The following is a 55,562-nucleotide window of genomic DNA, read 5'->3' as shown; positions in this document are numbered from 1 at the left end:
CGGGCTCTGCCGCTGCGGCGCTGACCGCAGGGCCTGACGCCGCCGCGGCGCAAGCCGCCAGCAAAGCCCCCCGATCCCCCCTTCCGGACCCGCCCCCCTCGTCGCCGCCCGCGACGGGCCCCTTTCTTGCCCCTCAGGAGATCCCCCGTGACCACGAATATCCACCCGAAACGCAAACTGCGCCTTGGCGCCTTCCTGCCCGGTGGCGGTCAGCACATCGCCGCCTGGCGCCAGCCCGACCAGCCCTCGGATGGCGCGACCAGTCTCGCCTTTCACATCCAGCTCGCCAAGGAGGCCGAACGCGGGCTGTTCGACGCCTATTTCCTCGCCGACGGCCTCTCGGTCAGCTTCGGCGGCGGCATCGAGGGCGGCAACGCCAAGGTCGCGGGCTTCGAGCCGGTGACGCTGTTCGCCGCGCTCTCGCAGCACACGAAACAGCTCGGCTTCATCGCCACCGCCTCGACCACCTACGAGGAACCCTATACGCTTGCCCGCAAATTCGCCTCGCTTGACCTGATCACCGCGGGCCGGACCGGCTGGAACGTCGTCACCACCACGGGCGACGCCACGGCGCAGAATTTCAACCGCGACACCCAGCTGCCCCATGCCGAGCGCTATGCCCGCGCGCATGAACATGTCGCGGTGGTGAAGGCGCTTTGGGACAGTTTCGAGGATGACGCCTTCGTGCGCGACAAGGCGACGGGGCAGTTCTTCGACGCGGACAAGCTGCACGCGGCCAATCACAAGGGCGCGCATTTTCAGGTCAAGGGGCCGCTCAACGTCTCGCGCAGCCCGCAGGGCCATCCGGTGATCGTGCAGGCGGGCCAGTCCGAGGACGGCCGCGGCTTTGCCGCCGCCCATGCCGAGGTGATTTTCACCGCGCATCAACACCTTGAAACGGCGCAGGAATTTTATCGCGACATCAAGGCGCGGGCGCGCGGGCTGGGGCGCAGCCCCGATCATCTGCTGATCATGCCCGGGGTCTCGCCCTTTGTCGGGCGCACGCTTGACGAAGCGCAGGAGAAATACGACCGGCTGACGGCGCTCATCCTGCCCGAAGATGGCGTCGCGCTTTTGAACGGGCTCACTGGCGGCACGCTCGATCTGCGCGGTTACGATCTGGACGGGCCGCTGCCGCCCGCGCCGCCGACCGAGGGGATGAAATCGCGCCAGGCCCTGATCCGCGCCATCGCCGATGAACATGGCTTCACGATCCGCCAGCTTTACCAATGGGTTGCCTCGGCGCGCGGGCATCTGACACTGGTCGGCACGGCCGAGACCATCGCCGACACGCTGCAGGACTGGCTGGAAAACGAAGGCGCCGACGGCTTCAACATCCTGCCGCCGTGGCTGCCGACGGGACTGACCGATTTCGTCGATCTGGTGATCCCCGAGCTGCAGCGCCGCGGCCTGTTCCGCACCGAATACGAGGGCCGCACCCTGCGCGAGAACCTTGGCCTGCCCTTCCCCGAAACCCGCTGGGCGCAGGCCCGGCGCAGCACACAGGCGGCGGAATAGATGGCATTTCAAGGGCTTGAAATCTCGGTTCCGCCGATCGAAACCCCGGAACGCCCGCTGCCCCCGCTCTCTGGCGCCAATCTGCGCCGGGGGCTTGAGGCCGCCGCGCGGGTCTTTACCCGCTACGGGCTGCTGGTGGGCTTTCTGGCGCTCTGGCAGATCGCATCCACCGCGGGATGGCTGAACCCCTCGGTCTTCCCGCCGCTCGACCGGATCGCGGCGACGCTGTGGCAGGGGATCGTGTCGGGGGCGCTGCTCGATGACATCGCGATCAGCCTGCAACGGGCGGGGATCGCCTTTGCCGCCTCGGTCGCGGTGGGGGTGCCGCTCGGCCTCGCGATGGGGCAGATGCCGGGGGTGGAGCGCGCGCTTGACCCGATCTTGCAACTCTTTCGCCAAACCTCGGCGCTGGCGCTTTATCCGGTCTTCATCCTGCTGCTGGGCTTGGGCGAGACCTCGAAGGTCTTCGTGATCTTCTGGGCAAGCCTCTTTCCGATCCTGCTCGCCACCATCGGCGGGGTGCAGCAGGTCGATGGCAAACTGCTTGAAATGGCACGCAGTTTCGGCGCCGGGCGGTTGACGCTTTTCGCCCGGGTGATCCTGCCCGCGGCGGTGCCCGCGATCTTTGTCGGGCTCAGGCTCTCGGGCACCACGGCGCTTTTGCTCTTGATCGCGGCCGAGATGATCGGCGCGAACAAGGGTCTCGGCTTTCAGGTGATGAACGCGCAGTTCAACTTCCGCACCGATCTGATGTTCGCCGCGATCTTTCTTCTCGCCTTCCTTGGCCTCGCGCTGAACGCCGCGCTTGTGGCCGCCCAGGCCCGGTTCTGCCGCTGGTCCGAGCCGCGCTGACCCTTCCCCCTTTGCAACCGAAAGACAGACAGATGACCCACCTTCGCTCTCTCGCCCTTGCCGCGCTGCTCTCCGGCACCGCGCTTTCCGCCGCCGCCGATCCGGTGACGCTGCGCTATCTGCCCAATCACGGCGGGCTGGCCGCCTTCGAGCTGGCCGCGGAACTGGGCTATTACGACGCCGCCGGGATCACGCTGGAAAACCTCGGCTATGCCACGGGCGGGCCGGAAACGCTGATCGCGCTGGCGGGCGGCAGCGCCGATATCGGCTCGGCCGCGACGCCCGCGGTGCTGAACGCGATCGCGGGCGGCAATGATTTCGTGGCGGTTTTCCCGACGAACGGCATCAACGACGCCTCGCAATCGATCTTTTACGTGCGCGACGACAGCCCGATCAGGACCATCGCCGATCTGCCCGGCCATACGATCGCGGTGAACACGCTCGGCGCGCATCTGGATTATGTCGTGCGCGAGGCTTTGCATCAAAAGGGCCTGCCCGAAGATGCCGCGAACCTGGTCGTCGTGCCCGGGCCGCAGCTGGAACAGGTGCTGCGCGCGGGTCAGGTCGATGTGTCGGCTTTCGGCTACTGGCAGACCACCTTCGAGGGCGCCGCGCGGCAAAAGGGCGGGCTGCGCGCGGTCTTTGACGATACCGACGTGCTGGGCGAGATCGCGGGCGGCTTTGCCGTGCTGCGCCGCGACTGGATCGACGCCCATCCGGCCGAGGCCCGCGCCTTTGTCGATGGCGCGACGAAGGCGCTGGATTACGCCCGCAGCCATCCCGAGGAGACGAAGGCGATCTTTGCCCGGGTGCTGCAGGAACGTGACGAAAATCCCGAGGTGGCGCAATACTTTGCGGGCTATGGCGTGCGCGAGGGCGGCCTTGCCACGACCCGCGATCTGCAATTCTGGATCGACATCCTGACGCGCGAGGGCAAGATCGCCCCGGGCAAGATCGCGGCGGCCGACATCCTTTACCAATCGGCCGAAGCCCCGGCCCCGGCCACGAACTGAGGCGATGATGGCCCCGAACGCTCCTGCCTCCCCGTCGGGGACCGTCCCGCCCCGGACCCTCGCCGCGACCCGCGGCGAGGTTTCGGTGCAGGATCTGCACAAATCCTTCACCCTCAACCGCGCGGCGCTGGCGGTGCTGCGCGGGCTGAACCTGACCGTGGCCGGCGGCGAAAGCCTTGCCATCGTCGGCCCCTCGGGCTGCGGCAAGACCACGCTTCTGCGGGTGCTGGCGGGGCTTGAAACCCCCGACCGCGGCCGCGTGCTGATCGACGGGCGCCCGGTCGCGGGCGTCGGGCGCGAGCGCGCGATCATCTATCAGGAACCGCGGCTGCTGCCCTGGGCAAGCGTGCTCGACAATGCGGCCTTCGGCCTCGAGGTCCGCGGCACGCCCCGCGCCGAGGCCCGCGCGAAGGCCCGGCATGCGCTGCGCCTTGTCGGGCTGGAGCGCTTCGAGACCGCGCTGCCGCGGCAGCTCTCGGGCGGCATGGCGCAGCGCGTGGGCATTGCCCGGGCGCTGACGGTGCAACCGGAAATCCTGCTTCTGGATGAACCGCTTGCGGCGCTGGATGCGATGACGAAACTGACCCTGCAGGAAGAGCTGGCGCGGATCTGGGCCGAGGAAAAGGTGACGATGATCCTGGTCACCCATGATCTGGAAGAGGCAATCTATCTGGCCGACCGGGTGCTGGTGCTGTCGCGCGAGACCGAAACGCCGCCGCGGCTGATCGCGGTGCCCCTGCCGCGGCCGCGCGATCGGGGCGCGCCGGATTTCGTCGCGCTGCGGCGCGATCTGATGCGCAGCTTCGGGCTGCAATGAGTCAGAAAAGCCCCCGCGGGCGAACCCTGCGGGGGCGAAGATCGGCGGCGAAGATCCGGGGGCGAAAATTCCGGGGTCAGATCGCGGCAAAGGACCGATGCCGCAGCCGCTGCGCGACCAGCGTGCGCCATTGCCATCCGGCGCGCAGCGGCGGCAGGCAATGGTCCGCCCAGCGGCTGTGACCCCAGCCGCCCTGCCCCGGATCGGGCAGGACCAGAACATTGCAGGCATGCGGCACCAGCCATTCCCGCGTCCAGACCAGATCCCATCGCGGCCCGGCAAAGCGGACGCGCCAGCCCTCGCGGGCCAGATCGGCGGCCAGACCGTCAAGACCGGTCTCGGCCAGTTCCCAATACCGTGGGCGGCGGGTTGTCAGATACAACAACACTTTGGCAATCATGGGCTCCCCCAGGATGATCAGGGTGATGTCGCACCCGGCATGCCGGGCCGAAACGGTCGCCCCTGCGACCGCTCAGCTTTGCCGGGTCAGCGGCTTCACCACGATCCGCCACAGCCGCGGATCGCGGTTTTGCAGGAAATGTCGGCGGGCTTCCTCGGGATCATGGGTGAACCGGGTCTGCACCCGGCCGCCGACGCGATGCGGCTGATCGGTGCGGGTGTCCACCATCGTCACCGCGTAAATCGGGGCGGCGGCGTTCATGCGACGGACCACAGCACAAGGCCGCCCCAGGCCAGGATCGCGCCCGCAACCGCCAGACCCCAGACGACCGGAGCGGCGAGGCCGGACACCCGGTCCGAGCGCGCGGCCCGGCCGATCGGACCGGCCTCTTCGAGGGGCTCGATCCCGTAGGATTCGGCGGTGCGCAGCGGCGCGGCGAACTGCATCGGCAGCAACCTGACCGGCCGCGGACCGGAGGGGATCGGCAGGGCATGTGTCATGACGGATCCTTTCTTGATCAGGCGTTGGAACATGGCCAATACTCTACCGGACAAGTCGTCTTTACAAGAAAATAATCTCGTCTAATTCTGTCGTTATTTAGCAGTTTGTTCCCCGGGACGGCCGGAACGCCTTGTTCGATCCGGCAAAGATCGTCCCGCAAACCTTTGTTTTATTTCTAATCTTTAAGAATTCCTCCCGCAGCGCCCCGGCCCGCGGCCGCGACCGGATCCGCGACCGCGGGCGCCAAGACGCGGGCAGCCCCGGCAGATCCGGCGGCAAGACGAACCTGCCGCGGCTCCCCGGTCCGCCACAAGCGGCACCGGCGCGGCCGGGAACAGCGTCCTGCCCGGGGAGCCCAAAAGGGCAGGATCTTCTCTTTCCGCGCCGGTCTTTGGAACCCGCAATCACGACATTCATGGTAGATATTCCGGAACGCAACCCGACCGCAGAGGTTCCCATGATCAAGACGCTGCTCGTTCCGGGCCTTGACGGCTCGCCCGCGCCGCACTGGCAGGACTGGTGGGCCGCCACCGATCCGACCGCGCTGATGGTCGATCTGCCCTGCCCCGACCGGCCGATGCCCGATCTGTGGGAGGCGGAACTGGCGGGGATGGTGCTGCAGCACCCCGGCGCCGTGCTGGTCGGCCACAGCCTTGGCGCGGTGCTGGTGGCGCGTCTTTTGGCGAAATGGCCGCAGATCGAGGTCCGGGCGGCGATGTTCGTCGCCCCCGCCGACACCCGCGGCGCGCGCCGGATCGGCCATTTCGGCACCCCCTCGCGCCGGGCGCTGCCGGTGCCAAGCCTGCTCGTCGCCTCGCGCAATGATCCCTGGATGAGCTTTGCCCGCGCCACCGACCTGGCCTCGGCCTGGGGCTCGGAGCTGATCGATCTGGGCGCGGCCGGTCACATCAACGTCGCCGCCGGTTTCGGCCCCTGGCCCGCGGGCAAGGCGCTGCGCGACCGGCTGCTGAGCCGCCTGCCCCAAGTCGTGGAGAAAAGCGCATGAGACAGCTGTTCTGGCGCCCGCCCACCCTGCGCGACCGGCTGCTGCTTGGCCTGCTTCTGGCAGGCTGGGCGGGGCTGATCGTCGCCATCTTCCTGCAGTGAGCCCCGAAGGAGACCGACATGCTCGATGGACGCCTCGACCCCGACCTGATCCGTCTTCTGGCGCCGCGCGCCGACGATCTGCGCCCGCTGCCGCGCTGGCTGGCCCGTCTGCTGAGCGGCCGGGGGCAGGGATGACCGCGCAGCCCCCCAGCCGTCGGCATGTGCTGGTGATCGGCGGCGGCGCCTCGGGCGTGCTGATGGCCTATCACCTGCTGCGCGCCGCCCCCGAAACCCGCGTCACCCTGATCGAGCGCAGCCCGCGCATCGGCCTTGGCCTCGCCTATGCGACCGACGACCCGGATCATCTGCTGAACACGCGGGTGATCAACATGAGCGCCCTGCCCGAGGATCCCGAGCATTTCCTGCGCTGGCTCTGGCAGGCGAACCGGACCGTCTCGGGCGCCTCTTTCGTGTCGCGGGCGACCTATGGGCGCTATCTGGAAAGCCTGCTGGCGCCCTGGGCGGCCGGGCCGCGGCTGCGGCTGGTGCAGGCCGAGGCGGTGCGGCTGACCGAGGCGCCGCCGGGCCGGGTGACGCTGACGCTGGACGACCGACAGACGCTGATCGCCGATCACGCGATCCTGGCCACGGGCCACCCGCAACCCAGGGCGGTGCGGGGGCTGCAGGCCGATGTGACGCAGCTGCGCCTTGATCCCGATGTTCCCGTGGCGATCCTCGGCACCGGGCTGAGCATGGTCGATCAGGTGACGACGCTGCTGAAATCCGGCCATCACGGCCCGATCATCGCGCTGTCGCGCCGGGGCTTGCTGCCGCGCGTGCATGCGCCGGGAACGCCGCTCGCCACCTCGCTGGGCGAGGTGCCGCTGGGCGCCCCCGCCTCGGTGCTGCTGCACTGGCTGCGCCGACAGGTGCGCCGCGCCGAGATCGCGGGGGGCAGCTGGCGCGATGCGATCGACGGGCTGCGGCCGCATGTGCAAGGGATCTGGACCGCCCTGCCCGGCCCCGAACGCGCCCGCGCCCTGCGCCACGCCGCCGCCTGGTGGGAAGTGCATCGCCACCGCATGCCGCCCGAAACCGCAAGCCGCATCGCCGAGGCACGGGCCAGCGGCCAGTTGCAGATCCTGCGCGGCGCCTTCGACAGGGTCACGCCGCACAAATGCGGCGTCTGGCTGCAATACCGCCCCTGTCGGCACACCGGCACCGCCGCGCTGAATGTCGCCGCGGTGATCGACTGCCGCGGCGTGCGGCGCGATCCGGAAATCGGCGCGGGCCCGCTGCTGCGGCACCTGCTGGACGACGGGCTGGCGCAGATCGACCCGCTCCGGCTCGGCCTTGTCACCGACCGCAGCGGCCGGCTGGTCACGCTTGCGGGCAAGACCAGCCAGGTGCTGCAGGCGATCGGCCCCGCCGCCCGCGCGGCGCTGTGGGAAATCACCGCCATCCCCGACATCCGCACCCAGACCGCCCGGATCGCCGCCGAACTGTCGCAGGTCCCCGCCCCAAGCTGAGACGGACGGGCCAGCACCACAGCGCCCCCGCGCCCGCCCGCCGTCCGGTTGCCGCCGCCCCGATCCCTCCGGGGCGGCGGTTTCCTTCCGGCGATTCGACGCGGGCGAAACGCGCTTCTCCTGCCTTGCCACAAAAGGGAATTTCCTGCCTGCCGATCGGGTTAAAAAACACGCTCGATTTTATCGTCTTTTACGCGACACTCTGCCACTCTGGGCCGACACAGTGCTTCGACATCCGAGGAAAGGCCCGCCATGTCCCGTCCGGAAATCCTGCCCCCCGAGCTGCATCTGCCCGATCTGCGCCTCGACGCGCCGCCCGCGCTGTCGAAACTGGAACGTCGCACGGTGCTGGCCTTCGTCGAGCGGCTGCTGACCGCCGAGGGCCAGCCCGCCCCCTTCTTCACCCTGCTGCGCCAGACCGATGCCGCGCTGGCGGCGCAGATCGGCGCCGAGGCGGCCTCGGCGGCGCGGCCCGGCCCCTACGGCCGGTTCCCGCCGGGCCCGCCGCGCGCCGAGGATCTCGATGGCCCGCCCTGGCGGATCCCGCCCGCGCTCTGCGCGCGGGTGGGCGAGCGGCTCTCGGTGGCGCTCGAATTCGCCTATCTGGTGGTGATGCATCCGGGCGATCTGCGCCGCGAGAGCCTGCTGGCGCTGACCACCGGCGGCTGGAGCCCCGAGGGGATCGGCGAACTGGCCGAGCAGATCGGCGCCGTCGCCAGCCAGACCCGGACCCTGGCGGACCTGCACACCGCCGCCAGATCCGTCAGCGCCCGCACGGCCCCGGGCCGGACCCGGCTGCATTGATCCGGCCGTCACCGGCGCCGGCGCTGGTTTCGCGCTCCGCGCCGGGCAACCTCTCCCCCTGATCATGGCCCCCCAAGACGGAGGTGCCGGAAAACGGGGCACGGCGCGCGCGGCGCGGTGGCCCCGCAACACCGAACCCCCCGTCCCGAAACCGGGCCGGGGGGTGCTTTTTCTTCAATCGGCGGCAAGGGCTTATTCCGCCACGCGCGCAAAAGGCGCCGACGGCACCGCGGCGGGGATCGGAAAGACGGATGCCGCCCGCGGCGCGGGCTCCAGCGCGGACAAAAGCGCCGCGAAGACCCGCTCCGCCCCGCCCCGTCCGCTCAGACCGCCGCCCAGACCCTCGAGCCCCGGGGCCGCGCCCAGATCGACAACGTCCAGCCCCCGCGCCGCCGCGACCGCCGCCGCGGATGCGCCCCCCAGCAGCAGATCGGCGCCGCTTTCGCTCAGCGCCCGCGCCAGATCGGCGCCGTCCCCGGCGCAGGCCACGCCGGTCCGGGCCAGGGGCGCGCGGAACGCCTCGGGCGGGCTGTCGGTCAGGATCACCCGCACCGGCCAGCCCAGCGTCTCGCCCAGGAACCGCGCCAGCGGCCCGGCGCGCAGGCTGCCATCGGCCACCACGACCCGGCGCGGCGCCAGCGCCGCCAGCCGCTCCAGCACCGCATCGAAACGCCAGCCCTGATGCGCCCGTTCGCGCGCCAGATAACCCTCTGCCGCGGCGTCAAGCGGATGGCCGAGACGGTCGGAGAGCCTCCGCACCAGAGCTTCCGCCGCCTCGGCCCCCACCGGCAACCCGTCCGCCACGAGCACCGGGATCCCATGCCGCGCCGCCAGCACCTCGGCGGGCGCCGCGCCCCAGGGCGACAGCACAAGGCTGAGCGCCGCCCCGGCCGAAGCGTCCAGCGACGCAAGCCCGCCCTCGGGGCCGAAGATCGGATTGGCCGCAAGGCCGACCCCCTCCAGCAGCCGCGACAGCGTCTCGATCTCGGCCAGCCAGCCCGGATCCAGCCCGGGGGCGATGCCGAAAAGGTTCACCAGCGGCCGGTCGGCGCGCGTCGGCACGGGCGCGACATGGGCCAGAAGACCGGCCAGCAGCCGGGCATGGCCGTCATGCGCGGGGCCGTGAAATCCGGCCGTCTGCACCGCCACCACCCGCTCGCCCTGTGCGGTCAGTTCCTTCACCATCGCGCCCACATCATCGCCGATCATCTCGGCCGGGCAGCCGGTCAGCACCGCCAGCATCCCGCCCTCGAGCACCGCAAGGGCGTTCTTCATCTCCTCGCGCAGCCGCGAGGTGCCGCCGAAAACCACATGCTTGTCGGCCATGTTGGTCGCGGCGATCCGCGGCAGCCCGGGCGGTGCCCCGTAGCGCCCGCCCCCGGCAAAAAGCCCCGCCCGCAGCGCGCAGCCGGGGGTGGAATGGACGACGGGCGTGACCCCCGGGATCGCCGCGGCCGCCTGAATTGCGCCGTGCAAGGCACAGCCACCAAAGGGAAAAAGCGTCGGGCGGCCCATCAGCGCACCTCCTGTTTGATATGCCAGTCGGGGCTGCGCTTCAGCCAGCCCGGCGTATAGCCCGGCCGCGCGCTTTGCGCCGCGGTGCGCGCCAGGGCCCGGCGGGCAAGGGCGGTCTCGACCGCCCCGGTCAAGGCCTCGGCCGCGCCCGCCCCGATCAGCCGCGCCGGATCAAGCACCGCGGCGGGCAGGCCCTGCCGCAACGCCACCGCCACCGCATCGCTGGCGCCCAGCAGCAGATCCGGCGCATTGCGGCGCAGCAGGCCCGCCAGTTCAAAGCCCTGCCCCTCGCCCACATGGATCTGCAGATCCGGCCAGCGCTCGGCCAGCGCGCCCAGCGCCGCGGCATGGCTGCGGTCCAGATGCGGCACCGAAAGCACCGTCACCGCGCCGCCCAGATCGCCGATCAGCTCTGCCGCGGCCAGCCCCCAGGCGGTGGGCAAGGCCAGCGCGAGGCGCCGCCCCGCAAGCGGCTGCGACAGGTTGCGCGGCGGGGCCGCCGGGGCCGCCGCGCCGCCCAGCGCCGCCACCCGGCGCAAGACCGCCACCGTCGCCTGCGCGCCCAAGGGCAGCGCGACATCCAGCCGGGTCACGCCGAACCGGGTTTCCAGCCCCTCGGCCAAGAGCCCGAGCAGATCCGGCGCCAGAACAAGGCTCGCCTCGGCCCGGCCCGCCCGGGCAATGTCGGCCACCCCGGCCCCCGCGGGCAGGATGTTGACCCGCCAGCCCAGCGCCTCGATCTGGCCCGCCAGCGCCGCAAGTTCGGGGCTGCGGGTGCTGGTGAGCAGGTTCAAAAGCCCCGGTTCGCGCTCGGTCTCCTCGGCATCGACCAGCTGCAACAGCGCCTCTGCCGCCGCATCGCCGCCGGTCGCGGGCACGGCCGAACGGACCCCCTCGGTGCGGACCCAGACCACCGGCTTGTCCAGCTCGAGGCCAAGCGCCGCGACGGTCGCCCGGATGTCATCGGAATTGATCGCGACGACCGGGCTGCCCAGAACCGCGATCGCCGCCAGAGGATGCGCGGCGTCCAGCGCCCGCACCGTCTCGGCCAGCACCTCGCCCGAGCCGAGCACGGTGTCGCGCTGATCAAGATCGGTCACGGCGAGCGGCGCGGCCCCGGGCGCGCGGACGGCACAGCCGCGCGGCCCATGCACGACAAGACCCAGATCGGGGATGTCCGACAGCAAAGCCAGCGCCGGGCGCAGATCATCGGGGGCGGCTTCGCTGAAGGTGCGGATCCGCCGCGGCGGCGTGCCCGCGGCGAATTCGGCGGCCAGATCGGCGGCACGGCCCAGCAAGGCCTGCGTCGCGTCAAGCCGCGTCTCGCGCGGCTCCAGTCTCGGGCGGCGGGCCATCTTACGCGCTCCGCACGGCGGCGGCGCGTTCGGCGCCAAAGATCCGGTCGCCCCAGTCCCGCGCCCAGTCCTTCAGATCCGGGCCGTTGAGCGGCTTCGGCAACCGCGTTTCCAGATCGCCCGTCACCCGGCGCGCCAGCTTGCGGTAGACCTCGGCCTGGTCGGAATAGGGCGCGGCCTCGATCACCGTTTGCCCATAAAGCTCGGCCTGCGCCACCTCGACCGAGCGCGGCACATAGCCCACCACCTCGGTGCCGGTGCGATGGGCGAAATCGTCGATCAGCCCGCGGGCATGGTCCAGCTGCAGGTTGTTGGCGATGATGCCGCCCAGCCGCGCGCCGCCCGAGGGCGCATATTTGTCGATCGCCTTGAACAGGTTGTTGGCGGCAAAGATCGCCATGAAATCGGAACTGGTGACGACGAAGGCGCGATCCGCGATGCCGTCGCGGATCGGCACGGCGAACCCGCCGCAGACGACATCGCCCAGGACGTCGTAAAGCACGTAATCGGGGGCGAAGGTCTCAAAAACGCGCAATTCCTCCAGCAGATCGACCGCGGCCGAGATGCCGCGCCCGGCGCAGCCCACGCCGGGCACCGGCCCGCCCGCCTCGATGCAGAGCACGCCGCCAAAGCCCACGGCCGAGATGTCTTCCAACTTCGGCTTGCGCGACCGGTCGCGCAGGCTGTCCAGCACGGTGGGCAGCTCCGCCCCGCCGCGCAGGATCGTGGTCGAGTCGGATTTCGGATCGCAGCCGACCTGAATGACGCGATGGCCCGCTTCGGCCAAAGCGGCCGCGATGTTCGAGGTGGTGGTGGATTTGCCGATGCCACCCTTGCCGTAAATGGCGATGTGGCGGGGATGATCAAGGCTCAAGGGGATGTCCTTTCAGGTGCGGAAAGGGGGGCGTTGCCGCCCCCGAGGTCATTCGGCGGCGACGGCGGTGCCGGTGAAGATCGGCAGCGTTTCCGCCTCGATCCGCCAGATGTCATGCTGCAGGCTCGTCACATCGGCGTTGCTGTCGTAAAGGTTCGCCCAGGTGAAGCCGGCCTTCTGCCAGATCGCCGCGATGCGGTGGCCAAGATCGAGATACCAGTCCGGTTCGGGGGCGCGGTGGCCTTCAAGATCCGAGCCCGGATTGGGGCACCAGATCGAGGCGGTGCCGACCGCGCCCTTGTCGGCAAGGTATTGAATCCCCGCCAAAAGGCTTTTCTTCGGCTCGATGCCGCCGACGAAATTCGAGCGCACGTTGCCATGCCCGAAGACGCCCACCGAATATTCGATCGCCTTCAGCCAGTGATCCCAGCCGCCCGAATCCCGCGCCTTGCCGGGGCAGATCGCGTTGTAGATGCCCTTGTCCCAGAATTCGAGGTTGAGGCCCACGGTGCGGTAGCCCGCCTCCTTGAAGCGGTCGAGATTGCGCAGATCGATCGGCGCTGCGACGACGGCGGTGCCGTTGAAATCCTCGACCCCCGCATATTTGCGCAGCGCATCGGCGACATCGAGGTAATATTCCAGCTCGCGCCGTTCCGGGATCACACCGCCGGTGATGTTGACGTGATCGACCAGCCCCGCCCGATGCGCCTCGGCATAGGTTTCACCGATCTGACGCGCGGTCTTCCAGAAGATCCCGGTCTTTTCGCCATAGGTGTCCTTGGTGAAATTGATGTTGCAAAACAGGCAGTCCTCGCCCTTCGCCTTGTAGGAACACTCGTTCGAATAGGCGACGAAGAACTGCCGTTCCGAGCCCAGCGTGGCGATGGTGGACATCGCCACCCCGTCCGAGGTCTGCTTGCCGTAAAACGCCGGACGGTCCGGGAAGAAGGCCTCGGCCAGCGCCTCGTCGCCGCGCACGACGATGGTGCGGTTGCCGTCGAGCACGATCCGGTCGCGCGCCTCGGGGTTCAGCCGGAACGGCACGACAAGGCCGTGATCCAGCCGGAAGTGGCTGGGTTGTTCGTCCTCATGCACGACGAAATCCATCTCGAAGAGCGTGTGGACCTGTTCTTGCGTCCTGATGCCCGGGGCGATGTGGGCCAGCGCCTCGGGGCTGATCGACACGCCATCGGTGTAAAGCCGCGCCTTCAGCGCGAGTTCGGCCCAGAGCCGGTCCTTGAGGCCGATCGGACGGGGAAGCACGGGAGCATTCATCGGGTCATCCTTGGGAAAGCATTGCAAAAGGGGGGCCAGCCACCGGCCGGCCGGCCTTGGGCGCGGTCGGAAGGGGCGGGATCGGGATCAACTGGTCTCGCGGGCAACGGCGGGGGCCGATACACGGCTAAATCCGTCGTTATTTTGATGCCACGGAACCCGGCCCGGTTCCATTCCAAGTTGCCGCGCCGCGGGGGAAGGATCGCCCTGCGCGAAACCGCTGTCGAAGCAAGGTTTTTCCGCCGCCCCGGAAACGGCGCCAGAGGCTTCGGCACGGCGGGAGAACGGATCTTGTCTTGTTGCGGCAAGAACAGCGGAATTCTTCCCGGCGACGCGCAGGCCACAGAGCGCCCGTTCCGCCCGGCCGAAGGGGCGCCCCTCAGGATCGCCTCGCAAAACAATGTTTTAAATGTCTTTTTTCAGATGAGCACAGCGGCGCGGTCGCGGCGCGGGGCACCCCTCCGCACCGGCGCCGGGAAATACTCGACACGTTGACTCGTGTATGAAACCTGCGAAGGTCCGCCCCAGAGCACCATCCGCAGACGGGCAAACGCCCCGGGAGACAGACAGATGACACGACTGACACGCCGCAGCTTCGGGCTTTCGGCCCTGGCGCTGGCCGCCCTTGCGGGGGCGCCGTTGCGGGCCGAGACGGTCTCGACCTTGAAGATCGGCTATCAGAAGACCAACCTGCCGGTGATCGCGCAGCGCCAGCGCAGCCTTGAAACCGCGCTCGCGCCGCTTGGCGTCACGGTGGACTGGGTGCAGTTCGCCGCCGGGCCGCCGCTGGTCGAGGCGCTGAACGTCGGCGCGATCCAGCTGGGCTGGACCGGCGACGCGCCGCCGATCTTCGGGCAATCCTCGGGGGCGGCGATTTCCTATGTCGCCGCCCTGCCCCCGAATGGCGCGGGCGAGGCGATCATCGCGCGGCCCGACAGCGGCATTGCGACGCTTGCCGATCTCAGGGGGCGCAAGGTCGCCGTGGGCAAGGGCACCAGCGCGCAGAACCTGCTGATCGCGGCGCTCGAGGCGCATGGCCTCGCCTTCCGCGATGTCGAGCCGGTCTTCCTGGGCCCCGCCGATGCCGCCGCCGCCTTCGGTTCGGGCGCGGTCGATGCCTGGTCGATCTGGGATCCGTTCCTCGCCATCGCCGAGGTGACGCACAAGCCCGTCGTGCTGATCCGCGCCCCCGAGGTGCTGAGGGTCAACACCTGGTTCCTCGCCAACCGCGACTTTGCCGCGGAGGCGACGAACACCCCGGTGATCGAGGCGGTGCTGGCGGCGCTGAAAGCGGCGGCAAGCTGGGCCGACAGCCACCGCGCCGAGGTGGCCCAGGCCCTGCACGAGGTCACCGGCGTGCCGATCGCGGCGCAGACACTGGCCGCCGACCGGGCGCAGTTCGGCATTTTCGAGATCACCCCCGAGATCCTTGCCGCGCAGCAGGACACCGCGGACCGGTTCTTCCGGCTCGGCCTGATCCCCACCGCGATCACCGTCTCCGACGCGCTCTGGACCCCGGCGAAGGGCTGAAGGACAAGACGATGACCGTGATGACCACCGAGCCGGACCGGCTGGCCCGCGCCCTGTCGCCGGCTCGGCTGCGGCGCCTGCGGCCGGCCGGGCGGGCGCTGGTCGGCTGGGCGCTGCCGGTGCTGGCGCTGGCGCTGTGGGAGGGGCTGGCGCGGGCGGGGGTGATCCGCGCCAATGTGCTGCCTGCGCCGTCCGCCGTGCTGGCGGCGGGCTGGGCGCTGACGCTCTCGGGCGATCTGGCCCGCAACATCGCCGTCAGCGCCGCCCGCGCGCTGACCGGCTTCCTGCTTGGCGGCGGCATCGGCTTCGCGCTGGGCCTTGCCAATGGTCTTTCGGCGCAAAGCCGGGCGCTCACAGACACCACGCTGCAGATGATCCGCAACATTCCGCATCTGGCGCTGATCCCGCTGGTCATCCTGTGGTTCGGCATCGGCGAGGAGGCGAAGATCTTCCTTGTCGCGCTGGGGGTGTTCTTTCCGATCTATGTCAACACGCTTCTGGGCATTCAAAGCACCGACCCGCAGCTGATCGAGATGGGGCGGATCTACGGCATGGGGCGCGCGCGGCTGTTTGCCCGCGTCATCCTGCCCGGGGCGCTGCCCGCGATCTTCACCGGGCTGCGTTACGGGCTGGGCATCATGTGGCTGACGCTGATCGTCGCCGAGACGATCTCGGCGCAGGCGGGGCTGGGCTACATGGCGATGCAGGCGCGGGAATTCCTGCAGATCGACGTCGTGGTGCTGTCGATCCTGATCTATGCGCTTTTGGGCAAGCTGGCCGACAGCCTTGCCCGCGCATTGGAACGGGCCTGCCTGCAATGGCACCCGGCCTTTTCGGGAAAGGGTTCGACATGACCTCTGCATCGCAATCTTCTGCCGCGGCTTTCAGCTTTCGCGCGGTCGAGCGGCGCTTTGGCGACAAGCGGGTGCTTTGCGGGCTCGATCTGAGCGTGCCGCGGGGGCAGTTTCTGGCGGTGATCGGCAAGTCCGGCTGCGGGAAATCGACCTTCCTGCGCCTGCTCACCGGGCTTGACCGCCCGGACGGCGGCACGATCCTGCGCGACGGGTCCGGGCGGGACGCGGCGGGCCCGCGGATCATGTTTCAGGAACCGCGGCTGCTGCCCTGGGCCCGGATCGGCGAGAATGTCGCGGTCGGTCTGACCGGGCTCGCCGAGGGGGCCGACGCCACGGCCCGCACCCGGGCGATCCTGGCCGAGGTCGGTCTGGGCGAGCGTGCGGGGGACTGGCCCGCGGCGCTTTCGGGCGGGCAGAAACAGCGGGTGGCGCTGGCCCGGGCGCTGGTCGGCGCGCCGCATGTGCTGGCGCTGGACGAGCCCCTGGGCGCGCTGGATGCGCTGACCCGGATCGAGATGCAGGGGCTTCTGGAACGGGTCTGGCGCGAAAAGCGCTTTACCGCGGTCCTTGTGACGCATGATGTCGCCGAGGCGGTGGTGCTGGCGGATCGGGTGATCGTGCTGGATGCGGGGCGGATCGCGCTGGATCTGTCGATCGACCTGCCCCGCCCCCGGCGTCACGGGGCGGCCGCCGTGGCGGCGCTGGAACAGCGCCTGCTCGATGTGCTGTTCGGCGCGGCGGCCTGATCCCTCAGCCCGGCGCAGACACCGCACCGCCTGCGCCCGGCTTACAGCGGCTGCCCCCGCATGTCGGCGGGATCGATGCCCGCCACCACGACCGGCTTCGTCATCGCATCGCGGCGGAACGGCTCGCCCAGTTCCTGATTGATCAGGGCCTCGATCAGCACCGTCCGGCCCGCCGCCTGAGCGTCAAGCGCCCGCCGCAGCGCCTCGGTCAGCTCTTCCATCGTGCGGGCCACGACGCCCTGCAAGCCGCAGGCCTGCGCGATCCCGGCATAGCTGACCTGCGGATCAAGTTCCGTGCCGACGAAATTGTCGTCATACCAAAGCGTGGAATTGCGCTTTTCCGCGCCCCACTGGTAGTTGCGGAACACCACCATGGTGATCGCGGGCCAGTCGGCGCGGCCGATCGCCGTCAGTTCCGTGACCGAAATGCCGAAGGCGCCGTCGCCCGCGAAACCGACCACCGGCACCCCGGGACAGGCGATCTTCGCGCCGACGATCGCGGGCAGCCCATAGCCGCAGGGGCCAAACAGCCCCGGCGCCAGATATTTCCGCCCCGCCGCGAAGCTTGGATAAGCGTTGCCGATGGCGCAATTGTTGCCGATGTCCGAGGACAGGATCGCCTCGGGCGGCAGGGCTGCCGTGATCGCGCGCCAGGCCATGCGCGGGCTCATCCAACCGGGTTTCGCGGCGCGGGCCCGTTCGTTCCAGCTGGTGCCCGGGTCGTCGTCTTCGTGGTCCATCGCGGCGAGTTCCTGCGCCCAGCGGCTTTTCGTCGTGGCGATCAGCGCGCCGCGCGCGCCCCGGTCGGCCTCGCCCGCCTCGGGGGCCAGCCGCGCCAGGATCCCCCGCGCCACCGCCCCGGCATCGGCGGCGATGCCAAGGCTGACCAGCCGCGTCAGGCCGATCCGGTCGGGGTTGATGTCCACCTGGATGATCGCTGCCGCCTTCGGCCAATAGTCGATGCCATAGCCCGGCAGCGTCGAGAACGGGTTGAGCCGGGTGCCCAGACACAGCACCACATCGGCTTTTGAAATCAACTGCATGGCGGCTTTCGAGCCGTTGTAGCCCAAAGGCCCCGCATAAAGCGGATGGGCGCCCGGGAAAGCGTCATTGTGCTGATAGCCGACGCAGACCGGGGCGGAGAGCCGCTCGGCCAGCGCCACCGTGTCGGGGATCGCGTCCGAGAGCACCACCCCTGCGCCGTTCAGGATCACCGGAAACCGCGCGCCCGAAAGCAGCGCCGCCGCGCGGTCGAGCGCCTGCGGATCGGGCGCGGGCCGGGGCAGATCGGCGCCCTGCGGCAGCTCGATGTCGATGATCTTGGTGAACAGGTCGCGCGGCAGGTTGATCTGCGCGGGCGCCGAGGCGCGGCGCGCCTTGCGGATCACCCGGTCGAGCACCTCGGCGATGCGGGCGGGGTCGCGGACCTCCTCCTGCCAGCAGACCATGTCCTTGAACAGCGCCATCTGCTCGACTTCCTGAAAGCCGCCCTGCCCGATCGTCCGGTTCGCCGCCTGCGGCGTCACCACCAGCATCGGCGTATGGTTCCAGTAGGCGGTCTTCACGGCGGTGACGAAATTCGTCACCCCGGGGCCGTTTTGCGCGATGATCATCGCCATCCGCCCCGAGGCGCGGGTGAAACCATCGGCCATCATCCCGCCCGAGCCCTCATGCGCGCAGTCGAAAAACCGGATGCCCGCGCGCGGAAACAGATCGGAAATCGGCATGAAGGCCGAGCCGATGATGCCAAAGGCAGTGTCGATCCCGTGGCGCTGCAAAACTTTGACGAAGGCTTCTTCGGTGGTCATCCGCATCGGTCTCTCCTGAGCTTTTCGGCCAATGAACCCCGGAGCGGCGCGAAATCTTAGGTCCAGAGCGCGAAATCGGATAGGGCCAGATCAGCGCAGCGCCCTTGCGATGCGGGCGATGCCCTCGGGGATCGCGGCGGGACCGATCGAGGAATAGGCGAGACGGTAGAAATTGCGCTGCGCGCGCGCCGGATCGAAGAACACCCGGCCGGGTTCGATCAGCACCCCCTCGGCGCGCAGGCCCAGCGCCAGATCTTCGGTATCGACCGTCCCGGGGGCCTGCATCCAGAACGACGAGCCGCCGAAACCGCCCTGCCCAGCCACCTGCAACCCGTTGTCTTCGATCGCTTTCGCCATCACCTCGCGGCGGGTGCGGAACGACGCTTTCATCCGCGCCACCAGCGCATCGTAATGGCCAAGCGACAGGAAAAGCGCCAGCGTGCGTTGCAGCTGCCCCGGCGGATGGCGCAGCACGGTGGCGCGCAGCGCCCGCACCGCCGCAACAAAGGGCGCGGGCGCGACGAGATAGCCCAGCCGCAGCCCCGGAAACAGCGATTTCGAGAACGAGCCCAGATGCACGACGCGCCCGCCCGCATCGAGCGATTTCAGCGAGGGCGCAGCCGATTGCAGGAAGGACATCTCGAATTCGTAATCATCCTCGAGGATCAGGAAATCCCCCGTCTCGGCCGCCGCCAGCAGCGCCAGCCGCCGCTCGACCGGCAGGGTGGCATTGGTCGGGCAATGATGGCTTGCGGTGGTGACCACCAGCTTGAGCCGCGCGGGCAGATGCTCGGGCGGCAGCCCGCGATCGTCGACATCGACCGAAAGCACCTCGGCCCCGGTCGTGCCCAGCACCGCGCGCGTGCCCGGATAGCCCGGGTTTTCCATCACCGCGCGCTCGCCCGGCCCGAGCAAGACCTGCGCCGCCAGCCAGAGCCCGTTCTGCGCCCCCATGGTGATCAGCACCTCGGAGGGCACGGCCGCGATGCCGCGACGGGGCAGGATGTGGCGCAGGATGTATTCGACGAGCAGCGGATCGTCTTCGTCGTAGCAATCCGCCGAAAGCCTGTGAAACTCACGTCGACCAAGGGCTTGAAGCGCACAGGCCCGCCAGTTCTGATGGTCGAAAAGCTCTGGATCGGCCTGCCCGTAGATGAAGGGATAGCGATAGAGCGACCAGTCGCGCGGCCGGTCCGGGCGCGGCAGGCCCTGCGCGCGGGGATGCAGAAGCCGGGCCCAATCGGCGTGGGCCCCATCCCGGGGCAGGGGCTGGGCGTTGCGCGCATCGGGGGCGGCGGCCGAAACGAAGGTGCCGGACCGCCCCCGCGCCAGCAGGTAATCCGAGGCCACAAGATCGGCATAGGCCAGCGTCACGGTGATCCGCGCGACACCCAGATGCGCCGCCAGCGCCCGCGTCGAGGGCATCCGGTCGCCCGGGCGAAACCGGCCGGAGAGGATCCCTTCCGTCACCATCTGGCGCAGGCGGTGTTGCAGCGATCCCTGCCCGCCCGGCGCCAGAAAGAAGCTTTCGACCGCAATGGCCATCTTCGCCCCACCGCTGTTCTGGACCCATCAGGGATAGGTCCAGCGCCGCTGTCAAGCCGCGAGACGGCTCAGGGCGGCGTCGATCACCTCGGTGATGCGGTCGATCTCGGGTTCCGAGGCGATCAGCGCGGGGGCAAGACAGAGCGTCGTGTTGAGCCCGGGGATCGAGCGGTTGGTGGCGCCGATCAGCACGCCCTGCGCCGCGCAATCGGCCACGACGGCCTGCACCTTCGCCTCGGAAAGCGGCTCTTTCGTGCGCCGGTCGGCCACCAGTTCCGCCCCGCAAAACAAGCCCTTGCCGCGCACGTCGCCAATCACCGCATGCCGTTCGGCAAGATCTTGCAGGTTCGACAGCAGCCGGTCGCCCATCCGGGTGGTGTTCTCCAAAAGCCCCTCCTCCTCGATGATCCGCAAGGTTTCGAGCGCCGCCGCAGGACCGGCGGTGCAGCCGCCAAAGGTGGAGATGTCGCGGAAATGGCACAGCGGATCGGCGGGCGCGTCCTTGAACAGATCAAAGACAGCCTCGGTCGTGACGGTGCAGGAAATCGCCGCGTAACCGGCCGCCACGCCCTTCGCCATGGTGACGAAATCGGGCTGAATGCCGTAGTGCTGATAGCCGAACCAGGCGCCGGTGCGGCCAAGGCCGCAGACGACTTCGTCAAGATGCAGCAAGATGTTGTATTTGCGGCAGATGTGGCTCACCTTTTCCCAGTAGCCCGCGGGCGGCACGATCACGCCCCCGCCCGCGGTGATCGGCTCGAGCACAAGGCAACCGATGCTGTCGGGCCCCTCGCGCAGGATCACCTCCTCGATCGCATCGGCGGCGCGCTCGCCGTAATTGGCGACATCCCATTGCGCCCGGTATTCCAGGCAATGCGGGACCATGACGAAACCATCCGGGAACGGCCCGTAGTGCGCGGCCCGCTGCGCCTGCCCCGAAGTGGCGAGCGCGGCAATGGTGGTGCCGTGGTAATCCCTTTCCCGGAAAAGGATTTTCCCCTTCCGACCGCCGTGATGGCGATGCGAGATCTGCCGCACCATCTTGTAGACCTTCTCGTTCGCCTCGGAGCCCGAGTTCGAATAATAGACGCGCGACAGCCCCGGCATCTTCGCGATCAGCGCCTCGGCATAGCGCGCCCCGGGCACGGTGCCCGCCGCCCCCGCGTAATAGGGCAGACGCATCAGCTGCTCCTGCACCGCGCGCGCGATGTCGGCGCGGCCATAGCCGAGGTTCACCGTCCAGACCCCGCCCGAGGTGGCGTCCAGAAACTCGCGCCCGGTCGCATCCCACAGCCGCATCCCCTTCCCTTCGACAAAGACGCGCGGGTCGGTGGTTTCATAGGCTTTGTGCTGGCTCAGGTGATGCCAGACATGGGCGCGATCAGCGGCGATGATCGGGGCGGCATCTTGCGGAAGCGGGGCGGCGTGCATTTGGGCCTCTGGCTGAACGTGGGATTGGCCCGACCATGCCAGCGGCAGCCCGGCCCGATTAGGTCCAGTTTCGCCGAAGCCTTGAGTCCAGAGCGCGGATTTCGCCGCCGTGGCGGGATTTTCTTCCCCCGCAGCCCCGCCAAGGCCCCGCGCCGCGCCTTGTTTTGCTGGCCCGAAGAAGAATTCCTCTCTGCCGCAGCCCGGAGAGAGATTTTTCCTGCCGTCCGGCGCGCGCCTTTGGAATGGCGTCCGGGCCGCGGATCAGGTCATTTCAAAAATGACGATGGATCTAATGTATATTCCGCATCCCTGAAAGGACCGACCATGACCAAAGCCCCGACCCTTGCCGCCCTCTCGGCGCTTGCGCTTCTGGCCGCAAGCGGCGCCGCCACCGCGGCCCCCGACGAGATCACCGTGGCCTGGTTTCTTGAATGGCCGCTGCCGTTCGAACAGGCCAAGGTCGATGCCACCTTCGAAAAGGAACTGGGCGTCAAGGTGAACTGGCGCGCCTTCGACACCGGCGTCGCGATGTCGGCCGCCGCCGCCGCGGGCGATGTGCAGTTCCTGATCTCGCAGGGCGTGCCGCCCTTTGTCACCGCCACCTCGGCCGGGCAGGATCTGAAGGCCGTCGACATCGCCGTAAGCTATTCCGAAAACGACAATTGCGTCGTGCGCAAAGATCTTGAAATCACGAAGGAAAATGCGAGTGAGCTGGTCGGCCGGAAGGTCGGCGTGCCGCTGGGCACCGCGGCGCATTACGGGTTTCTGAAGCAGCTCGAACATTTCGGGCTTGATGCCGGCCAGCTGCAGGTGGTCGATCTGACGCCCCCCGATGCCGCCGCGGCGATCGCCCAGGGCAATATCGATGTCTTCTGCGGCTGGGGCGGCGCGCTGGCCCGCGCCAAGGATTATGGCAACGTGCTGCTGACCGGGGCCGAGAAGGAAGCGGCCGGCATCCGCGTCTTCGACGTGATCTCGACGCCGGGCGCCTTTGCGGCGGAAAACCCGGATCTGGTGACGAAATTCCTCAAGGTGGTGAATGACGAAAACGCCGCCTATCGGGCCGATCCCGACCGTTTCATCCCGGTGCTGGCGAAGGATTCGGGGCTGGACGAGGCGGGCACCCGGGCGCAGCTGGCGGGTTTCACCCTGCCCACGATCGAGGAAAAGCTGTCCGGGCAATGGCTTGGCGGCGGGCTGCAGGCCTATCTGAAATCGGTGGCCGATTTCTTCGTCACCACGAAGAACATCCCCTCGGCGCTGGAAAGCTACGAGGGCGTGGTCGACGCAAGCTATCTTGAAGCCGCCGCGAAACTCTGACGCGGCGCGGCCAGACCTCCTGCGGCGCGGGGCCTTCCCCGCGCCTTTCCCCGTTTCGAACCCCGGTGTTTCCATGTCCGACCTTGTCATCGACCGCCTGTCGATGCGTTTCACCCAAGCCGCAAGCCCGCCGACCGAGGCGTTGCGCGATGTCTCGCTGACGGTCCGCAGGGGGGAACTCGTCGCGATCCTCGGCCCCTCGGGCTGCGGCAAGACCACGCTTTTGAACATCATTGCCGGATTTCTGGCGCCCACCGGCGGCAGCCTGCGTCTGGGAGAGGCGCCCGTCATCGGCCCCGGCCCCGAACGCGGCATGGTGTTCCAGCAGGGCGCGCTGTTCGAATGGATGAGCGTGCGCAAGAACATCGACTTCGGGCCCCGGATGCGCGGCGTGCCGCGCGCCGAGCGGGCCAGCCTGACCGACCATCTGCTTGACGCCGTGGGCCTGCAGGGCTTTGGCGACAAGCCGGTCTATGCGCTTTCGGGCGGGATGCAGCAACGCGTGGCGCTGGCGCGCTGTCTGGCCAATGACCCCGCGCTGATCCTGATGGACGAGCCGCTCGGCGCGCTGGATGCGCTGACGCGCGAAAAGATGCAGGGGCTGATCCTGAAGCTCTGGCGGGACACCGACAAGACGGTGATCCTGATCACCCATTCGGTCGAGGAGGCGCTGCTTCTGGGCCAGCGGCTGATCGTGATGGCGCCGCGCCCGGGGCGGATCCTGCGCGACTATGCGCTGCCTTTCGCCGAAGCCGCCGTCGGCGCCGATCTGCGCGAGATCCGCCGCCGCCCGGACTTCATTCAAACCCGCGACGAAATCCTGGCGCTGATCTGGGACATGGAGGAAGAGATCATGGGCCGTGCCGCGCCCTTGGAGGCGGCGCAATGATCCTTGCCCTTGCCTATCTGGCGATCTTCCTGGGCGCGGGGCTGAGCCTGCGCCTGATCCGCCGCGGCCGCATCGACGGCGCCCGCCGCACCGTCACCTTTGGCGACGCGGGCGCCGTGCAGCCCGATCGCATCGCCTCGGTGCTCTCGGTGCTGACGATCTTCCTGATCTGGGGGGCCTTCACCGGCTCGAAACTGGTGCCGATCCATGTGCCCGGCCCCTTCATCGGCGAGACCGCGTTTCGCTATACCGTGACCGCGCCGGACGGGGCGACAGAGACCGCCACGGTGCGGGTCAACGTGCTTTCCCCCGCCGACAAGACGCCGCAGAAGCCGGTTTTGCCCGCGCCGCGCAGCGGGCTGGCGCAGGATGACGCCGCCTCGGTCGCGGCCTGGCGCTATGCGCTGGTGCGCCCGACGGCGAATGACGCGCCGGGGGTGACCCTGACGGCGATCGACGGGCAGCCCGTGACGGTGGGCCAGCCGCTGCCTGTCGCCCATGGGCAGGTGACGCTGACGCCGAAAGGCTCGCTCTCGTTTGCGCCCGACAAGGGCTGGCAGATGGAGCCGATCTGGCTGCCCGCGCCCGAAAGCGTCGCCGCCCGGTTCTGGCAGATCGCGCGGGAGGGCTATCAGAACAAGCCGCTGTGGGAACATCTGGGCTTTTCGCTGTTTCGCGTGCTGGCCGGGTTCTTTTTCGGCGCGCTGATCGGCATTCCGCTTGGCTATGCGATGGGGCTGTCGGGCTGGGTGCGGGGCTGGTTCGATCCGATCGTCGAATTCATGCGGCCGGTGCCGCCGCTGGCGCTCATTCCGCTGATCATCATCTGGTGGGGGATCTGGGAAACCGGCAAGATCGTGCTGCTGTTCCTCGCCGCGCTCTGGATCATGGTGATCGCGGCGCGCTCGGGCGTGGCGGGGGTGCGGCTCTCGAAGGTCCATGCCGCCTACAGCCTCGGCGCCTCGAAATGGCAGGTGCTGACGCATGTGATCATCCCGAATTCGCTGCCCGATCTTTTCATCGGCGCGCGGGTGGCGATGGGGGTGTGCTGGGGCACCGTGGTCGCGGCGGAACTGGTCGCGGCGGAAAAGGGCGCGGGGATGATGATCCTTGTCGCCTCGAAATTCCAGCTGACCGACATCGTGGTGATGGGGATCCTGCTCATCGGTTTCATCGGCTATGGCATCGATGTCGCCCTGCGCGCGGCCGAACGCCGCGTCGTGCCCTGGCGCGGCAAGACCGGCGGCTGATCGCGCGGCCGCCCCGAAAGCAAAAGGCCCCGGAGCGATCCGGGGCCTTTCGTCTTTTGCGATCTCAGCGGCGGCGGCTGGCAAGCCTGGCCACCGCCGCGACGAAAAGATCGACCTCGTCGCTTGTGTTGTAAAAGGCGAGCGAGGGCCGCACCGTGGCTTCCAGCCCGAAGCGGCGCAGGATCGGTTGCGCGCAGTGATGCCCCGCCCGCACCGCGATGCCCTCGCGATCCAGCGCGCGTCCGACCTCGAGCGGCGCGACCCCCTCCAGCACGAAGGAGAGCACCGAAGCCTTGTGCGCCGCGGTGCCGATCAGCCGCACCCCGGGCACCTGCGCCAGTTGCGCGGTCGCATAGTCCAGAAGCGCGTGTTCATAGGCGCCGATCGCCGCAAGCCCGATCCTTTGCACATAGGCCAGCGCCGCCGCCAGCCCGGCGGCATCGGCGATATTGCCGGTGCCCGCCTCGAACCGCGCGGGCGGCGGCTGATAGACCGTGTGCTCGAAGCGAACATCGGCGATCATGTTGCCGCCGCCCTGCCAGGGCGGCAGGGTCTCGGCCAGGGCGCGGCGGATGTAGACCGCGCCGATGCCGGTGGGCCCGAAGACCTTGTGCCCGGAAAAGACGAAGAAATCGGCGCCGATCTCCTGCACGTTCACCGGCATGTGGCTGACCGATTGCGCGCCATCGACCAGCGCCACCGCGCCGACCCCATGCGCCGCCGCCACGATCTCGCGCACCGGAACGACGGTGCCGAGCGCGTTCGAGACCTGCGTCACCGCCACGATCTTCGTGCGCGGGCAGAGCAGCTTCAGATATTCGTCAAGCTGCAGCTGCCCCGTGTCATCGACCGGAATGACCCGGATCCGCGCCCCCTTTTCGGCCGCAAGCTGTTGCCAGGGCACGATATTCGCGTGATGTTCCAGATGCGAGACGATGATCTCGTCGCCCGCGCGAATGTTCGCCACGCCCCAGGTCCGAGCGACAAGGTTGATCCCCTCGGTCGCACCGCGGACGAAGGTGATTTCCTCCGACGAGGCCGCGCCGAGAAAATCCCGCACCGCATCGCGGGCGTGCTCATAGGCATCCGTCGCCCGCGCCGCCAAGGTATGCGCGGCGCGGTGGATGTTCGAATTCTCGTGCCGATAGAACTCGGACAGCCGGTCGATCACGCAAGCGGGTTTCTGCGTCGTCGCGGCATTGTCGAACCAGATCAGTTGCCGCCCGTTCACCCGTTCCTGCAGGATCGGGAAATCGCGCCGCACGGCATGGACGTCGAACGCAGGCGTCGCGGCGGGCGGCGCCGGGGGGGGCTCCGCCGCCGTCTCGGGCAGGAAGTAGAACCGCCCGGGCGGGGCGGCTTGCGCCGGGGCATGGGGGGGCGCCCCGATCCGCGGCGAAGCCGGGACGGCCGCCGGTCGGGCATGGGCCGGGGGCGCCTGCAAGACCGCGGGCGCGGCGTCCTGCGGGGCAAGCGTCGGGGCCCCGGACCGATCCGGCGCATGGGCCGCCGATTTGCCGGTCAGCAGCCCGAAGGCCTGCCGGGCAAGGCTGTCGAGACTGTCGGCATGCCCCGCGCCCAAGGGCGCCGTGCCAAGCGCGCCGGGGGCAAGCCCCGCCCCGGGGGCCAGATCCGCCGCCGGACCCGTGGCGCCGGGATGGCCGCCCGTCGCGCGCCGCGCAAGCGCGCCCGCGGTGGCGACATCGGGCTCGGCCAGGTAAGAGGGGCTTGCGCCCCCCTCTCCCGGCGGCGTGGCGAAGAAGTCCCGCGCCAGCGCCGTCAGTTGCGCGATGTCGGGCAGGCCCGCGGGGGCCGCGCCCTCAGCGGTAAGTGTCGGGATAGTCATGATATTTCCCCACTTCGACATCGGTCAGAACGGCCAGCGCATCGGGCGATTGCACGACGAGCGAGCAGTAGAGCGAGATCAGGTAAGACGCGATCGCATTGCGGTCGATGCCCATGAAGCGCACCGACAGGCCCGGGCTCTGCTCGCCGTCAAGGCCGGGCTGGAACAACCCCACCACGCCCTGCCGCTTCTCGCCCACCCGCAGAAGCAGGATCGAGGTCTTGCCGCCGGTGACGGGGATCTTGTCGGACGGGATGATCGGCAGGCCGCGCCAGGTGAGGAACTGCGCCCCGAACAGGCTGACGGTCGCGGGCGGCACGCCGCGGCGCGTGCATTCGCGGCCAAAGGCGGCGATGGCGAGCGGATGGGCGAGGAAGAAGGCGGGTTCCTTCCAGACCTTGGTGATCAGCTCGTCCAGATCGTCGGGTGTCGGCGCGCCGGTCAGCGTGGACAGGATCTGGCTCTCGGCGGCATTGGCCAGAAGCCCGTAATCGGGGTTGTTGATCAGCTCGCTTTCCTGGCGCTCCTTCACCGTCTCGACGGTCAGGCGCAGCTGTTCCTTGACCTGATCGAAGGGCGAGGAATAAAGGTCGGAAACCCGCGTGTGGACATCAAGCACGGTCGAGACCGCATTGAGGAAATATTCGCGCGGCTTTTCCTCGTAATCGACGAAGGTCGTGGGCAGCACGGCCTCGTCGCGGCTGGTGCAGGCGACGCGCACGGCCTCGGCGTTCTTCACCGTGTTGAGCCGGTAGATCCCGGCCTCGACCGGCAGCCATTGCAGGAAATGCACCAGCCAGCGCGGCGTGATCGTGGGCAGGATCGGCGCCGTCTTCGTGGCATTGGCAAGCTGGCGGGCGGCATTGTCGCCGAGCGCCAGTTGAAGGGGTTCGGTCATTCAGTCTCTCCTTGCTTGGGTGCGGAAGGCCGTCCCGCGGCAGGACCGCGGGGAGGGCAGGTTTGAAATGTGTCGCTTTGTCAGTCGGTTGCGGGGCCCGGCCGGGTTCCTTGCGTCAGATGCGCCTGGGTCACATGCGCCCCCGGCGACACGCTTTCGGTCAGCCAGACATTGCCGCCAATGACGGCGCCCTTGCCCAGCGTGACCCGGCCCAGCACGGTGGCGCCGGCATAGATCACCACGTCATCCTCGACGATCGGATGGCGCGGTTGCCCCTTGAGCGCGCGGCCCAGCGCATCGGTGGGAAAGCTCTTCGCCCCCAGCGTGACCGCCTGAAACAGCCGCACGCCGTTGCCGATCACCGCGGTTTCGCCGATCACGACGCCGGTGCCGTGATCGATGAAAAACCCGGTACCGATCGTCGCGCCGGGGTGGATGTCGATCCCCGTCGCCCGATGCGCCGCCTCCGAGATCATCCGCGCGATCAGCGGCGCGCCAAGACGGTAAAGCTGGTGGGCGATGCGGTGGTGGATCATCGCGGCCAGACCCGGGTAGCACAACAGCACCTCGTCGACGCTGCGCGCCGCCGGATCGGCGCCGTGGGCGGCCAGAACATCGCTGTCAAGCTGGGTGCGGATCGTCGGCAGATATTGCGCGAAGTCGCGCACAAGATCATGCGCCCGCGCCCGGATTTCCGCCCGCAGCGCCGGATCGGCGTCGCTCGGCCGCCCGCCCAGTTCCAGAACCACCTGTTCCACCAGATCGCGCAGCACGACATCAAGCGTATGGCCGACGTAAAGCTGTTCGCTTTCCTGCCGCAGATCCGACGGCCCGAGCCGCATCGGAAACAGCGCGCCGCGCAGCCCGGCGACGATCCGTTCCACCGCCTCGGGCGCGGGCAATTCGCGCCCGCCCGGCGTGACGGCGCGATGATGCGCCGCCCGCCAGTCGGCCCGCGCCCGGGTCAGCGCCGCCAGCACCGGAACCAGGGAAAACCCGTTGTCCTCAAGGACGTCCGTTCGTTGTGTGTCAAGCGTCATGCTGCCTCCTCGGCTGAAATCTCTTGCGTTCAATCTGTTGCGTCCGGGCCGTGCTCAGTCCTGCCGCCAGGGCAGATCGCGCCGCCGCCAGCCCGACACCCGGCCCCGCTGGCCCGCCGCGTCCAGATCGCCCTCGAAGCCCTCAAGGACGTTGAAGACCTGAGCAAAACCCGCCGCCGTCGCCGCCTGCGCCGCCAGAACCGAGCGCTGCCCGGAGCGGCAGAGCAGCAAGATCACCGCCTCGCGCGGGGCGGCGGTTTCCAGCGCGCGCAAAAACCGCGGGTTGCGCGTCAGCGCCAGCCCGCTGGCCCAGGGCACGTTCACCGCCCCCGGCACATGGCCGACGAAGCGGATTTCCTCGGGCGAGCGGACATCGATCAACAGCGCCTGCCCGGCCTCGAGCAGCGCATGGGCCAGATCGGGCGGCACATCGCCCGCATAGCTCAGACCGGCCGCGCGCGCGGCGGCGTGGATCTGCGCAAGCGCATCGGGCGGCGCAAGCGGGGCGGAAACGGCAGTCATGGCAACTCCCCTGGCAAGACGGATGCCGCAAGGGCGGTGCGGCCGGTCCGGTCATCCCGCGTCTCTTGGCTGAGGGAACCGGACCACGAGAATTCACGATTGAGAAGATAGATATTAATGATCTTCTGTTTTGGCGGCATTTTTGGAGAAAATCCGCAGCGGGGCGGCGTTCGGACAGAAGGTTTCTTCTGCGCTTTCGCCGCTCCGCGCTTTCCCGGGGCGACTCAGCGTCGCCCGGGGCTCAGCTCGCCGCGGTAATAAAGCGCGGCGACATGCGTCGCTTCGGTGAAGAAAAGCCAGCGCGACAGCAGGATGCCCGCAAGATGCACGGCCAGCGCCGCGCCGGGGGCCGCGCCCGCCAGCAAAAGCGCCGCCGGAAGCAGGCCCGCAAGCGCGACCGAACTCCCGCGCAAAAGGGGCGATCCGGCCCCGGCCGCCCGGTCGACCAGCTCGCGGGTGACGAAACTCGGGCCGGTGCGGGGCAGCTCGAAACTGCGGACCTCGGCCCCCGCACCACGCCCCCCCGCACCACGACCCCCCGTGCCAAGACCCGCCGTGCCAAGACCGGTCGCCCAGGCCCGCGTCAGCCCCAGGGCCGCGATGCGCCGATCCGCAAGGGGAAAGGAGACCCCCAGCCAAAGCGCCAGCGCCAGACCGGCCAGCGCCGCCGCCGCGGGCGGGGCCGCCAGAAAGCAGCCCGCCGTCGCGGCGCAGGCCAGATAGGTCACCGGCACCGACCAGTGATGCCAGCGCGGCACCGCGCGCAGGCTGGCATAGATCATCGCGGTAAAGACCACCGTGGCAAGGCAGAGCAGCGCGCCAAGCGCCCCGAAAAGCCGCAGCTCCGGCCCGCCGATCAGCGCCGAGACCGCGGGCGGCGCCAGCACGATCAACGCCGCGATGGCCCCCCAGGCCTCGCGCGCAAGCCAGCTTGTGCGCCATTGCCGAAAGGCGAAGCGGGCGCGCCAGGGATGCGCCAGATGGAAGGCCGAGGCGAAAAGCCCTGTCACGACAAGGCCGTAGCCCGCAAGCCAGGGGCCCGCCCCATGCGCCAGGCCCAGCCCCACCGCAGCAAGCAGACCGAAGCCCGCGCCCGAAAGCGTGGTGAACAGGATGACCGAGGGCACCGCGCGCATCAGCCCCTCCCCAGCAGTTTGTCGAGCCAGTCCTGCAGACCGCCCCCGGGCACGAGCGGTTCCAGACCGGCCCCCGCCCCCAGCCGATCCTTGGGCCGCGGCGGCAGATAGCGGCTCGTCGGCTGCGTGCCGAACTCGGGCATCGGCGCGAACCCGCCGCGTTCGGCGACCAACCGGCCGAGCGGGCTTTCGGCGTCGGAGGGATCGCCGAAATGCCGCGCGCCGGTCGGGCAGGCGCGGACACAGGCGGGGATGCGCTCCTCCTCGGGCCTTGCGGGATCGTCGATGCGATTGGCGCACAGGGTGCATTTGCGCATCACCCCCGCCACCGGGTCAAGTTCCCGCGCGCCATAGGGGCAGGCCCAGGCGCAAAGCCCGCAGCCCAGACAGCGGCGGGCGTCGATCTGCACCAGACCATCGGCGGTCTGGTGGCTGGCCCCGGTCGGGCAGACCGGCACGCAGGGCGGATTTTCGCAGTGCACGCAGGTGCGCGGGTAATGGATCAGCTGCGCCGGGGCACCGTCCGCGATCACCTCGTAGGAATGGACGCGGTTGAGAAAGGCGCCGAAGGGGGCCTTGCCGTAGGCTTCCGCATCGGGCAGCCGGGTGTCCTCGTTCGCATTCTGCCAGCCCTTGCAGGCGATGGTGCAGGCGTGACAACCGGTGCAGCTGTCAAGATCGATGACAAGGGTGCGTTTGGGGGCGGTTCGGCTCATGCGGGTCTCCGGCGCAGGATCTTCAGCGACAGGCCGGGGAATTGCGGCAGGCTGAAGCGGCGCCGCCCGATCCGCTCGATCCGCACCCGCAGGTCGAACCAGGCCGCCTGCCCGGTCACCGGATCGGCGTTCCACGCCCGCGCGCCCGCGCCGTCGGGCGGCAGCAGATCATCCATCAGGTGATTGAGCAGAAAGCCCTTTTCGGCCTCGGGCGCGGCGTTCGACAGCCCCCAGGCGCCCCGCCGCTTGCCGATCGCATTCCAGGTCCAGACCGTCTGCGGGTTCAGCGCCGCCATCGGCGCGACGGGCACCTCGATCGCCCCATGCGGCGAGATCACCCGCGCCCAGTCGCCGGTGCGAAAGCCCTTGTCGCGCCAGACCGATTTCGGGATGTAAAGCAGGTTCTGCCCCAGGATCTGCCGCAGCCAGGCGTTCATCGAGCCCCAGGAATGATACATCGCGGGCGGGCGCTGCGTCAGCGCATGCAGCGGATAGTCGGCCGCGGTGTCGGTGTTTTGCACCGCCGTCCAATGCGGCAGCGGGTCCATCGCGGCCAGAAGCGGCAGGCGCAGATGATCGGGCGGTTGCGGCGTCCCGTGCCCCTCGGCCGCCAGCTGAAAGCGCCGCAGCGGCTCGCACCAGAGGCTGAACAGATAGGGCTGCGGCTTGTCCTGCAGCCCCATCGTCATCGCCCACTCCTGCCAGGCCCGGTTCCAGGGCTTGAAGAACTGCGCCTCGGGCGGGATTTCCGCCTGAAACACGCCGCCGTTTTCGATGTACCGGTCCAGCTGCGCCGGGTTCGGCGCGCCGCGGCCGTGGCAGGTGCCATCGCCGCGCCAGCCCGCCAGGGGGCCGATGCCGGGGCGGCGCTGGTGGTGGATCAGGTAATCGGCATAATCGCGAAAGGCGGGCTGACCCTCGGCGGTGACAAAGCCGGGCAGGCCCAGCCGCGCGCCCAGATCGCACAGCACCGATTGAAACGGCCGCACGTCGCGGTCGGGCGCCATCACCGGCCAGCGGATCGAATCCGCCAGCCGGTCGCCGCGTCCGATCGGCCGATCCAGCAGGCTGATCGCGTCATGGCGTTCCAGGTAAGTCGTGTCGGGCAGCACCAGATCGGCGTAGGCCACGGTCTCGCTGGCATAGGCGTCCGACAGGATGATGTGCGGAATGACGTAATCGCCCGCCGCGTCGCAATCCGTCAGCATCCGCGCCACCTCGGCCGGGTTCATCGAGGAGTTCCACGCCATGTTGGCCATGTAAAGAAAGAGCGTGTCGATCCGGTAGGGCCGCCCGGCATGGGCATTGCCGATCACCCGTTGCATCAGGCCATGGGCGGAAAAGGGATTTTCCCAGCTGAAGGCTGCGTCGATCCGGGCCGGGCTGCCATCGGGCAAAAGCGCCAGATCGGCGGGGGAACGCGGAAAGCCCAGATGCGGGCCCTTGAGCGGCTGGCCCGGTTCGGCCGCAAAATGCGGCACCGGATGGGCGGCCAGCGGCTTCGGATAGGGCGGCTTGAAGCGCAGGCCCCCCGGGGTCTCGATCGCGCCCAGAAGCATCTGCAAAAGATGCAGCGCGCGGGCGGTCTGAAAGCCGTTCGCATGCGCGGCGATCCCGCGCATGGCGTGAAAACCGACCGGGCGGCCGATCATCCGGTCATGGCGATGGCCGCGGAAATCCACCCAGGGCCGGTCAAGCGTGATCGCTTCGTCAAAGGCCACGCGGGCCAGTTCCGCCGCCAGCGCCCGGATCCGCTCGGCGGGGATGCCGACCTGCCCGGCCACCGCCGCGGCGGCATGACGCGGATGCAGATAGCGCTCGGCCAGGGTCTCGAAGACGGTGCGATGGCCGGGCCAACGCCCGCGCAGATCGGGCTCGACGCCCTCGTCGTCAAAGGGCGCAAGCGCCCCGCTGCGGCGGTCGATCACCAGCGCCCGGCCGGTATCGTCGCGCAGGTAAAGCCCGCTTTCCGGCCCCTCGCCCGGGATCAGAAGGCAGGGCGCATCGGTGAAGCGGGCCAGATAATCCAGATCGATCCGCCCCGCGACCAGCAGTTCGTGCACCAGCGCCAGGATCAACAGCCCGTCGGTGCCGGGCGTGAGGCCCAGCCAGTCATCGGCGACGGCGTTGTAGCCGGTGCGGATCGGATTGACCGAAACGATGCGGGCGCCGCGCGCCTTCATCGCCCCCAGACCGCGCTTGATCGGATTGCTGTCGTGATCCTCGGCGACGCCGAAGAGCACCAGGATCTTCGCCCGTTCCCAGTCCGGTTCGCCGAATTCCCAAAACGCGCCGCCGATCGACATGATCCCCGCCGCCGCGACATTGACCGAGCAAAACCCGCCATGCGCCGCGAAATTCGGCGTGCCGAAGGCCTGCGCCCACCAGCCGGTGAAGCTTTGCGACTGATCGCGGCCGGTGAAAAAGGCCAGCTTTTCCGGCGCCTTGGCCCGGATCGGCGCCAGCCAGCCGGTGGCGATGTCAAGCGCCTCGTCCCAGCTGATTTCCTCGAAGGTGCCAAGGCCCCGCGGCCCCACCCGCTTGAGCGGCGCGCGCAGCCGGGCGGGCGCGGTCACCTGCTGGATCCCCGCCGCCCCCTTGGCGCAGATCACGCCGCGGTTGACCGGATGATCCCGGTTGCCCTCGATGGTGCGCAGCTTGCCCGCGCGCAGATGCACGTCGATGCCGCAGCGGCAGGCACACATGTAACAGGTGGTCTTGCGAATCTCGTCGGTGTCGGAAGGCGGTTGCGCGGTCATGGTCCATTATCACGACTTAATTAGTGGATTTTTTGCACATTCAGCAGCCAAATTGAATTCCAAAGACGGGGGTTTTTCAGAAGGAAATTCTCTGCCCGGGGGAATGCCCCCTGTTCGGCGGCGCTGACATTGCCGTGATCTTGCGCGACGGCCCTTGCCGGGGGCGCTCTGGCCGGATCATCCTGCGCAAGATCCATCGTAAGCGTTAACGTCACTCAACGCACCGACACAGGCCGCCAACGGGCCCGTGTCTTGGTGCGTTTGGATCGGCGCATCCGAGGCCGGGCCGGACAGAGAGACCGAAGATGACCGACACCCCTGCCCCGCAGCTGCAGCGTTTCCGGCAAGAGCCGAAGCGGCGCATCCTGACCGTCCGCAGCGTCCGCCACCTGACCCCCGCGATGATCCGGGTGGTGCTGGGCGGCGAGGATCTGGCGGATTTTCAAAGCCTTGCGCCCGATGATCACGTCAAGCTCCTGCTTGGCCCCGAAACCGACGGGGCGCAGCCGCAGATGCGCGACTACACCCCCCGCCGCTTCGACGCCCTGCGCCGGGAACTGACGCTGGATTTCGTCGACCACCCCGGCGGACCGGCCGCCGACTGGGCGCGCGCGGCGCAGCCGGGCGACAGCGTCGGCATCGGCGGCCCGCGCGGTTCTGCCGTGATCACCGGCCCGATCACGCATTGGCTCCTGATCGGCGACGAGACCGCGCTGCCCGCGATCGGCCGCCGGATCGAGGAACTGGCGGCGGGAACGCCCGTCACAAGCCTTGTCGCGGTGCCCTCGGAAGCGGACCGGCAAGAATTTGAAACCGCGGCCCGGCATCAGGCGCTTTGGGTCACCCGCCCGGCCGCGCAGGCCGCAGACCCGGCGCCGCTGCTGGCGGCACTGGCCGGGATCGCCCCGGGCGCGGGCCTGTTCGCCTGGATCGCGGCCGAGGCGGGGGTGGCAAAAGCCCTGCGCGCGGCGCTGCTGGCCCGCGGCATGTCCCCCGCCTGGATCAAGGCGGCGGGCTATTGGGTGCAGGGGCAGGCCGACACCTCGGTCAAATCCCTCGCGGACTGACCGACGTCCCGGCCTGCGCGCCAGCGGCGGGCGGGCCGGGCGCTCAGCGCTTCGGCGCGGCGAAGGGGGCGCGGTATTGCGCCTGGCGCTCCAGCATCCAGCCCGGATATTCCGCGGCAAGCGCCGTCACCGCCTCAAGCGCCGCCAGATCCTCGGCCGAAAGCTGCACCCCGGTCGCGTTGATGTTGTCGGCCAGCTGATCGACCCGCTTCGCCCCCACGATCACCGAGGTCACCACCGGCTGATGCAGAAGCCAGGCCAGCGCCACCTGCGCCACGCTGCAGCCCTTGGCCGCGGCGATCTCGCGCGCCGCGGCAACCACCGCATCCCCCCGCGCCAGATCGACGGGCGGGAAGTTGAAGGCCGCCCGCCGCCCCTCGGTTGCCGTGCCGCCGCTGTATTTGCCCGACAGGAACCCGCCCGCCAGCGGGCTCCAGACCAGCAGCCCGAGGCCCTCGCTTTGCAGCATCGGCACGATCTCGCGTTCCAGATCGCGGCCGACGAGCGTGTAATAGGCCTGCAACGACAGGATCGGCGCCAGCTGCCGCGCCTCGGCAATGCCCACCGCCTTGACGATCTGCCAGGCCGCCCAGTTCGACAGCCCGATATGGCGCACATGCCCCTGCCGCACCAGCGTATCCAGCGCTTCAAGCGTTTCCGCGATCGGCGTCACCGGGTCGAAGCCGTGGATCTGGTAAAGGTCGATGTGCTCCATCTGCAGCCGGGCAAGGCTGGCCTTCGCCTGCGCCAGGATATGCGCCCGCGACGCGCCGCAGCCGTTCGGCCCCGCCCCCATCGGCCCCATCACCTTGGTCGCGATCACCAGATCGTCGCGGGCAAGGCCGAGGTTGCGGATCGACTGGCCCAGGATCCGCTCGCTCTCGCCGCCGGCATAGACATTCGCCGTGTCGATGAAATTGATCCCGGCGTCAAAGGCGGTCTGCACCAGCGCATCGGCCTCGGGCTGGCGCAGCTGGCCGATCTGGCCCCAGATCCCCTCCGAGCCGCCAAAGGTCATCGTGCCAAGGCAAAGCTCGGACACCAGAAGGCCGCTCGGGCCAAGGGGGCGATAGCGCATGATCTGTCCTTTCGATCGGAAAAGCCGGGGCGCGATGGGCTGCCCGGTCGCCGCAAAGATAGGCCCGCAAGGCCGCGGGGCGCGACGCCGATCCTCGCGAAGTCTTGCACGATCCTCTCATTCGGCACGATTGCGGGCTGCGCCGCGCCGCGATGACGGATAGCCTGCAGATCATGGACACAGACCGCCTTGCCCCCCTGAGAGACGCGATCACCCGCCTGTGGCAGGCGCATGGCCGCGAAACGCCCCTTGAGGGGCTGTATCTGACCTCGGTTTCGGCCCCGACCGGGCCGATTCATGCGGTTTACCGCCCCTCGCTGTGCGTCGTGGTGCAGGGCGCGAAGATCAGCATGCTGGGGGACCGCGCCTTTTGCTATGACGCGGGAAAATGCCTGATCGCCTCGATGGAGGTGCCGATCCGCGCCGAGATCACCGAGGCCAGCCCGGAACGCCCCTATCTCGCCCTCAGCCTTGGGCTCGATCCCGCGACGATTGCGGAACTGCTTTTGGAAACGGGCGAGACCGCCGCCCCGCCGACCAGCCCGGCGCTGGCGGTTCATGACCTCGGGGCGGAGCTTCTCGAGCCGCTGTGCCGGCTGCTGGGCCTGTGCGCGCGGCCGCACGACCTTGCGATCCTGTCACCGCTGATCCGGCGGGAAATCACCTGGCGGCTTCTGAACGGCCCGATGGCGCCGGGGCTGCGCCAGATCGGGCTTGCGGGCAGTCCTGCGGCGCGGCTCGGCCGCAGCATCGCGCAGATCCGGGCGCGGTTCGCCGAACCGCTCACCATCGCCGCGCTGGCCGAGGTCGCGGGCATGAGCCCCGCCACCTTTCATCGCCATTTCAAGGCGGTGACGGCCATGACCCCGGTGCAATACCAAAAGCAGCTGCGCCTGCAGGAGGCGCGGCGGCTGCTTTTGTCCGACGGCGCCGATGTCGCCCGGGTCGGCTATGCGATCGGCTATGAAAGCCCCTCGCAGTTCAGCCGCGACTATCGGCGCATGTTCGGCGCGCCCCCCGGCCGCGATGCGGTCGCGATCCGCAAGGGGCTGGTGCCGCAGACGCCCTGACCCCCGCAGCGCCGCGCCGTCCCGGGCGGACGATGGCGGCCTCAGGGCGCCTCAAGATAGATCCGCACCGCCTCCTGCACATGGCGGAAGCGGTCTCCGCCGAGAGGCTTGCCGCCATACCAGCGCGTCACGACGATGATGTGATCGCGCAGCCCCGCGCGTTCCAGCATGCGCAGGATCACCAGACCCGCCCCCGTCTCGCCATCGTCGGTCTTCAGCGCCCCCCCGGCGGTCAGGACGGCCCAGCTGTTGTGCGTCGCCCTGGCGAATTTCTTGTCCCGGCACAGCGCCTTGACGAAGGCTTTCGCCTCCGCCTCGGTCGCGCAGGGCCCGCCCGACACCGCATATTTCGAGCCGCGGTCGCTGATGATGTTGTCCAGGATACGCATCGGACAGGCATAGGGCGCGCCGACCCCGGCGGCAAGGCGAAGCCCCCCGGTTTCCTTGCACCTTCCTTATGCCGCGCGGGTGCTTTCGCTATCGATCCCTGATGCGCTCCGGCGCGATCTTCCGGGCACCTTTTCGATGCACCAGGGAGACCCTCGATGTCCGATATCCTTTTTGCCGGCCTTGGCCTCGGGCTGATCGCGCTGTTCGCGCTTTATGCCGTGCTGCTGGCGCGGGCCTGATCATGCTTGAAGCCGGTCTTGGCCTTGTCGTGGCGCTTCTGGTCGGCGCCTATCTGATCCTCACCCTGATCGCGCCCGAGAAATTCTGAGCGGGCACAGGAGATCCCCATGACACTTTTCGGATGGCTGCAGATCGCGGCCGTATTGCTGTGCACGCTGGCGACGGCGGTGCCACTCGGCCGCTACATGGCGCGCCTGTTCAGCGGTGAACGCACTTTTCTGCATCCGCTGCTGCACCCGGTCGAGCGCGGGCTTTACCGTCTCGCAGGCGTCACGCCCGAACGCGAACAGGGCTGGCTGGGCTATGCCTTTGCGATGCTGGCCTTCAGCGCGGCGGGGTTTGCCGCGCTCTACCTGATCTTGCGGGCGCAGGGGCTGATGCCCTTCAACCCCGGCCAGCTGCCCGGCCTGCCCGCGGATCTGGCCTTCAACACCGCCGCCAGCTTTCTGACCAACACCAACTGGCAGTCCTATGCGGGCGAAACCACGATGAGCCCGTTCAGCCAGATGGCCGGGCTTGCGGTGCAGAATTTCCTCTCGGCCGCCACCGGGATCGCGCTGGCCATGGCGGTGACGCGGGCTTTCGCGCGGGCGGGCACCGAAGCGCTGGGCAATTTCTGGGTCGACATGACCCGGGCGACGCTTTACGTGCTTTTGCCGCTGGCGATCCTTGTGGCGCTGGCGCTGGTGGCGCTCGGTGTGCCGCAGACGCTGACCGACGCGGTCGGGGCGACGACGCTCGAAGGCGCGTCGCAGAGCATCTCGATGGGGCCGATGGCCAGTCAGGAAGCGATCAAGCAGCTCGGCACCAATGGCGGCGGCTTCTTCAACGCCAATTCGGCGCATCCGCTGGAAAACCCCTCGGGGCTCTCGAACGGGCTGGTGATCTGGGCGATGCTGGCGATCTCGGCGGCGCTGCCGATCACCTTCGGCCGGATGGTCGGGTCAGAGCGGCAGGGCTGGGCGATCCTTGCCGCGATGGGGCTGTTGCTGATCGCGGCGACGGCGGTTGTCTATTGGGCCGAGACCACCGGCACCCCGCATATGACCGCGCTGGGGCTTGATCCGCTCGCGGGCAACATGGAGGGCAAGGAGGTCCGCTTCGGACAGGCGATGTCGGCCCTGTTCATCGCGGTGACCACCGGGCTTTCCTGCGGCGCGGTGAACACGATGCACGACAGCCTGACGCCGCTGGGCGGTCTGGTGCCGATGGTGCTGATGCAGCTGGGCGAGGTGCTGCCGGGCGGCGTCGGATCCGGGCTTTACGGCATGGTGGTGTTTTGCGTGCTCTCGGTCTTTGTCGCCGGTCTGATGGTCGGGCGCAGCCCCGAGTTTCTGGGCAAGAAGATCGAGGCGCGGGAAATCCGGCTGGCGGTTCTGGCGGTGCTGATCCTGCCGCTGGTGATCCTTGGCTTCACCTCGGCCTCGGCGCTGCTGCCCTCGGCGCTGGCCAGCCTGAACAATGCCGGCCCGCACGGGCTGAGCGAGCTGCTTTACGCCTATTCCTCGGCGGCGGGCAACAACGGTTCGGCTTTCGCCGGGCTCAATGCCAACACGCCCTGGTTCAACACCACCCTTGGCATCGCGATGATGCTGGGCCGTTTCGCCTATGTGCTGCCGGTACTGGCGATGGCCGGGGCGCTGGTGACCAAACCCCGTATCGCGGCTTCCGCGGGCACGTTTCCCACCACCTCGGCCCTGTTCGTCGGGCTGCTGGTGGGGGTGATCGTGATCCTCGGCGGGCTGCAATTCTTCCCCGCGCTCGCGCTTGGCCCGATCGTCGAGCAAGTGCTGATGCACGATCTCGTGACCTTCTGAGAGGCTTATCATGCTGCACTCCTCCAAACCCGCCGCCTTTGACCGCGCAGCTCTCGTCGAGGCCCTGATCGAGGCTTTCCGCAAGCTCGATCCGCGCAAGCTGATGCGCAACCCCGTGATCTTCGTCACCGAAATCGGCGCGTTTCTGGTCACCGCGCTCTGGCTGCGCGACCTCTGGCTGGGCAGCGGCGAGCCGTGGTTTTCCGGCCAGATCGCGGCCTGGCTCTGGTTTACCGTGCTGTTTGCCACCTTCGCCGAGGCCATCGCCGAGGGCCGCGGCAAGGCGCAGGCGGCGAGCCTGCGGCAGACCCGCTGCGATGTCCGCGCAAGGCGGTTGGTGATGCCCGACAGCCCGGAGCCGATCTGGGAAAACGTCTCCGCGCTCGATCTGGAGCCGGGCGATGTCGTTCTTGTCGCCGCGGGCGAGATCATCCCGCTTGACGGCGAGATCGTGGCCGGGGTGGCCGCGATCAACGAGGCGGCGATCACCGGCGAAAGCGCCCCGGTGATCCGCGAGGCGGGGGGCGACCGTTCCGCCGTCACCGGCGGCACCACGGTGCTGTCTGACGAAATCCGCATCCGCATCACCGCCGCCCCGGGCGAGACCTTCATCGACCGGATGATTGCGCTCGTCGAGGGGGCCGAGCGGCAACGCACGCCGAACGAACTGGCGCTCTCGGTGCTGCTCTCGGGCATGACCTTGATTTTCCTGATTGCGGTGGTGACGCTCTGGGGGCTTGCGGGCTATTCGGGCACGGCCGTTTCGGTGGTGGTGCTGGTGGCGCTTCTGGTGACGCTGATCCCCACCACGATCGGCGGTCTTCTGTCGGCCATCGGCATCGCCGGGATGGATCGGCTGATCCGCTTCAACGTCATCGCCACCTCGGGCCGCGCGGTCGAGGCGGCGGGCGATGTCGACACGCTTCTGCTCGACAAGACCGGCACGATCACCTTCGGCAACCGGATGGCGTCGGAATTCGTGCCGATGCCCGGGGTGTCCGAACGCGCATTGGCCGAGGCAGCGCTGCTGGCCAGCCGCGGCGACGAAACCCCCGAGGGGCGGTCCGTCGTGGCGCTTGCCCGCGCCGATTTCGGCCTGAGCGAGCCCGATCTGCCCGAAGCCGCGGTGCTGGTGCCCTTTGCCGCGCAGACCCGGCTTTCGGGGCTGGATCTGGGGGCCCGGCGGCTGCGCAAGGGCGCGGTCGATGCGGTGCTGCGCCATCTCGACCGGACGCCCGACACCGCGCCCGCCGAATTCCGCGCCGCGGTGGACCGCATCGCGCGCTCGGGCGGCACGCCGCTCGCCGTCGCCGATGATGGCCAGCTTCTGGGGGTGATCCACCTCAAGGACGTGATCAAACCCGGCATCCGGGCGCGGTTTGCCGAATTGCGCGCCATGGGCATCCGCACGGTGATGGTGACGGGCGACAACCCGGTGACCGCCGCTGCCATCGCTTCGGAAGCCGGGGTGGACGATTTCCTGGCCGAGGCCACGCCCGAGGACAAGCTGGGCTATATCCGCCGCGAACAGGCGGGCGGGCGGCTGATTGCGATGTGCGGCGACGGCACCAACGACGCGCCCGCGCTGGCACAGGCCGATGTGGGCGTGGCGATGCAGACCGGCACCCAGGCCGCGCGCGAAGCGGGCAACATGGTCGATCTGGACAGCAACCCGACGAAGCTGATCGAGATCGTCGGCATCGGCAAGCAACTGTTGATGACGCGCGGCGCGCTGACGACCTTTTCGATCTCGAACGACGTGGCGAAATATTTCGCCATCCTGCCCGCGCTGTTCGTGGCGACCTATCCGCAGATGCAGGCGCTGAACCTGATGCATCTGGGCTCGCCGCAATCGGCGATCCTTTCGGCGGTGATCTTCAACGCGCTGATCATCGTCGCGCTGATCCCGCTTGCCCTGCGCGGCGTGCGCTATCGCCCCGTCGCGGCGGCGGTGCTGTTGCGGCGCAACCTGGCGCTTTACGGGCTTGGCGGGCTGGTAATGCCTTTCGCGGGCATCAAGCTGATCGACCTTGCGCTGACCCATCTGAACCTTGCCTGAGGAGGCTTGCATGATCTCTCATCTTCGCCCCGCACTCGTCTTTGTCGGCGGCTTCACCCTGCTGCTCGGGCTCGCCTATCCGCTGTCGCTGACGGCGATTGCCACCACGCTGTTGCCGCATCAGGCGCAGGGCAGCCTGATCCGGGACGGCGAGCGCGTTCTGGGCTCGGAGCTGGTGGGCCAGAACTTCACCGCGCCGGGGTATTTCCACCCCCGCCCCTCGGCCACGGCGACGCCCTATGATGCCGCGGCCTCGGGTGGCTCGAACCTCGGGCCGTTGTCGCAAAAGCTGATCGACCGGATCCGGGCCGATGTCGCCGCCGCGGGGCTGGCGGCGCCGGTGCCCGCCGATGCGGTGACCACCTCGGCCTCGGGGCTTGATCCCGACATCTCGCCGCAAAACGCGCAGGCGCAGGTGGCGCGGGTGGCGGCGGCGCGGGGCATCCCCCCCGCGCGGGTGGCAGAGCTGGTGGAGCGGCAGACGCGGCAGCCGATCCTGGGCGTCTTTGGCGAGCCGCGCGTGAATGTGCTTGCGCTGAACCGTGCGCTTGACACACTGGCCGCGCAATGACCCGAGGACACGATGCCCGCCGGTGAGCCGGAAAAACGCCCCGATCCCGATGCGTTGCTGGCGCTGAGCCAGCGCGAGAGGTCCGGCCGTCTGAAGATCTTCCTTGGCGCGGCGCCGGGGGTGGGCAAGACCTGTGCGATGCTGCAGGAAGCCCACCGGCTGCGCGCCGAGGGGGGCGACGTGGTTCTGGGCCTGATCGAGACGCATGGCCGGGCCGAAACCGAGGCGCTGGCGGCGGGGCTTGAAACCCTGCCGCGGCGGCAGGTGGACTATCGCGGTCAGGTGCTGGAGGAATTCGACATCGACGCCGCGCTGGCCCGTCGTCCGGCGCTGCTGGTGGTGGACGAGCTGGCGCATACGAACGCGCCGCAAAGCCGGCATCCGAAGCGCTGGCAGGACATCCGCGAACTGCTGGATGCCGGGATCGACGTCTGGACGGCGCTGAACATCCAGCATCTGGAAAGCCTTGCCGATGTGGTGGCGCGGATCACCGGCGTCACCGTGCGCGAGACCGTGCCCGATGTCATGCTGCAAGAGGCGCAGGATGTGGTGCTGGTCGACATCCCGCCCGACGAGCTGATCGCGCGGCTGAAGGCGGGCAAGGTCTATCTGCCGCAGACCGCGCGCCGGGCGGTGGAGAAATTCTTCACCCCCGGCAATCTGACGGCGCTGCGCGAGCTGGCTTTGCGCCGCACCGCCGAGCGGGTCGATGACCAGATGACCGAGATCTTGCGGCAAAAGGCGATCGAGGGGCCCTGGGCCTCGGCCGAGCGGCTGTTGCTGTGCCTGTTTCCCGATGGCAGCGGCGATGCGCTGATCCGGCAGACGGCACGGCTGGCCTCGGCGCTCAATGCGGGCTGGATCGCACTGGTTCTGGCGCGGCCCGGCGATCCGGAGCAGGCCACCGCGGCGGACCGGCGCGCGACCGAGGCGATGCGGCTGGTCGAGACGCTGGGCGGTGAGGTCTTGCGGCTGACGAGCGCCGATTTCGCCGAGGACATCCTGCGCGTGGCGCGGCGCGAAAACGTCACCCAGATCCTGCTGGCGCCTCGGCCGCGCGGCCCGATCGCGCGGCTGCTGCGCCAAAGCCTGCCCGAGGCTCTGTCCGCGCGGGCCGGGGGGATCGCGGTGCATCTGCTGCCGCTGTCCGGCCCGCAGCCCGCGGCGGCGCGCAGGCGCCTTGACGCCCTGCGGCGGGGCCTGGCGGGGCCGGGACTGCCTGCCGATCTGGGCCTTGCGGTGCTGGCCACGACCGGGGTCATCGCGATCGGCCATGCCCTGGCCGCGGTGATGGAACTGCCGAACCTGTCGATGATCTTTCTGGCGGGCGTGCTGATCTGCGGCACGTTTCGCGGCACGCGGGCGGCGGTTCTGGCGGCGCTTCTGTCCTGTCTGGCCTATAACTTCTTCTTCATCGAGCCTTTGCACACGTTCAGCATCGCCCGGCCGCACGAATTCCTGGCGCTGGTGATCTTTCTGGTCGTCGCCAGCCTGACCGGATCGTGGACCGGGCGGATCCGCGCCCAGGCCCGGGCGGCGCTGGCGCAGACCCGGGGGGTCGAGGCGCAGGCGGCGTTTTCGCGCCAGCTGTCGGCCGCCTCTTCGGCCGAGGATGTCGCCTGGGCGATGGTGACGCAGGTGCATGGGGTGATGGGCGGCAAGGCGATCGTGCTGCTGGTCGAGGGCACCGAACTCCTGCCCTGCGCCGCCTGGCCCCCCGAGGAGATCGCCGATCCGGTCGAGATGACCGCCGCGCGCTGGGCGTTTGAAAAAGGCGAGACGGCGGGCTGGCGCACCGCGACGCTGCCGAACCTGCGGCTGCGCTTTCACCCGCTCGCCACGCCGCGCCATGTGGTGGCGGTGCTCGGCTACGAGCCGCCCGACCGCGACCAGCCGCTTCTGGCCGCCGACGAGGCGAAGCTGGCGGCGGCGGTGGAACAGGCGGCGGTGGCGCTGGACCGCGCGCTTTTGGTGCGCGAGGCGGTGAAGGCGGCGGCGATGCAGGAAAACGAAAACATCCGCGATGCGCTTCTGGCCTCGCTCGGCCATGATCTGCGCACGCCGCTCGCCGCGATCACCGGCGCGGTGACGACGCTGCAACGGGACGAAACCGACCTGCGCGACGATCAGCGCGACGATCTGCTCGACACGATCGGGCAGGAAGCCGCGCGGCTGAACCGCTTCGTGGCCAATCTGCTGGAGATGAGCCGGATCGATCAGGGCGTGGTCAAGGTCCGCCGCGACTGGGTCGATGTCGGCGATGCGATCCGGCTGGCGGTTGATCGGGCGCGCAAGACCCATCCGGGGCGGCAGACCCGGGTCAGCCTGGCCCCCGATCTGGGCTTCGTGCGCGGCGATCAGGAATTGCTGGCGCAGGTGGTGTTCAACCTGCTGGATAACGCGCATAAATACGGCGAGAGCGAGGTCAGCGTGCATGCGCGCAACGAGGGCGATGCGGTGGTGATCAGCGTGACCGACGACGGCGCCGGGGTGAAACCGGCCGATCTGGAGCGGATCTTTGAAAAGTTCTTCCGCGCGGGCGGCACGGATCGAAGGAAACCCGGCACCGGGCTCGGGCTGGCGATCTGCCGCGGGCTCGTGCGGGCGATGGGCGGCACGATCAAGGCCGAAAGCCCCGCGATCCGCCGCCGCGGCACCCGGCTGATCGTGCGGCTGCCGCTGGCCGAATTGCCCGCAGACCTGACCAGAGACGAGGAGGCCCGATGAGGATGCGCCGTTTGCTTGTCGTCGATGACGATGACCAGATCCAGACCATGCTGCGGATCGCGCTGGAATCGGCGGGCTACGAGATCGTCGCCGCGATGACCGGACAGGAGGCGATCCGGCTGGCCGCCAGCATCGCGCCCGAGGCGATCTTGCTCGATCTGGGCCTGCCCGACCGCGACGGCAAAGAGGTCTTGCGGGCGGTGCGGGCCTTCAGCGCGGTGCCGGTGATCGTGCTTTCGGCCCGCGACCGCGAGGCGGAAAAGGTCGAGGCGCTGGATCTGGGCGCCGATGACTATCTGGAAAAACCCTTCGGCATCGGGGAGTTGCAGGCCCGATTGCGCGCCGCCGCCCGGCATGCGACGCACGCGCGGGGCGAGACGACGCAGCTTGTGCTGGGCGCGCTGCGCGTCGATCTCGACAAGCGGCTGGTGCAAAAGGAGGGCCAGCCGGTGCGATTGACGCCGAAGGAATTCGACCTGCTCTCGGTTCTGGTCCGCAATCTGGGCCGCGTCGTCACGCATCGGCAGATCCTGACCGCCGTCTGGGGCCCCGCGCATCACGACGACACGCAATATCTGCGCGTCTTCATCGGCCAGCTGCGCGCCAAGATCGAACCCGACCCCGCCGCGCCCGCGCTGATCCTGACCGAGCCGGGCGTCGGCTACCGGCTCGCGGAAGGCCCGGTCTGAAGGGCCATGCGGGGCCAGCCAATGCCGCCGCGGGCCGACTTGCGCGCCCCCATCGGTCATGATCTGCGGGCCCGCGCATTGCCCGGGCCCCCGGCACGGATGGGTTTCGTGACCCCGGAAGCGCCACAGGCAAGCGTCTTTCAGATCTGCCGGGACATCTGGAGAAACGGGGACGGGATTCCTGCCCGCGATGACAAGCCGGACACGGGGGATCAGCCGCCGGCGCCGGTCAGATGGCGGTCCTTCGCAGAGATCTGCGGCGTGTTCCGGGAAGCCGGGGGCAAAGCCTGCGCGACAGGGTTTCCACCGCGCACGATCCGCGGGGCATGCGGTTTTGCAACGACGTGTCGGACCAGATCCGGCTGTCGGAGCGGATGGAGACAGACCCGCAGAACGCCCGCCCGCTGGTGCGGGCGCTTCACATCCCCGCCGGAATGCCGATCTGGGCGACTTTCGTGGCCGAACACCGGTTTTCCCATCTTGACCTGCCCCTGCGCCGGTCCTGGTTGACGGCGCGGCTTGCGCAGCGGCCGGGGGGCTCGACCTGCCGCAGACCCCAGGACCCGAGACCCGAGACCCGAGACCAGCCATGCCCACGGCCTGCCCCCCGAGCAGATGCGGCGGTTGCACAGGCTGGCCGAAGCGGTGGGTCTTTCGCCCAGCCGGTTTTCGCAGGCCTTCAAGAAGACCACCGGCAAGACGCCGCTGCAATGGCAGCAGGAACGGCGGATCGATCCGGTGAAACGGGCGCTTCTGTCGTCAAAGATGATGATCGCCGATGTCTCGATGCAGGTCGGCTTCGCCGATCAGGCGCATCTGACGCGGGGGGGCGCCGCCACGAGGGCACGACGCCTTCGGCCTGGCTGCGCGCCCGGTGCAGCCGCTGACCCCGGCCACCGCCCGACGGCCGGGGCCTTCGGATCACCAGGTCTTGCGCAGCGGCAGCGCAAGCGCGCGGCCCGGGGTGTCGTCGTCGGCCGTGCCGGACCCCACCACATGCTGGCCGTCCAGCAGGTTGCGGACATGCAGCTCCAGCGCCGCCGTTTCCGACAGCCCATGGCCGAGCGCGGCATCAAGCCGCGTCGCCGCCTTGCTTTTGCGGCTGTTTTGCGCGTCGAAAGAATAGCTGCCGAGATGGCGCGGCCCAGACCCGGCGTCACATCCCCGCGCGCGCCGCTGCCCGCCAGCGTGGACTTGCCCCAAAGCGCGGCGCCTTGCCCGCAATCGAGGCGTGCTTGCGCAGGGTGCCCGTCACCACGTCGGTGGCCGTGCAGGAACAGGAGCCGATCAGCGTCAACGCCGAGGTCAGCTCGGTCTTCGCCCCCAGATCGAAGCCGCGCCCCCGGGTCTTGCCGATCTTCTCGCGCTCGATCGCGCCGCAGCGATCCTGTCGGGGCTGCGGCAGCGGGTCTTTCCGGCGGCGGTCGCGCGGCGCGAGCCCTTGCGGGCGGCGGTGTCAGGCAGGCTCGAGCCGGATCACCCGGTCGCTGATCGCGTCAAGCAGCGCGCGGTCATGGCTGACGATCACCATCGCCATGCCGCGTTCTCGGGCGACCTCGACCATCAGCCGGATCGTCAGCGCCTGCGTCACCGGATCAAGCCGCGAAGTGGGCTCGTCGGCAAACAGGAACCGCGGCTCCAGCAGCAGCGCCCGCAGCAGCGCGATGCGCTGCAATTCGCCGCCTGAAACCGCCGCAGGCCGCCGCGCCAGCAGATCGGGCGCCAGGTTCAGCCGGTCGAGCAGCGGCGCCACGCGGTCCCGGTCGATCCGGTGCAGCCTCAGCAGATCGTCCAGCCCCTGCCCCAGCGTGAGCCGCGCCGGAAAGGCGGCGGGCGGATCCTGCCACAGCTTTTGCAGCCCCAGTTTCGGCACCTCAGGATCGCGCCAAAGCCAGCCCCGATGTGGCACGAGCCCCAAAAGCGCATTGCCCAGGCTGGACTTGCCACAGCCCGACGGCCCCGCCACGCCAAGGATCCGGCCCGGCGCCAGGGTGAAATCGAGCGGCGCAAACAACCTGCGCCCGTCGCGTTCCACGCTGAAACCTTCCGCGCACAGAACCGGCGTCGTCGCCCCGGTGCCGGACGGGGCCGGACGCGGCCATCGCGCCGGATCGGCGGCGATCAGCGCCCGCGTGTAGGGATGTTGCGGCGCCGCCAGCAGCTGCGCCGCCGGGCCGCGTTCAACGACGGTGCCGCCCTGCATCACCAGGATCTCGCCGCCCAGACCCGCCGCCAACGCAAGATCATGGGTGATGGTCAAAAGCCCCCCGCCCTGCTCCAGCCCGCGCCGCAACAGCGCCAGCACGTCATCGCGCCGGTCGCTGTCGAGCCCCTTCGTCGGCTCGTCCGCCACGGTGATCGGCGCCCCCCCGGCCCGGGCGGCGGCAAAGGCGAGCCGCTGCGCCATGCCCCCCGAAAGCTGCCAGGGGTATTTCTGCCCCGCCCCCGCCAGGCCAAGCGCGGCCAGATCCTGGTGCGCCAGCCGGTCCGGCGCCGCGGCCCCCGCCACAAGGCCATGCACTTCGGCCACCTGCGGCGCGGCCCGCATCAGCGGATCCAGCGCCAGCCAGGGTTCTTGCGGCAAGACCGCGATCTGCCGCCCCCAGAGCGCCCGGCTGCCCTGCGGCCGCGCCGGATCCAGCCGGGTTTCCCCCAAAGTCAGCGCGCCCGCCGCCGCCAATCCGCGCGGCAAGGTGCCGAGGATCGCCTGCGCGAGCAGGCTCTTGCCCGAGCCGCTTTCGCCCAGCACCGTCACCGCCCGCCCGGCGGGCAGCGTCAGCGACACCGGGTCGAGAAGCCGCTCGCCCCCCGCCATGACGGTGATATCCTTGGCCTGCAACAGGGTCATTCGCGGTCTCCGGCAATCAGGTTCAGGGACAGAAGAAGGGCAAAACAGGCCGCGACGGGTTGCAGCAGGGCCAGCGGCGCCTCGCGCCAGCTGGGCAACAACTCGACCATCATCAGCCCCAGTTCGGGCGTGGGCGCGCGCATGCCGACGCTGACAAAGCCCAGCGCGGCGATGGCGGCAACGGCATTGGCCACGCCAAAGGCCGCGGCGGTGCGCAGCATCGGGCCGATCTCGGGCCAGAGGATGCGGCGAAACACCCAGACCGGGCCGAAGCCCTGCAGCCGCGCCGCCTCGACCGCGGGGCTGGCCAGAGTGCTGCGCGCGACCGACCGGGTCAGCCGGAAGAACTCGATCCATTGCACCGCGGCAAGGCCCGCCCAGAAGGCCAGCGGCGTCGAGGGCAGGATCACCCCCATCATCAGCACCAGCAAAAGCGCGGGCAGCGCCAGCAGGCTGTCGGCCAGAAGCGACAGCCCCCGGTCCAGCCAGCCGCCGCGCCAGCTGGCCAGCGCGCCAAGGCCGATGCCGATCGCCGCCGCCGTCGCCGTGGCGGCCAGCGCGATCAGCAGCGACAGCCGCAGCGCATGGGCAAGCCGCGCCAGCATCGAGCGCCCCAGATGATCATAGCCCAGCCACGCCCCGGCATCGGGACCGGCGAGCGTCTTGGTCAGCGCCTGTTTGAACGGCCCTGCCGGATCGACGAGCGGGCCGAGCAGCGCCAGCGCCAGGATCGCGGCCAGAAGGCCGAAGCCAAGATGTCTTGCCGTCATGCCCGGCCCTCCGGTTGCGCGATCTGGCGCGGGTCGATCCGGCGCAGGGCCATGTCGATCACCGCATTGACGCAGACGAAGCCAAGCCCCATCACCAACGCCGTTCCCTGCACCATCGGCACGTCGCGGTGAAACACCGCATGGATCAGCGCATGGCCGATGCCGGGCCAGCCGAAAATGGTCTCGACGACCACGACGCCCTCGGCCAGGGTGACGAATTGCAGGCCCAGATAGGTCAGCAGGGGCGCCGCGATGTTGCGCAGCCCGTGACGGCGCAACGCCTGCCGCTCGCTCAGCCCCTTGGTGCGGGCAAAGGCCTGCGCGGGGCTGGCGGCAAAGGCCGCCATCGCATCGCGGGCAATCCGCGCCGAAGCTGCGGCCAGCCCAAGCGCCAGGGTGGCGGCGGGCAGCACGAATTGCGCCGGATCGCCATGGCCCGCGGCGGGCAAAAGCCCCAGCTGCACCGCAAAGACCACGATCAGCACCAGGCCGAGCAGGAACTGCGGCACCGCGCGCAGCGCCGCGGCCACGACCAGCAGCCCCCGGTCGAACCGGCCCCCGGCCCGCAGCCCGGCCAGAATGCCCAGCGGCGGCCCGATCAGCAGCGACAGCGCCAGCGCCGCCACCGCCAGGTGCAGGCTTGCGCCCAGCTGATGCGTGATCTCCTGCCAGACCGGCAGGCCCGACACCAGCGAGCGCCCCAGATCAAGCCGCGCCAGATCCGCCATCCACTGCCCGAACAGCACCAGCGGCCCGGCGTCGAGGGTCAGTTCCTGCCGCACCGTCTCGGCCAGATCGGCCGAGGCGAGATCATATCCATAGCGCGCCGCGGCGATGCGGAAGGCCATGTCCCCGGGCATCGCCTGCATCATCAGAAACGACAGGATGCCGACGACAAGGGCCACGCCCGCCGCCTGCGCCAGACGCAGCGCAAGGCTGTGCAGCACGACGGTCATTGCACGATCTCCGCCGATTTGAGCCCGAAGGTCCGCTCATAGGGATCGATGACGATGCCCTTGAGCCGGGTCGAAACCGCCGCCGTCTGCTGATACCAGGCGATCGGCAGCACCGGCAGCTCGGCCTGAAGCGTCGCGGAGAGCGCGGCTTTTTCGGCGGGCGTGCCGCCCTCGGCGGCGATCTTGCGCACGGCGGCGGTGAAGGCCGGATCGGCCCAGCCCATCGCCCCCCAATCGCCCGTCGGCGCGTAATCCTGCATCAATGTGCCGACCGGATCGGGCACCAGCGCGAAATTGCGCGCAAAGAGCGCCATCTGCAGCGTTCCCGCCGCATGTTTCGCCGGGATCTCCGAGGAGTTCGTGGAATTGATCGTCACCGCGATCCCCACCTCGCGCAGCATCTGTTCCAGCACCGCCGCCGTCAGCGGCAGTTCCGGCCGGTCGGGATAGGTCAGAAGCTCCACCGCAAAGGGCTGGCCGTCCTGTTGCAAGATGCCATCCGGCCCCGGCCGCCATCCCGCCGCGGCAAAGGCGGCCTTCGCGGCCTCGGGGTCGTAATCCAGCGGCGGCAAGGCCGGGTCATGCCAGGCGCCCATCGCGGGCGGAAACATCTGCGTCGCCGCCGCCGGATAGCGCAGCACCGCCTGCGCCAGCCCGGCCCGGTCGATCGCCAGCGACAGCGCCCGGCGTTCCGCGACCGTGTCGAAGAAGGGCGATCCGGCGTTGAGTTTCAAAAGCAGCACCCGCGGCAGCGAGACGGAGTGCACGGTGACGGTCCCGACCGAAGCCAGCCGCGTGACCGAGGCGGGATCCAGGCTCACCACCAGGCCCGCATCGCCCGATTCCGCCATCAGGGCCCGCGTTTCGGACCGGCTGACGCCCGCGTAATGGATCGCGTCAAGCTTGGCAGGCGAGCCCCAATAGCCGTCAAAACGCACGGCTTCCAACGTCAGCGGCGGTTCAAGTTTCGTCACCCGGAACGCCCCGGTGCCGATCAGCGCGGTCACCGTGCCATCGGCGGCATAGGCCGAAGGCGCCAGAATCCCGGTGCGATATTCGGCCAGAAACGCGGGCAAGGCGGCGAAGGGGCTTGCCAGCGTGATCGCAACCTCCTCGCCCTCGGCGGTAATCGCGGTGACCGGGGCCTTGGCGAGGATGCCTTCCTTTTTCAGCGACCAGGTCAACGCCCGCGCGGCAGCCTCGGCGGTCAGCGCGCTGCCGTCATGGAACTGCACCCCCGGACGGATATGGAACCGCCAGCGCAGCTTGTCTTCCGACACCGACCAGCGGTCCGCAAGCCCGGGCGAAAGCGCCCCCGTCGCATCGCTGTTCACCAGCGTTTCCATCACGTCGAGCTTGAGGAAAATGTCCCCCGACAGCAGCGGATCGGCGGCCTTGATCTCGAAGGGCGCGGCGATGTCGAGCGTCGCGGGATCGGCCAGGACCGGCACGGGGGACAGCGCCGCGAGCAGCGCGGCAAGCGAAAGGCGGGGAAGCATGGGGGTCTCCGGATCGTTATGTAATTACGTAATATTTGCCAGCCCTGCAGCCTGCAAGGGAGGGGCGGCTTGCGCCGCCCGGAGGCGGGCCGGTCAGCGCCGGGCGATGACGGTCGGGAAGGGCCGGTCAGCCGGGCGGCGGCGGCAACCGCACACGGCCTGTCTGGCGGCAAGGGTCCTGCAAGATCATGTGTCGTTCCTCTCTGGGCCGCGCCGGGCGGCGTTCCGAAAGGACGGACGGGATGAGGCACGCGGCAGACCGCAGGCCTGCCCCGAGCCAGACGCGCACCCCGGCGTCCGGACTGGCGCGCGGATCGCTCCGCACGCATCACAGGCAGGTCTCCTGGCTCGCGGGTCTTGGCTCTGCCGGCCTTCCCGGACCGCGGCGGCCCAGTGGCATTTTCGGCATCGCTCTCCGCTCACAGTTGCGGGGGCAGCCACGGATTTGGCGCCTGATGGCTACACCGCACCGTATTCCCTCTTTCCCCCCCTTTCTGCGTGACGCAGCCTGCGGGGGACCGATGACGCCCCTGATGGGCCACAATCGGCAAGGAATGTCAATCGCTTGCAACGCCGTTTCCGGCACGGTGCCGGTCGCGAGGGCGGGGCGGCAAAAGGGGACTGCCGCCCGATCCGGGCGACGCGCTCATGTGGCGGTGCCGATCAGCCGGGCCTCCAGCGCGTCGAACGCGGCGATCTGCGCGGGCAGCATCCGCCGCGCGGCGTCGCGACCCAGATAGACCTTGAACAGGCAGCCGCCCGTCGTGTCGTAAAACTGCACCGAGCGGGTTTCGGTGCCGAAAAGCTTGCGCCGGACAAAGGCGACACGGGCGCAGGCCGCGATCTCCAGATGGCCGCCGATCGGCTTGCCCTTGAAATTGTACATCCCCTGCGCCACCGAGCCGCCCTGCAGCGGCGCCTTGGCCTCAAGGATCACCGGGCCGGTGTTCACGACCAGCGTGACTTCGCCCCAGCCCGCCATCGCGTCGAGCACCTCGACCATGAGACGGCCCGGAAAGCTGCGCACCTCGCCCGCGGGCAGGGCCTGAAGCACGTCAAGCGGGGTCGTGCCCGCGGCCTTCGCGATGTCTTCAAGCGCCGCATGGGGCGTGGCGGCAAGGGCCTCGGCAAGGGTGGGGGTCATCTGCGTCTCCGTCAGCTGTGGGAAAGATCGGGGTGTTCGGCCATCCAGCCCAAAAGCCGGGTGGTCATCGGCACTTGCCAGAACCGCCCGGCAAGGGTCAGGCGGTGAAAGCGGTGATGCGGCGCCCAAAGCCCCGCCGTGCGCCATTGCGCCAGAAGCGGGGCGAAATGCTCGGACAAGCCGCGCTTGGGCCGGGGCACCAGCGCGGCAAAGGCGGCCTCGGCGCGGGCAAGATCCAGCAGGCCGCGCTCCATCCCCGCCTTGATCGCATGGGCGACCGGGGCCGAGGGCGCCTGCCGCATCATCCCCGCCACAAGGCCGACGCCCGCCCCCGCCTGACGGGCATACCGCGCCAGATCCGGGGTCAGCCGGAAGCTGAGATCGCCCAGGCCCCCCCCTGCCCCGGCCCCGAAGGCCAGACAATCGGCCCCGGCCTTGACGGCCAGATTGTAGACCGAGCGCTCGCGCAGGCTGCCCTGCCAATGCGACGTGGAAATCGGGGTCCAGCCGATTTCCGCGGCCGCCGCCTCGCCCGCCGCGAAGAAATGCCCCAGCCGGTCGGGCCCGGCCACCTGGGTCTTGCCCTTGCCAAGCGCGGTCAGAAGCGGCGTGCCGGGGATCAGGGTCAGCGCGTAAAGATCCAGCCCGTCAAGGCCGATCTCGCCGCACAGCCGGACATCGGCCGCGACGGCCTCGGGGGTCTGGCCGGGCAAGCCGTAGATCAGATCGACGATCACCGCGCCGCGATCGAGCGCGACAAGATCGCTCAGCGCGGCGACGATCTCCTGCCGCCCCGCCTTGCGCCCGAGCGGCTTGCGGATCGCATCGGCAAAGCTTTGCACGCCAAGGGAAATCCGCGTCACCCCCGCATCAAGGGCAGCCCGGGCCTTGTCCGCGCCAAAGGAATGGATGCGCCCTTCGAGGGTGATCTCGCAATCCGGCGTCAGCGGCAGGTGGCGGCGGATCGCCCGCACGAGCCGGACGATATCGGCGGCCGAAAGCGCGGTGGGCGTGCCGCCGCCCAGATAGACCGCCTGCAGCGGCGGGCCGTCATGGGCCGGGGTGCGGGCAAAGGCCGCCATCTGCGCGATCAGCGCATCGACATAGGATCCGGCCGCGTCAGCCCGCCAGGGGTTCTGATAGAAGCCGCAGAAAAGACAGTGATTTTCGCAAAACGGGATATGGACATAGGCGACCGCGCGCCGGTGGCGCGGGCGGCCGAGCAGGCTTTGCCATTCGGTCTCCACCTGCTCGGGCGGCACCGGCTGCATCGCCGCGCCGGGATGGGCGCCGCCCTTGCGCGGAAAGGCGCAGGCAAGCGGATCGGGGCCGAGCGTGGCGAAATACTGCGCCACGGGGGCGGGTTCGGCAACGGCAGGCGCTTGCGAGATCAGGGCATCACGCATGATCGGTCCTTCCTGTGAAGACTGACGACCTGGCGCGATGCTGGGCGGGGCTCCGCAAGAGCGGACCCGGTCCAGACATACGTATCAGAGTATTATTGTCAAGATTTCACATGCCGTGCCCCCCCGCCCTGCCCCCCGCCTTGCCCCCCCACCTTGCCCCCGCACGGAGTTTGCGGATCGCGGCGGCAAGAGGCGCGGCAAGGGACCGGGCGCCTCGGCCATCGGGCAAGGCGCGGTGGCGCCGCCGGAAAGGCCGCCAGCCGGTTCCGATTTGTGTGCCGGGAATGTATTTTTGCTTGCCCGGCCCGCCGCCGCCCCTAAGATCCGCGCAGCCAGCCCTCCCGGCCAGCCGTTTCCGCTGCGACCTGAAAGGATGTTCGATGTTCCTTGCGATGAACCGCTTCACCGTCCCGCTTGAAAATGCCGCCGAATTCGAGGCGCTCTGGCTTGGACGCGACTCGCGGCTGCACGAGCTGCCGGGCTTTGTCGAGTTCAGCATGCTGCGCGGTCCCGAGGCCGAGGATGGCACCCGGCTTTACGCCTCGCATACGGTCTGGGAGAGCGAGGCCGATTTCCGCGCTTGGACGACGTCGCAGCAGTTCCGCGAGGCCCATGCCCGCGCGGGCGACAGCCGCAAGCTGCATGCGGGCGCACCGCGGTTCGAGGGGTTCACCGCGATCCAGGTCAAGACCCGGCAGGGCTGAGGGCCGGGACACAGGGCTTGACCGCCGCAAGGTCCGGCCCATATCGCAGCTTGTCCCCTGCGGCAAAGCGAGGTCCGGCATGACAGCCCCCCTGACGGTCTGGTTCGACAGCGGCTGCCCGCTCTGCCAACGCGAGATCGCGCTGATGCGACGGCTTGACCGGCGCGGGGCGATCCGCTTCGTCGATCTGCGCGCCCCCGAAACCGCCTGCCCGATCGACCGCGCCGAGCTGCTCGCCCGCTTTCATGCGGAAGAAAACGGCCGGCTGCTCTCGGGCGCGGCGGCTTTCGCGGCGATGTGGCGGGCGATTCCGCTGTTGCGCCCGCTCGGATTTCTGGCCGGTTGGCCGCCCCTCGCCCCGGCCTTCGAGGCGGCCTATCGCCGCTTCCTGCGCCTGCGCCCCCGCCTGCAACGGCTGTTCCGGTAACGCCCGCTTGCCCGCGGGCCATGCCGCGGCGGAGCTGCCGTTCTTCCTTGCCGGCCGGGGCTTGCCGATGGATGCTGGCGCGACGATCCGGCAAGGATGGGAAAACAGCCATGACGGTGACGAAGAACGGCGATGTTTCCTTCTGGTTCGCGGATATGGGCGGTCTTCCGCCCTGCCGCGCGCCCCTGCCCGGGGATATCGACGTTGACGTTTGCATCGTCGGCGCGGGCTTCACCGGGCTTTGGACCGCCTATTACCTGAAGCAGGCGCAGCCCGGGCTGTCGATTGCGGTGGTGGAAAAGGACTTTGC

General features: G+C 69.3%; 50 protein-coding genes, 1 pseudogene and 1 riboswitch. Of the genes and pseudogenes, 25 read left to right on the top strand and 26 right to left on the bottom strand.

The window, feature by feature from the left end; translation table 11 throughout:
• Positions 1–147 precede the first annotated feature (147 nt).
• From FBT96_RS08210 to FBT96_RS08195, 4 genes are all read left to right on the top strand, one after another.
• Positions 148–1,518, top strand: a complete 1,371-nt coding sequence (locus tag FBT96_RS08210; protein WP_169583313.1) for an LLM class flavin-dependent oxidoreductase — start codon at positions 148–150, stop codon at positions 1,516–1,518.
• Complete coding sequence (locus FBT96_RS08205) at positions 1,519–2,370, top strand: ABC transporter permease (RefSeq protein WP_023923915.1); 852 nt, start codon at positions 1,519–1,521, stop codon at positions 2,368–2,370. It begins immediately after the preceding gene.
• A gap of 32 nt (positions 2,371–2,402) precedes the next feature.
• Positions 2,403–3,383, top strand: a complete 981-nt coding sequence (locus FBT96_RS08200) for an ABC transporter substrate-binding protein (RefSeq protein ID WP_023923916.1) — start codon at positions 2,403–2,405, stop codon at positions 3,381–3,383.
• Positions 3,384–3,468: 85 nt separating this feature from the next.
• The gene (locus FBT96_RS08195; protein ID WP_136905823.1) at positions 3,469–4,200 is read left to right on the top strand and encodes an ABC transporter ATP-binding protein; all 732 of its coding nucleotides are present in this window, start codon (positions 3,469–3,471) and stop codon (positions 4,198–4,200) included.
• A 76-nt stretch (positions 4,201–4,276) separates the two neighbouring features.
• Here FBT96_RS08195 and FBT96_RS08190 read toward each other — a convergent pair whose 3' ends face one another.
• The 3 genes from FBT96_RS08190 to FBT96_RS08180 form a co-directional block, all read right to left on the bottom strand.
• Complete coding sequence (locus FBT96_RS08190) at positions 4,277–4,582, bottom strand: hypothetical protein (protein WP_169583311.1); 306 nt, start codon at positions 4,580–4,582, stop codon at positions 4,277–4,279.
• Positions 4,583–4,672: 90 nt separating this feature from the next.
• Positions 4,673–4,861, bottom strand: coding sequence for a hypothetical protein (locus tag FBT96_RS08185; protein WP_136905821.1), 189 nt, complete (start codon positions 4,859–4,861; stop codon positions 4,673–4,675).
• Positions 4,858–5,100, bottom strand: coding sequence for a hypothetical protein (locus FBT96_RS08180; RefSeq protein ID WP_136905820.1), 243 nt, complete (start codon positions 5,098–5,100; stop codon positions 4,858–4,860). The genes FBT96_RS08185 and FBT96_RS08180 overlap by 4 nt, the downstream gene beginning before the upstream one ends.
• A gap of 458 nt (positions 5,101–5,558) precedes the next feature.
• On the opposite strand from FBT96_RS08180, the gene FBT96_RS08175 reads away from it, so the two are divergent.
• The 3 genes from FBT96_RS08175 (at position 5,559) to FBT96_RS08165 (ending at position 8,481) form a co-directional block, all read left to right on the top strand.
• Positions 5,559–6,107, top strand: coding sequence for an RBBP9/YdeN family alpha/beta hydrolase (locus FBT96_RS08175; RefSeq protein WP_136905819.1), 549 nt, complete (start codon positions 5,559–5,561; stop codon positions 6,105–6,107).
• A 232-nt stretch (positions 6,108–6,339) separates the two neighbouring features.
• Positions 6,340–7,677 carry an FAD/NAD(P)-binding protein gene (locus tag FBT96_RS08170; protein ID WP_136905818.1) on the top strand — a complete coding sequence of 446 codons (1,338 nt, stop codon included), beginning with the start codon at positions 6,340–6,342 and terminating at the stop codon, positions 7,675–7,677.
• 252 nt (positions 7,678–7,929) lie between these two features.
• Complete coding sequence (locus FBT96_RS08165) at positions 7,930–8,481, top strand: hypothetical protein (protein WP_136905817.1); 552 nt, start codon at positions 7,930–7,932, stop codon at positions 8,479–8,481.
• A 192-nt stretch (positions 8,482–8,673) separates the two neighbouring features.
• Here FBT96_RS08165 and FBT96_RS08160 read toward each other — a convergent pair whose 3' ends face one another.
• From FBT96_RS08160 to FBT96_RS08145, 4 genes are read right to left on the bottom strand one after another with little or no spacing between them, the layout of a single operon-like run.
• Positions 8,674–9,996 (bottom strand): nitrogenase component 1, encoded by a 1,323-nt coding sequence (locus FBT96_RS08160; protein ID WP_136905816.1) that lies wholly within the window; start codon positions 9,994–9,996, stop codon positions 8,674–8,676.
• Complete coding sequence (locus FBT96_RS08155) at positions 9,996–11,351, bottom strand: nitrogenase component 1 (RefSeq protein WP_136905815.1); 1,356 nt, start codon at positions 11,349–11,351, stop codon at positions 9,996–9,998. The genes FBT96_RS08160 and FBT96_RS08155 overlap by 1 nt, the downstream gene beginning before the upstream one ends.
• Before the next feature lies 1 nt (position 11,352).
• A complete protein-coding gene (locus tag FBT96_RS08150; protein WP_136905814.1) occupies positions 11,353–12,225 on the bottom strand; it encodes a nucleotide-binding protein in 873 nt (290 codons plus the stop codon).
• A gap of 48 nt (positions 12,226–12,273) precedes the next feature.
• The gene (locus FBT96_RS08145) at positions 12,274–13,500 is read right to left on the bottom strand and encodes a radical SAM protein (RefSeq protein WP_136905813.1); all 1,227 of its coding nucleotides are present in this window, start codon (positions 13,498–13,500) and stop codon (positions 12,274–12,276) included.
• A 570-nt stretch (positions 13,501–14,070) separates the two neighbouring features.
• On the opposite strand from FBT96_RS08145, the gene FBT96_RS08140 reads away from it, so the two are divergent.
• From FBT96_RS08140 to FBT96_RS08130, 3 genes are read left to right on the top strand one after another with little or no spacing between them, the layout of a single operon-like run.
• Positions 14,071–15,030 carry an aliphatic sulfonate ABC transporter substrate-binding protein gene (locus FBT96_RS08140; RefSeq protein ID WP_136905812.1) on the top strand — a complete coding sequence of 320 codons (960 nt, stop codon included), beginning with the start codon at positions 14,071–14,073 and terminating at the stop codon, positions 15,028–15,030.
• A gap of 11 nt (positions 15,031–15,041) precedes the next feature.
• Positions 15,042–15,884: an ABC transporter permease subunit gene (locus FBT96_RS08135; RefSeq protein WP_169583309.1), complete on the top strand. Its 843-nt coding sequence runs from the start codon at positions 15,042–15,044 to the stop codon at positions 15,882–15,884.
• The gene (locus FBT96_RS08130) at positions 15,881–16,630 is read left to right on the top strand and encodes an ABC transporter ATP-binding protein (RefSeq protein ID WP_212635367.1); all 750 of its coding nucleotides are present in this window, start codon (positions 15,881–15,883) and stop codon (positions 16,628–16,630) included. The genes FBT96_RS08135 and FBT96_RS08130 overlap by 4 nt, the downstream gene beginning before the upstream one ends.
• Before the next feature lie 41 nt (positions 16,631–16,671).
• Here the strand turns inward: FBT96_RS08130 and xsc are convergent, their stop codons facing one another.
• The 3 genes from xsc to FBT96_RS08115 all read right to left on the bottom strand — a co-directional run bounded on the left by xsc (position 16,672) and on the right by FBT96_RS08115 (position 21,414).
• Positions 16,672–18,444 (bottom strand): sulfoacetaldehyde acetyltransferase, encoded by a 1,773-nt coding sequence (gene xsc, locus FBT96_RS08125; protein WP_136905810.1) that lies wholly within the window; start codon positions 18,442–18,444, stop codon positions 16,672–16,674.
• A gap of 84 nt (positions 18,445–18,528) precedes the next feature.
• Positions 18,529–19,983, bottom strand: a complete 1,455-nt coding sequence (gene tauR, locus FBT96_RS08120) for a MocR-like taurine utilization transcriptional activator TauR (RefSeq protein WP_136905809.1) — start codon at positions 19,981–19,983, stop codon at positions 18,529–18,531.
• Positions 19,984–20,034: 51 nt separating this feature from the next.
• Positions 20,035–21,414, bottom strand: a complete 1,380-nt coding sequence (locus FBT96_RS08115; RefSeq protein WP_136905808.1) for an aminotransferase family protein — start codon at positions 21,412–21,414, stop codon at positions 20,035–20,037.
• Positions 21,415–21,738: 324 nt separating this feature from the next.
• Between FBT96_RS08115 and FBT96_RS08110 the strand changes: the two genes are divergently transcribed.
• From FBT96_RS08110 to FBT96_RS08100, 3 genes are all read left to right on the top strand, one after another.
• Positions 21,739–22,734 (top strand): taurine ABC transporter substrate-binding protein, encoded by a 996-nt coding sequence (locus FBT96_RS08110; protein ID WP_136905807.1) that lies wholly within the window; start codon positions 21,739–21,741, stop codon positions 22,732–22,734.
• A gap of 73 nt (positions 22,735–22,807) precedes the next feature.
• On the top strand, positions 22,808–23,623 hold the full coding sequence (locus FBT96_RS08105) for an ATP-binding cassette domain-containing protein (RefSeq protein WP_136905806.1): 816 nt from the start codon (positions 22,808–22,810) through the stop codon (positions 23,621–23,623).
• A complete protein-coding gene (locus FBT96_RS08100) occupies positions 23,620–24,873 on the top strand; it encodes an ABC transporter permease subunit (RefSeq protein WP_136905805.1) in 1,254 nt (417 codons plus the stop codon). Before FBT96_RS08105 ends, FBT96_RS08100 begins: the two co-directional genes overlap by 4 nt.
• A gap of 64 nt (positions 24,874–24,937) precedes the next feature.
• On the opposite strand, the gene FBT96_RS08095 is transcribed toward FBT96_RS08100, so the two are convergent.
• The 7 genes from FBT96_RS08095 to FBT96_RS08065 all read right to left on the bottom strand — a co-directional run bounded on the left by FBT96_RS08095 (position 24,938) and on the right by FBT96_RS08065 (position 33,790).
• Positions 24,938–26,719, bottom strand: a complete 1,782-nt coding sequence (locus FBT96_RS08095; protein WP_136905804.1) for a family 2A encapsulin nanocompartment cargo protein cysteine desulfurase — start codon at positions 26,717–26,719, stop codon at positions 24,938–24,940.
• A complete protein-coding gene (locus FBT96_RS08090) occupies positions 26,694–27,617 on the bottom strand; it encodes a family 2A encapsulin nanocompartment shell protein (protein ID WP_136905803.1) in 924 nt (307 codons plus the stop codon). The genes FBT96_RS08095 and FBT96_RS08090 overlap by 26 nt, the downstream gene beginning before the upstream one ends.
• 80 nt (positions 27,618–27,697) lie before the next feature.
• Positions 27,698–28,657: a serine O-acetyltransferase EpsC gene (gene epsC / locus FBT96_RS08085; protein WP_136905802.1), complete on the bottom strand. Its 960-nt coding sequence runs from the start codon at positions 28,655–28,657 to the stop codon at positions 27,698–27,700.
• A 54-nt stretch (positions 28,658–28,711) separates the two neighbouring features.
• On the bottom strand, positions 28,712–29,179 hold the full coding sequence (locus FBT96_RS08080) for a rhodanese-like domain-containing protein (protein ID WP_136905801.1): 468 nt from the start codon (positions 29,177–29,179) through the stop codon (positions 28,712–28,714).
• Between the two features lie 224 nt (positions 29,180–29,403).
• Positions 29,404–30,315 carry a dimethyl sulfoxide reductase anchor subunit family protein gene (locus tag FBT96_RS08075; protein ID WP_136905800.1) on the bottom strand — a complete coding sequence of 304 codons (912 nt, stop codon included), beginning with the start codon at positions 30,313–30,315 and terminating at the stop codon, positions 29,404–29,406.
• Positions 30,315–31,031, bottom strand: coding sequence for a 4Fe-4S dicluster domain-containing protein (locus tag FBT96_RS08070; protein WP_136905799.1), 717 nt, complete (start codon positions 31,029–31,031; stop codon positions 30,315–30,317). Before FBT96_RS08070 ends, FBT96_RS08075 begins: the two co-directional genes overlap by 1 nt.
• Positions 31,028–33,790 (bottom strand): molybdopterin-dependent oxidoreductase, encoded by a 2,763-nt coding sequence (locus FBT96_RS08065; RefSeq protein ID WP_136905798.1) that lies wholly within the window; start codon positions 33,788–33,790, stop codon positions 31,028–31,030. The genes FBT96_RS08070 and FBT96_RS08065 overlap by 4 nt, the downstream gene beginning before the upstream one ends.
• Positions 33,791–34,095: 305 nt before the next feature.
• On the opposite strand from FBT96_RS08065, the gene FBT96_RS08060 reads away from it, so the two are divergent.
• Positions 34,096–34,857, top strand: coding sequence for a siderophore-interacting protein (locus tag FBT96_RS08060; RefSeq protein ID WP_136905797.1), 762 nt, complete (start codon positions 34,096–34,098; stop codon positions 34,855–34,857).
• Positions 34,858–34,900: 43 nt separating this feature from the next.
• Here the strand turns inward: FBT96_RS08060 and FBT96_RS08055 are convergent, their stop codons facing one another.
• A complete protein-coding gene (locus FBT96_RS08055; protein WP_136905796.1) occupies positions 34,901–35,935 on the bottom strand; it encodes an aldo/keto reductase in 1,035 nt (344 codons plus the stop codon).
• 173 nt (positions 35,936–36,108) lie between these two features.
• Here FBT96_RS08055 and FBT96_RS08050 point away from each other — a divergent pair, with 173 nt between their 5' ends.
• A complete protein-coding gene (locus FBT96_RS08050) occupies positions 36,109–37,005 on the top strand; it encodes an AraC family transcriptional regulator (protein ID WP_136905795.1) in 897 nt (298 codons plus the stop codon).
• Positions 37,006–37,046: 41 nt separating this feature from the next.
• On the opposite strand, the gene FBT96_RS08045 is transcribed toward FBT96_RS08050, so the two are convergent.
• Positions 37,047–37,394, bottom strand: coding sequence for a YigZ family protein (locus FBT96_RS08045; protein ID WP_136905794.1), 348 nt, complete (start codon positions 37,392–37,394; stop codon positions 37,047–37,049).
• A 68-nt stretch (positions 37,395–37,462) separates the two neighbouring features.
• Here FBT96_RS08045 and FBT96_RS21615 point away from each other — a divergent pair, with 68 nt between their 5' ends.
• The 7 genes and pseudogenes from FBT96_RS21615 to FBT96_RS21610 all read left to right on the top strand — a co-directional run.
• Positions 37,463–37,723: a potassium-transporting ATPase subunit F gene (locus FBT96_RS21615; RefSeq protein WP_136905793.1), complete on the top strand. Its 261-nt coding sequence runs from the start codon at positions 37,463–37,465 to the stop codon at positions 37,721–37,723.
• Positions 37,724–37,742: 19 nt separating this feature from the next.
• Positions 37,743–39,452: a potassium-transporting ATPase subunit KdpA gene (gene kdpA, locus FBT96_RS08035; RefSeq protein WP_136905792.1), complete on the top strand. Its 1,710-nt coding sequence runs from the start codon at positions 37,743–37,745 to the stop codon at positions 39,450–39,452.
• Between the two features lie 10 nt (positions 39,453–39,462).
• Entirely contained in the window at positions 39,463–41,511 is a 2,049-nt protein-coding gene (gene kdpB, locus FBT96_RS08030) for a potassium-transporting ATPase subunit KdpB (protein WP_136905791.1), read from the top strand.
• Between the two features lie 10 nt (positions 41,512–41,521).
• Positions 41,522–42,082 (top strand): potassium-transporting ATPase subunit KdpC, encoded by a 561-nt coding sequence (gene kdpC / locus FBT96_RS08025; RefSeq protein ID WP_136905790.1) that lies wholly within the window; start codon positions 41,522–41,524, stop codon positions 42,080–42,082.
• Positions 42,083–42,094: 12 nt separating this feature from the next.
• Positions 42,095–44,809: a sensor histidine kinase gene (locus tag FBT96_RS08020; RefSeq protein ID WP_136905789.1), complete on the top strand. Its 2,715-nt coding sequence runs from the start codon at positions 42,095–42,097 to the stop codon at positions 44,807–44,809.
• A gap of 2 nt (positions 44,810–44,811) precedes the next feature.
• Entirely contained in the window at positions 44,812–45,498 is a 687-nt protein-coding gene (locus FBT96_RS08015; RefSeq protein WP_136905788.1) for a response regulator, read from the top strand.
• 615 nt (positions 45,499–46,113) lie between these two features.
• A pseudogene (locus tag FBT96_RS21610) lies at positions 46,114–46,263 on the top strand (helix-turn-helix domain-containing protein); the annotation flags it as partial.
• Positions 46,264–46,419: 156 nt separating this feature from the next.
• Here the strand turns inward: FBT96_RS21610 and FBT96_RS21260 are convergent.
• The 7 genes from FBT96_RS21260 to hutW all read right to left on the bottom strand — a co-directional run bounded on the left by FBT96_RS21260 (position 46,420) and on the right by hutW (position 54,121).
• A complete protein-coding gene (locus FBT96_RS21260; protein WP_249306386.1) occupies positions 46,420–46,701 on the bottom strand; it encodes a hypothetical protein in 282 nt (93 codons plus the stop codon).
• A 253-nt stretch (positions 46,702–46,954) separates the two neighbouring features.
• The gene (locus tag FBT96_RS08005) at positions 46,955–48,346 is read right to left on the bottom strand and encodes an ABC transporter ATP-binding protein (RefSeq protein WP_136905786.1); all 1,392 of its coding nucleotides are present in this window, start codon (positions 48,344–48,346) and stop codon (positions 46,955–46,957) included.
• Entirely contained in the window at positions 48,343–49,116 is a 774-nt protein-coding gene (locus FBT96_RS08000; RefSeq protein ID WP_136905785.1) for an ABC transporter permease subunit, read from the bottom strand. The genes FBT96_RS08005 and FBT96_RS08000 overlap by 4 nt, the downstream gene beginning before the upstream one ends.
• On the bottom strand, positions 49,113–50,072 hold the full coding sequence (locus FBT96_RS07995) for an ABC transporter permease (RefSeq protein WP_136905784.1): 960 nt from the start codon (positions 50,070–50,072) through the stop codon (positions 49,113–49,115). Before FBT96_RS07995 ends, FBT96_RS08000 begins: the two co-directional genes overlap by 4 nt.
• Positions 50,069–51,571: an ABC transporter substrate-binding protein gene (locus FBT96_RS07990; protein WP_136905783.1), complete on the bottom strand. Its 1,503-nt coding sequence runs from the start codon at positions 51,569–51,571 to the stop codon at positions 50,069–50,071. Before FBT96_RS07990 ends, FBT96_RS07995 begins: the two co-directional genes overlap by 4 nt.
• Before the next feature lie 316 nt (positions 51,572–51,887).
• Positions 51,888–52,109, bottom strand: a riboswitch (cobalamin riboswitch).
• Positions 52,110–52,217: 108 nt separating this feature from the next.
• Positions 52,218–52,715: a heme utilization cystosolic carrier protein HutX gene (gene hutX, locus FBT96_RS07985; RefSeq protein WP_136905782.1), complete on the bottom strand. Its 498-nt coding sequence runs from the start codon at positions 52,713–52,715 to the stop codon at positions 52,218–52,220.
• A gap of 11 nt (positions 52,716–52,726) precedes the next feature.
• The gene (gene hutW, locus FBT96_RS07980) at positions 52,727–54,121 is read right to left on the bottom strand and encodes a heme anaerobic degradation radical SAM methyltransferase ChuW/HutW (protein WP_136905781.1); all 1,395 of its coding nucleotides are present in this window, start codon (positions 54,119–54,121) and stop codon (positions 52,727–52,729) included.
• A gap of 380 nt (positions 54,122–54,501) precedes the next feature.
• On the opposite strand from hutW, the gene FBT96_RS07975 reads away from it, so the two are divergent.
• From FBT96_RS07975 to FBT96_RS07965, 3 genes are all read left to right on the top strand, one after another.
• A complete protein-coding gene (locus FBT96_RS07975; RefSeq protein ID WP_136905780.1) occupies positions 54,502–54,825 on the top strand; it encodes an antibiotic biosynthesis monooxygenase family protein in 324 nt (107 codons plus the stop codon).
• 79 nt (positions 54,826–54,904) lie between these two features.
• On the top strand, positions 54,905–55,252 hold the full coding sequence (locus FBT96_RS07970) for a thiol-disulfide oxidoreductase DCC family protein (protein WP_136905779.1): 348 nt from the start codon (positions 54,905–54,907) through the stop codon (positions 55,250–55,252).
• Between the two features lie 110 nt (positions 55,253–55,362).
• A partial coding sequence (locus tag FBT96_RS07965) for an FAD-dependent oxidoreductase (protein WP_136905778.1) occupies positions 55,363–55,562 on the top strand: 200 nt, incomplete at its 3' end.

This window comes from Rhodobacter capsulatus (genome assembly GCF_005144475.1).
Taxonomy (GTDB): Bacteria; Pseudomonadota; Alphaproteobacteria; order Rhodobacterales; family Rhodobacteraceae; genus Rhodobacter; species Rhodobacter capsulatus_C.
Note: the sequence above shows the minus strand (reverse complement) of the source record. Positions and strands in the feature narration are given on the sequence as shown.

Excerpts from the sequence above, each read along its gene's own strand:
- FBT96_RS08205 (WP_023923915.1), top strand. The coding sequence starts at position 1,519 with ATGGCATTTCAAGGGCTTGAAATCTCGGTTCCGCCGATCGAAACCCCG.
- FBT96_RS08200 (WP_023923916.1), top strand. The coding sequence starts at position 2,403 with ATGACCCACCTTCGCTCTCTCGCCCTTGCCGCGCTGCTCTCCGGCACC.
- FBT96_RS08185 (WP_136905821.1), bottom strand. The coding sequence starts at position 4,861 with ATGAACGCCGCCGCCCCGATTTACGCGGTGACGATGGTGGACACCCGC.
- FBT96_RS08180 (WP_136905820.1), bottom strand. The coding sequence starts at position 5,100 with ATGACACATGCCCTGCCGATCCCCTCCGGTCCGCGGCCGGTCAGGTTG.
- FBT96_RS08175 (WP_136905819.1), top strand. The coding sequence starts at position 5,559 with ATGATCAAGACGCTGCTCGTTCCGGGCCTTGACGGCTCGCCCGCGCCG.
- FBT96_RS08170 (WP_136905818.1), top strand. The coding sequence starts at position 6,340 with ATGACCGCGCAGCCCCCCAGCCGTCGGCATGTGCTGGTGATCGGCGGC.
- FBT96_RS08165 (WP_136905817.1), top strand. The coding sequence starts at position 7,930 with ATGTCCCGTCCGGAAATCCTGCCCCCCGAGCTGCATCTGCCCGATCTG.
- FBT96_RS08160 (WP_136905816.1), bottom strand. The coding sequence starts at position 9,996 with ATGGGCCGCCCGACGCTTTTTCCCTTTGGTGGCTGTGCCTTGCACGGC.
- FBT96_RS08155 (WP_136905815.1), bottom strand. The coding sequence starts at position 11,351 with ATGGCCCGCCGCCCGAGACTGGAGCCGCGCGAGACGCGGCTTGACGCG.
- FBT96_RS08145 (WP_136905813.1), bottom strand. The coding sequence starts at position 13,500 with ATGAATGCTCCCGTGCTTCCCCGTCCGATCGGCCTCAAGGACCGGCTC.
- FBT96_RS08140 (WP_136905812.1), top strand. The coding sequence starts at position 14,071 with ATGACACGACTGACACGCCGCAGCTTCGGGCTTTCGGCCCTGGCGCTG.
- FBT96_RS08135 (WP_169583309.1), top strand. The coding sequence starts at position 15,042 with ATGACCGTGATGACCACCGAGCCGGACCGGCTGGCCCGCGCCCTGTCG.
- FBT96_RS08130 (WP_212635367.1), top strand. The coding sequence starts at position 15,881 with ATGACCTCTGCATCGCAATCTTCTGCCGCGGCTTTCAGCTTTCGCGCG.
- xsc (WP_136905810.1), bottom strand. The coding sequence starts at position 18,444 with ATGCGGATGACCACCGAAGAAGCCTTCGTCAAAGTTTTGCAGCGCCAC.
- tauR (WP_136905809.1), bottom strand. The coding sequence starts at position 19,983 with ATGGCCATTGCGGTCGAAAGCTTCTTTCTGGCGCCGGGCGGGCAGGGA.
- FBT96_RS08115 (WP_136905808.1), bottom strand. The coding sequence starts at position 21,414 with ATGCACGCCGCCCCGCTTCCGCAAGATGCCGCCCCGATCATCGCCGCT.
- FBT96_RS08110 (WP_136905807.1), top strand. The coding sequence starts at position 21,739 with ATGACCAAAGCCCCGACCCTTGCCGCCCTCTCGGCGCTTGCGCTTCTG.
- FBT96_RS08105 (WP_136905806.1), top strand. The coding sequence starts at position 22,808 with ATGTCCGACCTTGTCATCGACCGCCTGTCGATGCGTTTCACCCAAGCC.
- FBT96_RS08100 (WP_136905805.1), top strand. The coding sequence starts at position 23,620 with ATGATCCTTGCCCTTGCCTATCTGGCGATCTTCCTGGGCGCGGGGCTG.
- FBT96_RS08095 (WP_136905804.1), bottom strand. The coding sequence starts at position 26,719 with ATGACTATCCCGACACTTACCGCTGAGGGCGCGGCCCCCGCGGGCCTG.
- FBT96_RS08090 (WP_136905803.1), bottom strand. The coding sequence starts at position 27,617 with ATGACCGAACCCCTTCAACTGGCGCTCGGCGACAATGCCGCCCGCCAG.
- epsC (WP_136905802.1), bottom strand. The coding sequence starts at position 28,657 with ATGACGCTTGACACACAACGAACGGACGTCCTTGAGGACAACGGGTTT.
- FBT96_RS08080 (WP_136905801.1), bottom strand. The coding sequence starts at position 29,179 with ATGACTGCCGTTTCCGCCCCGCTTGCGCCGCCCGATGCGCTTGCGCAG.
- FBT96_RS08075 (WP_136905800.1), bottom strand. The coding sequence starts at position 30,315 with ATGCGCGCGGTGCCCTCGGTCATCCTGTTCACCACGCTTTCGGGCGCG.
- FBT96_RS08070 (WP_136905799.1), bottom strand. The coding sequence starts at position 31,031 with ATGAGCCGAACCGCCCCCAAACGCACCCTTGTCATCGATCTTGACAGC.
- FBT96_RS08065 (WP_136905798.1), bottom strand. The coding sequence starts at position 33,790 with ATGACCGCGCAACCGCCTTCCGACACCGACGAGATTCGCAAGACCACC.
- FBT96_RS08060 (WP_136905797.1), top strand. The coding sequence starts at position 34,096 with ATGACCGACACCCCTGCCCCGCAGCTGCAGCGTTTCCGGCAAGAGCCG.
- FBT96_RS08055 (WP_136905796.1), bottom strand. The coding sequence starts at position 35,935 with ATGCGCTATCGCCCCCTTGGCCCGAGCGGCCTTCTGGTGTCCGAGCTT.
- FBT96_RS08050 (WP_136905795.1), top strand. The coding sequence starts at position 36,109 with ATGGACACAGACCGCCTTGCCCCCCTGAGAGACGCGATCACCCGCCTG.
- FBT96_RS08045 (WP_136905794.1), bottom strand. The coding sequence starts at position 37,394 with ATGCGTATCCTGGACAACATCATCAGCGACCGCGGCTCGAAATATGCG.
- FBT96_RS21615 (WP_136905793.1), top strand. The coding sequence starts at position 37,463 with ATGCCGCGCGGGTGCTTTCGCTATCGATCCCTGATGCGCTCCGGCGCG.
- kdpA (WP_136905792.1), top strand. The coding sequence starts at position 37,743 with ATGACACTTTTCGGATGGCTGCAGATCGCGGCCGTATTGCTGTGCACG.
- kdpB (WP_136905791.1), top strand. The coding sequence starts at position 39,463 with ATGCTGCACTCCTCCAAACCCGCCGCCTTTGACCGCGCAGCTCTCGTC.
- kdpC (WP_136905790.1), top strand. The coding sequence starts at position 41,522 with ATGATCTCTCATCTTCGCCCCGCACTCGTCTTTGTCGGCGGCTTCACC.
- FBT96_RS08020 (WP_136905789.1), top strand. The coding sequence starts at position 42,095 with ATGCCCGCCGGTGAGCCGGAAAAACGCCCCGATCCCGATGCGTTGCTG.
- FBT96_RS08015 (WP_136905788.1), top strand. The coding sequence starts at position 44,812 with ATGCGCCGTTTGCTTGTCGTCGATGACGATGACCAGATCCAGACCATG.
- FBT96_RS08005 (WP_136905786.1), bottom strand. The coding sequence starts at position 48,346 with ATGACCCTGTTGCAGGCCAAGGATATCACCGTCATGGCGGGGGGCGAG.
- FBT96_RS08000 (WP_136905785.1), bottom strand. The coding sequence starts at position 49,116 with ATGACGGCAAGACATCTTGGCTTCGGCCTTCTGGCCGCGATCCTGGCG.
- FBT96_RS07995 (WP_136905784.1), bottom strand. The coding sequence starts at position 50,072 with ATGACCGTCGTGCTGCACAGCCTTGCGCTGCGTCTGGCGCAGGCGGCG.
- FBT96_RS07990 (WP_136905783.1), bottom strand. The coding sequence starts at position 51,571 with ATGCTTCCCCGCCTTTCGCTTGCCGCGCTGCTCGCGGCGCTGTCCCCC.
- hutX (WP_136905782.1), bottom strand. The coding sequence starts at position 52,715 with ATGACCCCCACCCTTGCCGAGGCCCTTGCCGCCACGCCCCATGCGGCG.
- hutW (WP_136905781.1), bottom strand. The coding sequence starts at position 54,121 with ATGCGTGATGCCCTGATCTCGCAAGCGCCTGCCGTTGCCGAACCCGCC.
- FBT96_RS07975 (WP_136905780.1), top strand. The coding sequence starts at position 54,502 with ATGTTCCTTGCGATGAACCGCTTCACCGTCCCGCTTGAAAATGCCGCC.
- FBT96_RS07970 (WP_136905779.1), top strand. The coding sequence starts at position 54,905 with ATGACAGCCCCCCTGACGGTCTGGTTCGACAGCGGCTGCCCGCTCTGC.